This is a genomic window from Amycolatopsis sp. NPDC051371 (assembly GCF_040682155.1).
Lineage (GTDB): Bacteria > Actinomycetota > Actinomycetes > Mycobacteriales > Pseudonocardiaceae > Amycolatopsis.
In genome coordinates this window covers 110,991-165,512 of the sequence record NZ_JBFBAG010000021.1, presented here as the reverse complement: position 1 = coordinate 165,512, position 54,522 = coordinate 110,991, and the positions used below count along the sequence as shown (strand labels likewise).

Annotated in this window: 57 protein-coding genes and 1 pseudogene (2 of these 58 running past the window's edge); 27 read left to right on the top strand and 31 right to left on the bottom strand. The window is 70.2% G+C overall.

Features of this window, described 5'->3' with window-relative positions:
• The 3 genes from AB0M59_RS25670 to AB0M59_RS25660 form a co-directional block, all read left to right on the top strand.
• Positions 1–624, top strand: the 3' portion of a protein-coding gene (locus AB0M59_RS25670) for an HNH endonuclease family protein (protein ID WP_364619332.1). The gene continues 15 nt to the left of window position 1, outside the view; the window shows 624 of its 639 coding nt (coding positions 16–639); the start codon falls outside the window, past its left edge; its stop codon occupies positions 622–624.
• Positions 625–764: 140 nt separating this feature from the next.
• Positions 765–1,658 (top strand): glycosyl hydrolase family 18 protein, encoded by an 894-nt coding sequence (locus AB0M59_RS25665; RefSeq protein ID WP_364619329.1) that lies wholly within the window; start codon positions 765–767, stop codon positions 1,656–1,658.
• 17 nt (positions 1,659–1,675) lie between these two features.
• Entirely contained in the window at positions 1,676–2,782 is a 1,107-nt protein-coding gene (locus tag AB0M59_RS25660) for a glycosyltransferase (protein WP_364619326.1), read from the top strand.
• On the opposite strand, the gene AB0M59_RS25655 is transcribed toward AB0M59_RS25660, so the two are convergent.
• Entirely contained in the window at positions 2,766–4,643 is a 1,878-nt protein-coding gene (locus AB0M59_RS25655) for an FAD/NAD(P)-binding protein (RefSeq protein ID WP_364619324.1), read from the bottom strand. The genes AB0M59_RS25660 and AB0M59_RS25655 overlap by 17 nt on opposite strands.
• 248 nt (positions 4,644–4,891) lie before the next feature.
• Between AB0M59_RS25655 and AB0M59_RS25650 the strand changes: the two genes are divergently transcribed.
• From AB0M59_RS25650 to AB0M59_RS25640, 3 genes are all read left to right on the top strand, one after another.
• The gene (locus tag AB0M59_RS25650) at positions 4,892–5,182 is read left to right on the top strand and encodes a hypothetical protein (protein WP_364619321.1); all 291 of its coding nucleotides are present in this window, start codon (positions 4,892–4,894) and stop codon (positions 5,180–5,182) included.
• Between the two features lie 332 nt (positions 5,183–5,514).
• Positions 5,515–6,768 (top strand): MFS transporter, encoded by a 1,254-nt coding sequence (locus AB0M59_RS25645; RefSeq protein ID WP_364619318.1) that lies wholly within the window; start codon positions 5,515–5,517, stop codon positions 6,766–6,768.
• Positions 6,769–7,089: 321 nt separating this feature from the next.
• Positions 7,090–8,253: a GGDEF domain-containing protein gene (locus tag AB0M59_RS25640; protein WP_364619368.1), complete on the top strand. Its 1,164-nt coding sequence runs from the start codon at positions 7,090–7,092 to the stop codon at positions 8,251–8,253.
• A 5-nt stretch (positions 8,254–8,258) separates the two neighbouring features.
• Here AB0M59_RS25640 and AB0M59_RS25635 read toward each other — a convergent pair whose 3' ends face one another.
• The gene (locus AB0M59_RS25635) at positions 8,259–8,903 is read right to left on the bottom strand and encodes a TetR/AcrR family transcriptional regulator (protein ID WP_364619316.1); all 645 of its coding nucleotides are present in this window, start codon (positions 8,901–8,903) and stop codon (positions 8,259–8,261) included.
• An 88-nt stretch (positions 8,904–8,991) separates the two neighbouring features.
• Here AB0M59_RS25635 and AB0M59_RS25630 point away from each other — a divergent pair, with 88 nt between their 5' ends.
• Positions 8,992–10,215 carry a lipase family protein gene (locus AB0M59_RS25630; RefSeq protein WP_364619313.1) on the top strand — a complete coding sequence of 408 codons (1,224 nt, stop codon included), beginning with the start codon at positions 8,992–8,994 and terminating at the stop codon, positions 10,213–10,215.
• A gap of 70 nt (positions 10,216–10,285) precedes the next feature.
• On the opposite strand, the gene AB0M59_RS25625 is transcribed toward AB0M59_RS25630, so the two are convergent.
• Positions 10,286–10,696 (bottom strand): DUF3151 domain-containing protein, encoded by a 411-nt coding sequence (locus AB0M59_RS25625; RefSeq protein ID WP_364619311.1) that lies wholly within the window; start codon positions 10,694–10,696, stop codon positions 10,286–10,288.
• Between the two features lie 242 nt (positions 10,697–10,938).
• Here AB0M59_RS25625 and AB0M59_RS25620 point away from each other — a divergent pair, with 242 nt between their 5' ends.
• On the top strand, positions 10,939–12,114 hold the full coding sequence (locus tag AB0M59_RS25620; protein WP_364619308.1) for a hypothetical protein: 1,176 nt from the start codon (positions 10,939–10,941) through the stop codon (positions 12,112–12,114).
• A gap of 72 nt (positions 12,115–12,186) precedes the next feature.
• Here the strand turns inward: AB0M59_RS25620 and fbaA are convergent, their stop codons facing one another.
• Both fbaA and AB0M59_RS25610 read right to left on the bottom strand, forming a co-directional pair.
• Entirely contained in the window at positions 12,187–13,218 is a 1,032-nt protein-coding gene (fbaA, locus tag AB0M59_RS25615) for a class II fructose-bisphosphate aldolase (protein ID WP_364619305.1), read from the bottom strand.
• Positions 13,219–13,370: 152 nt separating this feature from the next.
• Positions 13,371–14,195, bottom strand: a complete 825-nt coding sequence (locus AB0M59_RS25610; RefSeq protein ID WP_364619302.1) for an LLM class F420-dependent oxidoreductase — start codon at positions 14,193–14,195, stop codon at positions 13,371–13,373.
• Positions 14,196–14,258: 63 nt separating this feature from the next.
• Between AB0M59_RS25610 and AB0M59_RS25605 the strand changes: the two genes are divergently transcribed.
• From AB0M59_RS25605 to AB0M59_RS25585, 5 genes and pseudogenes are all read left to right on the top strand, one after another.
• Entirely contained in the window at positions 14,259–15,167 is a 909-nt protein-coding gene (locus AB0M59_RS25605) for an aldo/keto reductase (RefSeq protein ID WP_364619299.1), read from the top strand.
• Positions 15,168–15,248: 81 nt separating this feature from the next.
• Entirely contained in the window at positions 15,249–16,163 is a 915-nt protein-coding gene (locus AB0M59_RS25600) for an SDR family oxidoreductase (protein WP_364619297.1), read from the top strand.
• An 11-nt stretch (positions 16,164–16,174) separates the two neighbouring features.
• Positions 16,175–16,648 carry a pyridoxamine 5'-phosphate oxidase family protein gene (locus AB0M59_RS25595; protein ID WP_364619295.1) on the top strand — a complete coding sequence of 158 codons (474 nt, stop codon included), beginning with the start codon at positions 16,175–16,177 and terminating at the stop codon, positions 16,646–16,648.
• Positions 16,649–16,729: 81 nt separating this feature from the next.
• Entirely contained in the window at positions 16,730–18,202 is a 1,473-nt protein-coding gene (locus tag AB0M59_RS25590) for an NAD(P)/FAD-dependent oxidoreductase (protein WP_364619292.1), read from the top strand.
• Between the two features lie 24 nt (positions 18,203–18,226).
• Positions 18,227–18,537, top strand: a pseudogene (locus AB0M59_RS25585) (hypothetical protein); the annotation flags it as partial.
• Between the two features lie 88 nt (positions 18,538–18,625).
• Here AB0M59_RS25585 and AB0M59_RS25580 read toward each other — a convergent pair.
• Positions 18,626–18,910 carry a YciI family protein gene (locus tag AB0M59_RS25580; RefSeq protein WP_364372030.1) on the bottom strand — a complete coding sequence of 95 codons (285 nt, stop codon included), beginning with the start codon at positions 18,908–18,910 and terminating at the stop codon, positions 18,626–18,628.
• 201 nt (positions 18,911–19,111) lie between these two features.
• Between AB0M59_RS25580 and AB0M59_RS25575 the strand changes: the two genes are divergently transcribed.
• The 4 genes from AB0M59_RS25575 (at position 19,112) to AB0M59_RS25560 (ending at position 22,067) form a co-directional block, all read left to right on the top strand.
• Positions 19,112–19,684: a SigE family RNA polymerase sigma factor gene (locus tag AB0M59_RS25575; RefSeq protein ID WP_284749876.1), complete on the top strand. Its 573-nt coding sequence runs from the start codon at positions 19,112–19,114 to the stop codon at positions 19,682–19,684.
• A 91-nt stretch (positions 19,685–19,775) separates the two neighbouring features.
• Complete coding sequence (nagA, locus tag AB0M59_RS25570) at positions 19,776–20,927, top strand: N-acetylglucosamine-6-phosphate deacetylase (RefSeq protein WP_364619365.1); 1,152 nt, start codon at positions 19,776–19,778, stop codon at positions 20,925–20,927.
• Positions 20,928–20,951: 24 nt separating this feature from the next.
• Positions 20,952–21,308, top strand: a complete 357-nt coding sequence (locus AB0M59_RS25565) for a hypothetical protein (RefSeq protein WP_364619289.1) — start codon at positions 20,952–20,954, stop codon at positions 21,306–21,308.
• A gap of 45 nt (positions 21,309–21,353) precedes the next feature.
• Complete coding sequence (locus AB0M59_RS25560) at positions 21,354–22,067, top strand: VTT domain-containing protein (RefSeq protein WP_364619286.1); 714 nt, start codon at positions 21,354–21,356, stop codon at positions 22,065–22,067.
• Between the two features lie 114 nt (positions 22,068–22,181).
• Here AB0M59_RS25560 and AB0M59_RS25555 read toward each other — a convergent pair whose 3' ends face one another.
• Together AB0M59_RS25555 and AB0M59_RS25550 are read right to left on the bottom strand one after the other, a co-directional pair.
• A complete protein-coding gene (locus AB0M59_RS25555; RefSeq protein WP_364619283.1) occupies positions 22,182–23,573 on the bottom strand; it encodes an FAD-linked oxidase C-terminal domain-containing protein in 1,392 nt (463 codons plus the stop codon).
• A 72-nt stretch (positions 23,574–23,645) separates the two neighbouring features.
• On the bottom strand, positions 23,646–24,071 hold the full coding sequence (locus AB0M59_RS25550) for a PPOX class F420-dependent oxidoreductase (RefSeq protein WP_364619281.1): 426 nt from the start codon (positions 24,069–24,071) through the stop codon (positions 23,646–23,648).
• A 187-nt stretch (positions 24,072–24,258) separates the two neighbouring features.
• Between AB0M59_RS25550 and AB0M59_RS25545 the strand changes: the two genes are divergently transcribed.
• The 4 genes from AB0M59_RS25545 to AB0M59_RS25530 all read left to right on the top strand — a co-directional run bounded on the left by AB0M59_RS25545 (position 24,259) and on the right by AB0M59_RS25530 (position 29,014).
• Entirely contained in the window at positions 24,259–24,789 is a 531-nt protein-coding gene (locus AB0M59_RS25545) for a MarR family transcriptional regulator (protein WP_364619278.1), read from the top strand.
• The gene (locus tag AB0M59_RS25540; protein WP_364619276.1) at positions 24,786–27,389 is read left to right on the top strand and encodes an MFS transporter; all 2,604 of its coding nucleotides are present in this window, start codon (positions 24,786–24,788) and stop codon (positions 27,387–27,389) included. The genes AB0M59_RS25545 and AB0M59_RS25540 overlap by 4 nt, the downstream gene beginning before the upstream one ends.
• Entirely contained in the window at positions 27,386–28,207 is an 822-nt protein-coding gene (locus AB0M59_RS25535) for a YceI family protein (protein WP_364619273.1), read from the top strand. The genes AB0M59_RS25540 and AB0M59_RS25535 overlap by 4 nt, the downstream gene beginning before the upstream one ends.
• Positions 28,208–28,339: 132 nt before the next feature.
• Complete coding sequence (locus AB0M59_RS25530; RefSeq protein ID WP_364619270.1) at positions 28,340–29,014, top strand: DedA family protein; 675 nt, start codon at positions 28,340–28,342, stop codon at positions 29,012–29,014.
• A 24-nt stretch (positions 29,015–29,038) separates the two neighbouring features.
• On the opposite strand, the gene AB0M59_RS25525 is transcribed toward AB0M59_RS25530, so the two are convergent.
• The 7 genes from AB0M59_RS25525 to AB0M59_RS25495 form a co-directional block, all read right to left on the bottom strand.
• A complete protein-coding gene (locus AB0M59_RS25525; protein WP_364619267.1) occupies positions 29,039–29,452 on the bottom strand; it encodes a VOC family protein in 414 nt (137 codons plus the stop codon).
• Positions 29,453–29,628: 176 nt separating this feature from the next.
• Entirely contained in the window at positions 29,629–30,369 is a 741-nt protein-coding gene (locus AB0M59_RS25520; protein WP_364619264.1) for an SDR family oxidoreductase, read from the bottom strand.
• A gap of 2 nt (positions 30,370–30,371) precedes the next feature.
• Positions 30,372–31,007 (bottom strand): nucleoside/nucleotide kinase family protein, encoded by a 636-nt coding sequence (locus tag AB0M59_RS25515; protein WP_364619262.1) that lies wholly within the window; start codon positions 31,005–31,007, stop codon positions 30,372–30,374.
• Positions 31,004–31,837, bottom strand: coding sequence for a PfkB family carbohydrate kinase (locus AB0M59_RS25510; protein ID WP_364619259.1), 834 nt, complete (start codon positions 31,835–31,837; stop codon positions 31,004–31,006). The genes AB0M59_RS25515 and AB0M59_RS25510 overlap by 4 nt, the downstream gene beginning before the upstream one ends.
• Complete coding sequence (locus AB0M59_RS25505; RefSeq protein WP_364619256.1) at positions 31,834–32,643, bottom strand: ATP-binding cassette domain-containing protein; 810 nt, start codon at positions 32,641–32,643, stop codon at positions 31,834–31,836. Before AB0M59_RS25505 ends, AB0M59_RS25510 begins: the two co-directional genes overlap by 4 nt.
• Entirely contained in the window at positions 32,640–33,644 is a 1,005-nt protein-coding gene (locus AB0M59_RS25500) for an ABC transporter permease (RefSeq protein ID WP_364619253.1), read from the bottom strand. Before AB0M59_RS25500 ends, AB0M59_RS25505 begins: the two co-directional genes overlap by 4 nt.
• A complete protein-coding gene (locus AB0M59_RS25495; protein WP_364619250.1) occupies positions 33,641–34,657 on the bottom strand; it encodes a substrate-binding domain-containing protein in 1,017 nt (338 codons plus the stop codon). Before AB0M59_RS25495 ends, AB0M59_RS25500 begins: the two co-directional genes overlap by 4 nt.
• 119 nt (positions 34,658–34,776) lie before the next feature.
• On the opposite strand from AB0M59_RS25495, the gene AB0M59_RS25490 reads away from it, so the two are divergent.
• From AB0M59_RS25490 to AB0M59_RS25480, 3 genes are all read left to right on the top strand, one after another.
• The gene (locus tag AB0M59_RS25490; RefSeq protein ID WP_364619248.1) at positions 34,777–35,814 is read left to right on the top strand and encodes a LacI family DNA-binding transcriptional regulator; all 1,038 of its coding nucleotides are present in this window, start codon (positions 34,777–34,779) and stop codon (positions 35,812–35,814) included.
• A 69-nt stretch (positions 35,815–35,883) separates the two neighbouring features.
• Entirely contained in the window at positions 35,884–36,750 is an 867-nt protein-coding gene (locus AB0M59_RS25485; RefSeq protein WP_364619246.1) for a substrate-binding domain-containing protein, read from the top strand.
• Complete coding sequence (locus AB0M59_RS25480; protein WP_364619243.1) at positions 36,744–36,908, top strand: hypothetical protein; 165 nt, start codon at positions 36,744–36,746, stop codon at positions 36,906–36,908. The genes AB0M59_RS25485 and AB0M59_RS25480 overlap by 7 nt, the downstream gene beginning before the upstream one ends.
• On the opposite strand, the gene AB0M59_RS25475 is transcribed toward AB0M59_RS25480, so the two are convergent.
• A complete protein-coding gene (locus AB0M59_RS25475) occupies positions 36,873–37,895 on the bottom strand; it encodes a glycoside hydrolase family 76 protein (protein WP_364619240.1) in 1,023 nt (340 codons plus the stop codon). The two genes, AB0M59_RS25480 and AB0M59_RS25475, sit on opposite strands and share 36 nt — an antisense overlap.
• Before the next feature lie 72 nt (positions 37,896–37,967).
• Between AB0M59_RS25475 and AB0M59_RS25470 the strand changes: the two genes are divergently transcribed.
• Entirely contained in the window at positions 37,968–40,103 is a 2,136-nt protein-coding gene (locus AB0M59_RS25470; RefSeq protein ID WP_364619238.1) for a molybdopterin-dependent oxidoreductase, read from the top strand.
• A 75-nt stretch (positions 40,104–40,178) separates the two neighbouring features.
• Positions 40,179–41,159, top strand: coding sequence for a cellulase family glycosylhydrolase (locus AB0M59_RS25465; RefSeq protein WP_364619235.1), 981 nt, complete (start codon positions 40,179–40,181; stop codon positions 41,157–41,159).
• Here AB0M59_RS25465 and AB0M59_RS25460 read toward each other — a convergent pair whose 3' ends face one another.
• The 12 genes from AB0M59_RS25460 to AB0M59_RS25405 form a co-directional block, all read right to left on the bottom strand.
• Positions 41,160–41,816 (bottom strand): RNA methyltransferase, encoded by a 657-nt coding sequence (locus AB0M59_RS25460; protein WP_364619232.1) that lies wholly within the window; start codon positions 41,814–41,816, stop codon positions 41,160–41,162.
• 14 nt (positions 41,817–41,830) lie between these two features.
• Positions 41,831–42,223: a DUF2784 domain-containing protein gene (locus AB0M59_RS25455; protein WP_364619229.1), complete on the bottom strand. Its 393-nt coding sequence runs from the start codon at positions 42,221–42,223 to the stop codon at positions 41,831–41,833.
• 111 nt (positions 42,224–42,334) lie between these two features.
• Positions 42,335–42,499, bottom strand: coding sequence for a hypothetical protein (locus AB0M59_RS25450; protein ID WP_364619226.1), 165 nt, complete (start codon positions 42,497–42,499; stop codon positions 42,335–42,337).
• Positions 42,500–42,524: 25 nt separating this feature from the next.
• Positions 42,525–42,950 (bottom strand): Asp23/Gls24 family envelope stress response protein, encoded by a 426-nt coding sequence (locus AB0M59_RS25445; RefSeq protein WP_364619224.1) that lies wholly within the window; start codon positions 42,948–42,950, stop codon positions 42,525–42,527.
• Between the two features lie 69 nt (positions 42,951–43,019).
• Complete coding sequence (locus AB0M59_RS25440; protein ID WP_364619222.1) at positions 43,020–43,331, bottom strand: hypothetical protein; 312 nt, start codon at positions 43,329–43,331, stop codon at positions 43,020–43,022.
• Entirely contained in the window at positions 43,328–43,684 is a 357-nt protein-coding gene (locus tag AB0M59_RS25435) for an Asp23/Gls24 family envelope stress response protein (protein WP_364619219.1), read from the bottom strand. The genes AB0M59_RS25440 and AB0M59_RS25435 overlap by 4 nt, the downstream gene beginning before the upstream one ends.
• A complete protein-coding gene (locus tag AB0M59_RS25430) occupies positions 43,681–44,277 on the bottom strand; it encodes an Asp23/Gls24 family envelope stress response protein (RefSeq protein WP_364619216.1) in 597 nt (198 codons plus the stop codon). The genes AB0M59_RS25435 and AB0M59_RS25430 overlap by 4 nt, the downstream gene beginning before the upstream one ends.
• Positions 44,268–44,822 carry a sigma-70 family RNA polymerase sigma factor gene (locus AB0M59_RS25425; protein WP_364619213.1) on the bottom strand — a complete coding sequence of 185 codons (555 nt, stop codon included), beginning with the start codon at positions 44,820–44,822 and terminating at the stop codon, positions 44,268–44,270. The genes AB0M59_RS25430 and AB0M59_RS25425 overlap by 10 nt, the downstream gene beginning before the upstream one ends.
• Before the next feature lie 80 nt (positions 44,823–44,902).
• Positions 44,903–45,466 carry an orotate phosphoribosyltransferase gene (gene pyrE / locus AB0M59_RS25420; protein ID WP_364619210.1) on the bottom strand — a complete coding sequence of 188 codons (564 nt, stop codon included), beginning with the start codon at positions 45,464–45,466 and terminating at the stop codon, positions 44,903–44,905.
• A 27-nt stretch (positions 45,467–45,493) separates the two neighbouring features.
• Positions 45,494–47,941 carry an ABC transporter permease gene (locus tag AB0M59_RS25415; RefSeq protein WP_364619208.1) on the bottom strand — a complete coding sequence of 816 codons (2,448 nt, stop codon included), beginning with the start codon at positions 47,939–47,941 and terminating at the stop codon, positions 45,494–45,496.
• Positions 47,941–48,681 (bottom strand): ABC transporter ATP-binding protein, encoded by a 741-nt coding sequence (locus AB0M59_RS25410; protein WP_364619207.1) that lies wholly within the window; start codon positions 48,679–48,681, stop codon positions 47,941–47,943. Before AB0M59_RS25410 ends, AB0M59_RS25415 begins: the two co-directional genes overlap by 1 nt.
• A 103-nt stretch (positions 48,682–48,784) precedes the next feature.
• Positions 48,785–49,552, bottom strand: a complete 768-nt coding sequence (locus AB0M59_RS25405) for an SDR family oxidoreductase (RefSeq protein ID WP_364619205.1) — start codon at positions 49,550–49,552, stop codon at positions 48,785–48,787.
• A gap of 71 nt (positions 49,553–49,623) precedes the next feature.
• Here AB0M59_RS25405 and AB0M59_RS25400 point away from each other — a divergent pair, with 71 nt between their 5' ends.
• Complete coding sequence (locus tag AB0M59_RS25400; protein WP_364619203.1) at positions 49,624–50,310, top strand: hypothetical protein; 687 nt, start codon at positions 49,624–49,626, stop codon at positions 50,308–50,310.
• On the opposite strand, the gene AB0M59_RS25395 is transcribed toward AB0M59_RS25400, so the two are convergent.
• The 3 genes from AB0M59_RS25395 to AB0M59_RS25385 all read right to left on the bottom strand — a co-directional run.
• Positions 50,307–51,062, bottom strand: a complete 756-nt coding sequence (locus AB0M59_RS25395; protein WP_364619201.1) for a hypothetical protein — start codon at positions 51,060–51,062, stop codon at positions 50,307–50,309. The two genes, AB0M59_RS25400 and AB0M59_RS25395, sit on opposite strands and share 4 nt — an antisense overlap.
• Positions 51,063–51,255: 193 nt before the next feature.
• The gene (gene clpB / locus AB0M59_RS25390; RefSeq protein WP_364619198.1) at positions 51,256–53,853 is read right to left on the bottom strand and encodes an ATP-dependent chaperone ClpB; all 2,598 of its coding nucleotides are present in this window, start codon (positions 53,851–53,853) and stop codon (positions 51,256–51,258) included.
• 96 nt (positions 53,854–53,949) lie between these two features.
• On the bottom strand, positions 53,950–54,522 hold the end of the coding sequence (locus tag AB0M59_RS25385; protein ID WP_364619195.1) for an MFS transporter. 615 nt of this gene lie beyond the right edge of the window; 573 of the gene's 1,188 nt are visible here — the last part of the coding sequence; its start codon lies beyond the right edge, outside the window; its stop codon occupies positions 53,950–53,952.

Here is a 54,522-nt window from a genome sequence, read left to right as displayed (position 1 = left end):
GCTGTTCGTCATTCCTTGACCGTTCTCGCGGCCACCGCCGTGCTCTCCGGGACGCTGGTCAGCGTCGCGGGGGCCACCCCGCCGGGCATCCCGTCGACGACGACGGCGAAGTCCGAGCTCGCTTCCCTCACCGTCAAGGCCGACGGTTCGCAGACCGGCTACAGCCGGGACAAGTTCCCGCACTGGATCGACCAGGGCAACAGCTGCAACACGCGCGAAGTGGTGTTGAAGCGCGACGGCACGAACGTCGTCACCGGGTCGGACTGCGCGGCGACGTCCGGCAGCTGGAAGAGCCCGTACGACGGCGAAACCTGGACCGCCGCGTCCGATGTGGACATCGACCACGTCGTGCCGCTGGCCGACGCGTGGCGCACCGGCGCGGCCGGGTGGACGACCGCGCAGCGCCAGGCGTACGCGAACGACCTCACCGACCCGCAGCTGATCGCCGTGACGGACAACGTCAACCAGGAGAAGGGCGACAAGTCGCCCGACCAGTGGAAGCCGCCGCTCACGAGCTACTGGTGCACCTACGCGAAGATGTGGACCGCGGTGAAGTACAAGTTCAAGCTGACGATCAACACCGCCGAGAAGAGCGCCCTGACGGACATGCTCGGGCGCTGCTGACCTCCCGCCGATGGCCGGGGATCGGTGCCGGCGCACCGATCCCCGGCCGTTCGGTGCGGGACGTGAGCTGAGACAGGAAACCGGACAGAAACGACGGTGGGTGTTTCCCCAACCACCCACCGCGACTTATGGTCTGGACCATGCGGAGGATCGGCGTGGCCTTCGTGGCCTTGGTGCTGATGATTTCGGGTGCGGTGCCGGCTTCGGCCGCCGCCGGGCGCAGGGTTGTCGTCTACTACCAGACCATCTACAACGGCTCCGCCTACGTCTCGCCGCTGCCACTGCGCGACGCCGGGGCCACGGACGTCGTCGTCGGGGCCATCCACCTCGACACCAACAGCGTCGTGCACCTCAACGACGATCCGCCGAACGCCGCGAAGTTCACGCGGATGTGGCAGGACCTCGCGACCCTGCGCAGCCAGGGCGTCCACGTGCTCGCCTTCGTCGGCGGAGCCGCCGTGGGCAGCTTCCAGCGCCTCGAAACCCAGTTCGACACGTACTACCCGCTGCTGCGGAACCTCATCCGGACGTACTCGCTCTCCGGCATCGACCTCGACATCGAAGAGCACATGTCCAACGGCGCGCTCAACAAGCTGATCGACGCGCTCCGAGCCGACTTCGGCAGTTCGTTCCTCGTCACTCTCGCCCCGGTGGCGACCGAACTCAGTGGCGGCGGCGGGCTGTCCGGCCTCAACTACGACACGCTCTACCGCGACCGCGGCAGCCAGATCTCCTGGTTCAACACGCAGTTCTACTGCGGCTGGGGCTCGCTGAGCAGCACGTCCGGCTACGACAACATCATCCGGCGCGGGGTCGTGCCGGCGAGCAAGGTCGTCGCCGGGACCGTCACCAACCCCGCCAACTGCAGCGGATACGTCGCTATGTCGACACTCCAGTCGACCGTGCGCGGCCTCATCGGCAAGTACGCCGACTTCGGCGGCATCGACGGCTGGGAGTACTTCAACTCCCTGCCCGGCGGGACGTCGGCGCCGCAGCAGTGGGCGCAGCAAATCGCTCCGGTCGTGAAGGGCTGACGAGTACGCTCAGGGCGGTGCGGATCCTGTTCACGTGCCGCCCGGCGTACGGCCACCTGTTTCCCTTGCTGCCGTTGGCGAACGCGGCCGCGGCAGCCGGTCACGAGGTCGTCTTCGGCACCGGCGAAGCGTTCGTGCCGAAGGTGCGCGACCTCGGTTTTGAAGTCCACCGCGCCGGCATCGGCATCGGCGAGGCTGAAACCGAAGCCAAGAAGCGGCACGGTGAGAACGCCGGCTTCCTCGACGTCGGCATCACGATGTTCGCCGAGCTGCTGCCCCGATCGCTGCTCGAGGACCTGACGCCGCTGCTGCCCGAACTGCGTCCGGACCTGGTCGTCTACGAGATGAGCGACGTCGGCGCCGGGGTGGCGGCGCGGCGAGCGGGCATCCCCGCCGTCGCGGTCGTGATCGGGCGGTCGATGCCGCCGGAGCTCCTGGCGGTCGCCGCGGAACGGCTGCGGCCGCTCTGGGGCACGCTCCCGTCGGACGCGCTTTTCGGCGATGCCTGCGTCGACGTCTGGCCGGACAGCCTCCGCGACCCGGGCACCGCGGCCGTGCCGACGGTGTTCCGGATGCGCCCCACGCCGTACGACCCCGACGTCCCGCTGCCGCCGCTCCCGGAAGGCGGCTTCGTCTACCTGACGCTGGGCACGGTCGTCTTCGGCGCGACGGACGTCCTGCGCGGCGCGATCCGCGCGCTTTCCCGGCTGGACGTGGACGTGCTGGTGGCGCTCGGGCCCGGCGATCCCGCTCTTCTCGGCTCGCTGCCGGATCGCGTGCAGGCGGCGGGGTTCGTGCCGCAGGCCGAGGTTCTGAAGCACGCGGGCGTGGTGGTGCACCACGGCGGCACGGGCACGGTGCTCGCCTCGCTCGCGGCCGGGCTGCCGCAGCTGATCCTGCCGCAGGGCGCCGACCAGTTCGCGAACGCGGACACGCTGTCGACGCTGGGCGTGGCGAAGTCCCTGGTGGGCGACGCGATCCGGATCGACGCGATCGAGACGGCGGCGCGTGAGCTGCTCACCGACCCGAAACCACGCGAAATCGCCCGGGGCATCGCGGCCGAGATCGCGGAAATGCCGCCGCCCGAACAGGTACTGGCCGAAATCGTCAGCTGGGCGAGCTGATCAGCGCCAGGATCTCGCGCGCCACGGCGTCGTTCTGGCGGAAGCTCGCCGCGTTCGTCCGGGGCCGGGTGAACGCCGCCGCCGAGCGGGCGCTCGTGTGCGGGCCCACGGCGAAGCGGTGCGGGTGCGGGCGGCCGGTGCCGTCGAGCAGGCGGGAGTCCGAGACCCGCGTGTGGATCCGGCCCGACGGCAGCAACGCGCCCGTCACCGGGTCCGCCACCGTCTCCTCGGCCAGCTCGCCCGAGTCGCGCAGCTGCCGGAGCAGGCCGTCCGCGGCCCGCGTGACGCTCGGGCCCGGCAGGCGAGCCTCGACCAGCGTCCGCGCCGAAAGCGTCCCCGGGTAGCTGGCGCTGGTCGCGACGAACGCCGCGCCATTCGCCGTCACCTGCATGTCCGCGCCGGCGAAGGAAACCACGCCGGCTTGGTGCAGGGCGAGCAGCTCCTCCAGCCGGCGCGGCGGCGGCCCGCTGGCGTAGTACGAGAAGAACCCGTGGAACCAACCGTCCATATCGGACACTTGGGATGACGCGTCCAGCCGTCCTTTTTGGACGAGTACCGGCAGCTGGCTGTACACCGAGAGCAGCGCCGTGAACGCACCCAGGTCGGCGCTGAACTCCGGGTCCGCCCGGCGCGCGAGGTCGGCTTCGACGTACTCCCGCAGCTCCTTGCCGAACTCCTCCGCCGAACCGAACTCGCGGCCCGCCATCGGCCGGTCGAGCCGGTCGAGGTCGAGGCGGTCGGCCTCGGCGGGTACCGCCCGCGTGACGAGGTCCCGCATCTCGGGCGAATCCCAGGGCAAGTCGGCGAAGGCGTCGGCGAACACGACGAAGTCCATCGTCACCCGGTCCGGGTGGCCGGTGAACAGCTCGTTGTAGTAGCCCCAGGCCAGCTCCTTCGCGATCAGCGGCCAGACGTCCACGCGGAAGTCGAGCGCCTCCCCGGGGAGCCCGTCCATGGCGTAGGCGTCGAAGAACCTGGGCAGCCGCAACGGTTTCCCGCGCGGCCGGTAGCCGATCTTCGCGTGGTAGGGCACTCCGCGCCGCGAGCCGACGTGCAGCACCGGCTCGGCGCCGCTCGGGTGGTAGCGCAGGCCGCCGCACGGGAGCTCCTCGAACCGGCCGCCGCGGCCCTCGGTCAGCAGCAACATCAGGTCGACGAACGCCAGTCCGAACCCGCGCACCAGCACGGTTTCGCCCGGCGCGATGCCGGAGTAGTCGACGTCGGCGGTGTAGCCGGCCGGGTAGTAGGCGAGCCCGTGCCGCGCGGCGAACGTCACGAGCTCGCGCTCCCGTTCGTCCGGTTCGGCGTCGAGGTGCCCGACGGTGAACACGACGGCGTCCGCGCGCACGGTCGTACCGTCGGACAGGCTGACGGTACGACCGTCGACCCCGACCGCCCGCGCGGCGTGCTCGACGACGTCGATGCCCTCGGGCAGGTCGTCGAGGATCTTGCGGTAGACCCAGGTCAGGTAGGCGCTCTGCAGCCGCCGGGTCGGGAAGTCGAAGCTGTCGAGCGCGGTCAGCTCGGCGACGACGCCGGGCGGCACTTCGGCGTCGAGCGCGCCGTCACGCACCTTCCGCGCCCACTCCAGCAGCGTCGGCCCCGGCCGCACCGGGCCCGCCATCTTCACCGAGTCGTCGGTGAACATGGTGACGTCCTCGGGCATGGAGTTCATCCGCAGCAGCGGCGACTGGTCGTAGCGCCACACCCGGCCGGGCCCCGGCGGGAACGGGTCGATCAGGTGCACCTCGAGCCGGCGGTCGCGCGGGAGCCCGGAGTTCGCGCCGAGCCGCTCGAGGACGCCGACCCCCCGGGGTCCGGCGCCCACGACAGCGAGGGTGAACGGCGCGCGCTCGGCCATGAGCCCGAAGCTACGCCGGGGGCCCTGACCAGGGCGTCCTTCCCATACTCCGGAATTCCGGGAATAAAACCAAACACTCCGGCCGGCGGCGCCGAATCCCCGGGGCAGGTTGGCGAGAGGAGCGGATTTGTCCGTAGTCCACCCAGGCGCCCGGGCCTCGGCAGCACCCCCCGTCTTCCGGGGGGCCGGGTGGCGAAGCCCCCGGTCCGGGGCGGAGCCCCGGATGTCACGGCCGCGACCGCGAAGACTTGGCCGCTGAGATAGGTCCGCCGCACCGCGTCCACACCGCGCAGGACGTGGTCGGCACCCTGCTCAGGGGCAACTGGGCGATCTTCGCGCACGAGTGGGCCGATCCGGACGGGATCGACCCGAAGCACTGGCGCGACGTCGTGGAGGCCGCGTCGGAGGCGGCCGGGGTCGACGTCGAGTTCGTGGTCGTCCCGCGCCGGTCCCTGACCGTCGTGTTCAACCGGGCGGCCCCGCCCACCTTCGAGCAGGTCCGAGCGTCGATCGAGGTGATCGAGAAGCACCGGCTCTAGTTCCACGCTGCGGAAGTTCCGCTTCCACCAGGTAGCCACCTGGCCAACGCGAGGTGGCTACTTTTGCCTCTGGCCCTCCGGCCATCGGGTACGGAATGATCCATTGGTGACTCCTGGGCGACCGGCCAGACACTGCGGGCTATCGTCTGACCCGTCCAGGAAAGCTCCGTGACACCTTGGATACCGGCGAAAGAACCTAGAGATTTACCAACAGTCACGGGACACTGGCTGAGGTAACTCACGTACCGTGACTGCCTCATGACCGTTCGCCCCTTTCGTCACCAGCGGTCATGCGAAGGGCACGGTCTGCACGAGAGGTCGGGAGAAAGCGCATGGCAGCTCCGCGGGATCGCGTCACGTTCCGCGAGGTGTTCGGGATCGCCGAGTTCCGCGCGCTGTGGTTCGGGGAGCTGCTGTCGATCGCCGGTGACCAGCTGGCCCGGGTCGCGCTGTCCATCCTGGTGTTCACCGGGACCAACTCCGCCACGCTGACCGGCCTCACGTACGCGCTGACCTACGCCCCGTCGCTGCTCGGCGGCGTCTTCCTGACCGGCTTCGCCGACCGCTTCCCCCGCCGCACCGTGATGGTGCTCGTCGATGTGCTGCGCGCCGCCCTGATCCTGCTCGTCGCCATCCCCGGCGTGCCGTTCTGGCTGATGTGCGTGCTGGTCGGCGGGGTTTCGCTGGTCAATCCGCCCTTCAAGGCGTCACAGCTCGCGCTGCTGCCGCAGGTGCTCGAAGGCGACCGGTTCGTCGTGGGGATGGGCATCCGGAGCATGACCGTGCAGAGCGCGCAGCTGCTCGGGTTCGCCGGCGGCGGCGCGCTGCTGATCGCCCTCGACCCGCACGTGGCCCTGGCCATCGACGCCGCCACCTTCGTGCTCTCGGCCCTGTTCATCCGCCTCGGCGTCCAAGCCCGGCCGGCCGCGGCGAGCGGCGAGGAGCGCAAGTCCTTCTTCGCGACGCTCGGCGGCGGCAGCCGGACGGCGTTCGCGAGCTCGCCGCTGCGCACCCTGGTGCTGTTCACCTGGCTGATGGGGCTCCTGCCGGTCTACGAAGGCATCGCCGCGCCGTACGTGTCGGCGGCCGGCGGCGGCCCCGAAGCGATCGGCCTGCTGCTCGCGGCCGACCCCATCGGCAGCGTCATCGCGACGTTCGTCTACACGCGCTGGGTGCCCGCCCGGGTGCGGCCGAAGCTGATCGGCCCGCTGTCGGGGTTCTGCGCCGTCCCGCTCGTGCTCTGCTTCCTCAACCCCGGGCCGATCGCGTCGATCGTGCTCTTCATCGTGTCCGGCGGCCTCGGCACCGTGTGCCTGCTGCAGGCGACCGCGTCACTGACGCTGGCCGTGCCCGACGCGCAGCGCGCGCAGGTGATGGGCCTGTCCAACACCGGGCTGACCACGATGATGGGCATCAGCCCGCTGATCGGGGGCGTGCTCGCGGATCAGCTGAGCCCGCACGGCACCGTCGGCATCTTCGGCGTCGTCGGGATCGTGCTCACCTTGCCGCTGGCCGCGCTGTGGGCGCGGGCGGGCGAGCCCGGGAGATGGGTCGACAAAGAAGCCACACGCGCCGAACATGCCTGACATGCCCCGCGCGTGGGCTTGACCTGCGCGACCTTGCGGTGCGCTGTGCGGTCACTGCTCTTTGCCGCGCATCGCTGGCCACCTCTCGTTCCGGTGTCAAAGAAAAAGTACACACCGAAAGCCCTTGTGGACAGCAGGCAAACGGTCTGAAACTGTCTGTGAGTACTTTGTCACCGAGCATCCGCGCAAGGGTCTGGGGGAAAAATGGTCACATCGGGGGAACAGGACGGCCAAGACTTGATTTCTCGCGTACGGGGCTGGCCACTGTGGACTCGCCCTCGCGACTGGATCATCGCGACGCTGACCGCGATCACGGTCATGCTGACCTGGACGGCCGTTTCTGTGTTGACCGTACCGGTGACACTGGCCCAAGTGGGGACGTTTGCGCTGCTCACAGCTCTGGCAGTGGCCCAGACGGAGGTCAGCAGGCGACTGGAGCGCCAGCGTCGGATCCTCAGCAACGGGCCCTACATTTCGATGACTTCGGTGTGGCTGCTGCCCGCCGGCCTGCTCCTTCCGGCGCAGCTCGTCGCCGCGCTCGGGTTCGTGCTCTACGTGTACCTGGCGTTCCGTAGTTGGTCCGGCACCCGTCCGGGTGAATTTCACCGCGTGGCCGCGAACGCCACCACGATGATTTTGTCGGCCTTCGCCGGAGGTGTCGTGGGTCACATGGCGCTCGGCAGCGGCGTCGCGACCGTGACACTGGCCGGTTTGGCCTTCTTCACGGTCAACACCGCGCTCACCGGCCTCGGCCTGTACCTGGCCGACCCGAAGAAGGCGACGCCGGTGTCCTGCCTGGGCACCATGGACGACAACCTGCTGGAACTGTCCACCCTCTGCGTCGGCGCGCTGCTGGTGATGGTGCTCAACGAGGAGCCTTTGCTGTCCGTGCTGGTCATCCTGCCGCTGTACGTGCTGCAGCGGTCCGTGCTGATCAAGCGGCTCGAGGAGCTCGCCACCACCGACCAGAAGACGCAGCTGCTCAACGCCACGACGTGGCAGGACGGCGCACAGCGGGAGATCTCGCGCGCCGAGCGGGACAACGGCAGCTTCGGCGCCATGATGATCGACCTCGACCACTTCAAGCGGATCAACGACACCTACGGGCACCTCGCGGGGGACGACGTGCTCAAGGCGGTGGCCGCCGTGGTCAGGCAGGAGACCCGGGCGCACGACCTGGTCGGCCGGTTCGGCGGTGAGGAGTTCGTCGCGCTGCTGCCCTCGACGTCCAAAGCGGACGCGATCGTCACGGCGGAACGGATCCGGCAACGGGTCAGCGAGCTGATCATCAGCACGAAGTCCAACGACGGCGCCGCCGTCGCCATCGAACGGCAGACGGCGTCCATCGGCGTCGCCGCCTACCCGCTCGACGGGACGTCGATCGAGGAAGTGATGGCGTCCGCCGACGCGGCCGTGTACGCGGCCAAGGACGGTGGGCGGAACCGGGTGGTGGGGTCCGCCGAAGTGGCGCTGGCCGCGGCTTAGCCGCCCTATCGCAGCCGGTCGATGACGTCGCTCGCCTTCGTCTGGAGGCGGGCGACGCCGCCGACCGTGAATTCGGTCAGCAGGTCGATCAGGGCTTCCTGGTCCGGCGGCTCGCCGTCCCAGGTCGCCTGCACCAGTGACTCCGTCATCGCGAAGAAGAGCGTGACGAGCGCGCGATCGGCGCGGCCGGAGTCGATGCCGTGCGCGGCCCACCGCTTGCGGCTCGCGTCGGCGTAGACGACGGCGAGCCTCTCCCTCAACCGGGTGAGAGCGGGGTCGCCCGCGCGCTCCGCCGCGCGGAGCACGCCGTAGCCCTCGGGATGATCGGCGACGAAGGTGACCATGTTGGCGTAGTTGGCGCGCGCCCACGCCCGCAGACCGGGCTGCGGGTCGGTCACCGACGGGCCCGCGATGGCGGCGAACGCGCGCTCCTCGGTTTCCGCCACGACCTCGGCGAACAGCGTCCCGCGGTCGCCGAACTGCTCGTAGACGGCTTGGCGTGAGACGCCGGCTTCGCGCGCGATCTGCTCGATCGTCGCGCCCTGCATCCCGTGCTGCGCGACGACGCGCGCCGTCGCGCTCAGCACGCGTACGCGCTGCTCCCCGACCGGGAGCTTGCGCGGCCGCCCGCGCGGAGCCGGGCTTGACATGGTGGTCCACCTCACGTGATTCTTTTTCCGACACCTCTGTCCAAAAAGGTGTTCCCCGCGCACTAGTCCTGCTCAACGAGGAGCAAGCATGCGTATCTTCTCTCGCCGCGCCCTCTCCGCGGCGGTCGCCACGGCTTCCGTTCTGGCCCTGGTGGCACTGGGCCCGCCGCAAGCCTCCGCCGCGTCGTTCTACGACCCCCCTTCGCCCCTGCCGGCCGGCAGCGACGGGGACGTCATCCGGCACGAGGCGTCGACGTTCTACATCGACCCCGTCAAGCTGATCAAGGCCGACGCCGGGGTCCAGCGGATCATGTACCGCAGCACCGACACGCACGGTTCGCCGATCGCGGTCACCGGCACGGTGCTGACCCCGCGGACCGCCTGGCACGGGTCGGGCGCGCGCCCGATCGTCTCCTACGCCGTCGGCACGCAGGGCGAGGGCGACGACTGCGCGCCGTCGAAAGCGCTTGCCGCCGGCTTCGAGTACGAAGGGCCGTTCATCGCCGGGCTGCTGGCGCGGGGCTACGGCATCGTCGTGACCGACTACGAGGGACTCGGCACGCCGGGCGACCACACCTACGTCAACCGCGCGTCGGAAGGGCACGCCGTGCTCGACGCGATCCGCGCGGCGCAGCGGCTGCCGGAGGCCGGGCTCCCGGACGACGGCCCGGTCGCGATCGCGGGTTACTCCCAAGGCGGCGGCGCGTCGGCCGCGGCGGCGGAGCTGCAGCCGGGCTACGCGCCCGAGCTGAAGCTGAAGGGCGCGTACGCGGGCGCGGTGCCGGCGGACCTGGCTTCGGTGGCCAAGAACCTGGACGGCCACTACGCGGTCGGCTTCCTCGGCTTCGCGCTGGTCAGCATGAACTACGCGTACCCGGAGCTGAACATCCCGGCGCTGCTCAACGCGCGCGGCAAGCAGTTGTTCGAGCAGGTCCGGACCGAGTGCACGGTGGAGGCGATCGCCGCGCACGCGTTCACGCAGTCGTCGACGCTGACGAACGACGGCCGCTCGCTCGTCGCGTACCTCGGTGAAGAGCCGTACCGGTCGCGGGTGGCCGAGCAGAAGATCGGGGCGCTGAAGCCGACGGCGCCGGTGCTGATCGTCCACAGCGCACTCGACGACATCGTGCCCTACGCGCAGGACCGCGACCTGGGCCGGACGTGGTGCGGCAAGGGCGTCAAGGTGCAGTTCAGCACGACGCTGGTGCCCACCCACGTGCTCGCCGCGGTGCGCGCGTACCCGGAGGCGTTCGCGTGGCTGGAGGCCCGCTTCGCCGGCCTCCCGGCGTTCTCCAACTGCGGCCTGTTCTGACCCTGCCGAAAGCCGTGAAGGCCACCTTGAGGAACTTGAACTTCCTCAAGGTGGCCTTCACGAGCTTGGGTCACTTCAGGCCGGTGGCCTCGGACGCGGCGGGGTCGGAGTCGGCGAGGAACGTCCGGCAGCGGTCGTACTCCTCGGTCTCGCCGATCTTCCCGGCGGCCTTGCCCAGCACGGCGAGGGCGCGCAGGAACCCCTGGTTCGGGCGGTGCGCCCACGGCACCGGGCCGAAGCCCTTCCAGCCGGCGCGGCGCAGCTGGTCGAGACCCCGGTGGTAGCCGGTGCGGGCGTACGCGTACGCGGCGACGGTCTCACCCGCGTCGAAGGCCTTCTCGGCCAGCGAAGCCCACGCCTCGCTGTAGTCGGGGTGTTCGGCCGCGACGGCGGACGGGTCGGTCCCGGCGTCGAGCGCGGCCTGGGCGGCGGTGTGCTCGGGCAGCAGGGTCGGCTCGGGGCCGAGCAGGTTGTGCGTCATGCCGCCCATTGTGCCCACGCCCGCGGATCAGAAGAACAGGCCCGCGAGAACCCCGCCGCCGGCCAGGACCAGAGCGCCGACCAGGACGGCGGCCACAACTCGTTTCGGCATCATGGCGGCACACCTTGCCAACCCCTGCCGGGCGAAAGCAAGTCGTCCACCCCTAAGGGTGAATCCCGATTTTCGCGTCTTTCGCCACGGTCCTGACCCGCTCGTGACCATGACCGGCCATGATGTCCGGCATGGCCAAGGCAGTCGACGTCCCGGTGGACGTGATCCCGCGCAGTCCGATCGGCAAGACGCGGCTGTTCTTCACGCGGCACTGGCACCGCGGCACCCCCGGGCAGCCGACGCCGGACTGGGTGCTCCGGTTCTGCTACGGCATGTGGCTGGTGGCGTTCGCGTTCAAGCTGCTGGGCTCGTCGTGGGACATGTCGTGGCACTTCATGTGGCTGCGCGACGACCTGGCGCCGCCGCACCTGATCAACACCGTCGGCACGGTGATCATCGTCGTGCTGGTGGCGATCCACAGCTACACGGGCCTGGGCGCTGATCGCCGCTCTCTGCGCTTGATGCAGATCGGCCTGCTGGTGTTCCTGGTGGCGGCGCCGCTCGACGTCATCAACCACCGCGTCAACGGCCTCGACCTGACCGCGTGGAGCCCGTCGCACATGATGCTCTACCTGGGCACGGGCATCATGCAGGCGGGCGTGCTGCTGGGCTGGCTCCGGCTTTCCCCGCCGGGACGGTTCCGGACGGGCGTGCTGCTCGGGCTGTGGGCGTTCTTCCTGGAGAACACGTTCTTCCCGAACGGCCAGCAGGAGTACGGCATCCTGGGGTTGCGCGCCTGGGAGCGCGGCACGCCGGAGGCTGAGCCGTCGCTGCTGGACTTCGCGGCCAACCAGATCGGGCACCCGGTCGACCGGACCGCGGTGATGCACTTCACGATGCCGATCCCGGAGTGGGTGTACCCGCTGTGGGGCATCGGCGTGATGGCGCTGATCCTGGTCCTGGCCCGTCGAACGCTGGGTTTCCGCTGGTCGGCTTCTCTTGTCGCGCTGGTGTACGTGGCCTATCGATCGGTGATGTGGCCGCTGCTGCTCGGCATGGGCTTCCCGGTGTCGACGGTGCCGTTCTACCTGCTTTTCGTGGGTCTCGCGGTGGACTTGGCGTTCGCGATCGGCCGGGGGCATGGCTTGTTGACGGCGGGCGCGGGGGCGTTGCTGGTGACGGCGTTCGGGTTCGGCGCGCTGTGGGTGCAGTCGCAGTTCCGGCCGTGGGTGCTGGGCGACGCGCACACGGAGTCGGCCCCGCCGGTGGCTTACTGGACGGCTTTGGTGGTGCTGGCGGGGGTGTTCGCGCTCTGGGCGGCCGCCGGGCCTGTCGCACGCCGCCGGAGCATGACACCGGCAACCTGACCTCGAATGCGCTGAAGGCCACCATCAGGGCACTGGATGCCCTGATGGTGGCCTTCAGAGGTTTTGCGGTGCTTACTTGACCTTCGTGCCCGCCGAGCCCAGCGCCTGGCAAGCCTCGACGATCCGCGCCGCCATGCCGGTCTCCGCGGCCTTCAGGTACGAGCGCGGGTCGTAGACCTTCTTGTTGCCGACCTCGCCGTCGATCTTCAGGACGCCGTCGTAGTTCTTGAAGAAGTGGTCGACGATCGGGCGGGTGAACGCGTACTGCGTGTCCGTGTCGACGTTCATCTTGACCACGCCGTACGACACCGCCTCGCGGATCTCCTCCGGGAGCGAGCCCGAGCCGCCGTGGAAGACCAGCTCGAACGGCTTCGAGCCGGCCGCGAGGCCGAGCTTCTTCGAGGCCGCTTCCTGACCGCCCTTGAGCACGTCCGGGCGCAGCTTCACGTTGCCCGGCTTGTACACGCCGTGCACGTTGCCGAAGGTCGCGGCCAGCAGGTAGCGGCCGTTCTCGCCGGAGCCGAGCGCGTCGATCGTCTTCAGGAAGTCGCCCTCGGCGGTGTACAGCTTCTCGTTGATCTCGGCCTCGACGCCGTCCTCTTCGCCGCCGACGACGCCGATCTCGACCTCGAGGATGATCTTCGCGGCCGCCGCCTTGGCGAGCAGCTCCTGCGCGATGTCCAGGTTCTCGTCGAGGTCGATCGCCGAGCCGTCCCACATGTGGGACTGGAACAGCGGGTTCTGGCCGTTCTTGACGCGCTCGGCCGAGATCTCGATCAGCGGGCGGACGAAACCGTCCAGCTTGTCCTTCGGGCAGTGGTCGGTGTGCAGCGCGACGTTGACGTCGTACTTCGCGGCCACGACCTGGGCGAACTCCGCGAGCGCGGCCGCGCCGGTCACCATGTCCTTGACCTTCTGGCCCGACGCGAACTCCGCGCCGCCGGTGGAGAACTGGATGATCCCGTCGCTCTCCGCCTCGGCGAACCCGCGGATGGCGGCGTTCACGGTCTCGGACGAGGTCACGTTGATGGCCGGGTAGGCGAACTCGTTCGCCTTGGCCCGGTCGAGCATCTCCGCGTAGACCTCGGGGGTCGCGATGGGCATCGGTGTTCCTCCTTGGCAGGGATGGGTCCCGACCGCATCGTACGAGGTGGACCGCCGCCGCACACCGGTCCCCGCGCAGAAACTTTTCCGCACGTCGAATCGGTTCAGAAGGAGTGCGTCCGGCCGCCGGCGAACCGGCGGCCGGACGAGGATCACAACAGCTCGGAAGCCAGCGCCCGGTAGCCCGGCCACGGGTCTTCGTTCAGCACCTGGACGACCACCTGGTCAGCCCCCGCCTCGAGGTGGGCCGACAAGCCACGGGCGATCGTCGACGCGTCGCCGTGCAACGCCAGCGCGTCGACCAGCCGGTCGCTGCCCTCACCTTCCAGATCGGCGTCCGTGAAGCCGAGTTTCCGCAGGTTGGCGACGTAGTTCGACAGCCCGAGGTAGTACTTGACGGTGTTGCGGCCGATCGCGCGCGCCTCGGCGGCGTCGGTCGACAAGACGACCTTGTGCTCCGGCGCCAGCAGCGGTCCCGCGCCCAGGATCTCGCGCGTCGAGCGGGTGTGCTCCGGCGTCGTCAGGTACGGGTGCGCGCCCGCCGTGCGCTCGCCCGACAGCGCGACCACCTTCGGGCCCAGCGCCGCCAGCGCACGCCCGGAAACCGGGACCCCCGCCGCGTCCAGACCGTCGAGGTAGTCGACCAGCGCCGCGTACGGCTTCTTGTACTCCTTCGTCGCTTCGCGGTGGCCCGCGCCGACGCCCAGCAGGAAGCGGTCCGGATGCTTCGCCGCGATCCGCTGGTAGACGCGAGCGATGTCGGCGGGCTCGTCCTGCCAGATGTTGACGATGCCGGTCGCGATGACCAGCGAGTCCGTCGCCGCGAGGACGTCGTCCACGGACGCGAGGTCGGCGACGCCGGGCGAACCGCCCAGCCAGATCGCCCCGTAGCCGAGCTTCTCCGCCTCCGCCGCGAACTTCGCATCGACGTTGGCGTGGTACCGCCAGATTCCGAGCTTGCCCAGTTCGATAGCCATGGAACACTCCAACGCGTGGGACGGCGATTTTCCTCCCGGGATCGGCGAACTAACGTCGAAGGCATGACCAAGCTGGGCAACACCGACCTCGACGTGTACGGACTCAACCTCGGCGGCAACGTCTTCGGCTGGACGGCGGACGAGCCGCAGTCCTTCGCCGTGCTCGACGCCTACACCGCGGCCGGCGGCAACTTCGTGGACTCCGCCGACCTCTACGGCGGGGGTGGCGGCTCCGAGGAGATCCTCGGCAACTGGCTCGCCGCGCGCGGCAACCGGGACGAGGTCGTCGTCGCGACCAAGGTCGGCATGTGGGACGGGCGGCCGGGCCTGTCCGCGAAGAACATCCAGGCCGCGGCCGAGGACTCGCTGCGCCGCCTCAAGACCGACCACATCGACCTCTACTACGCGCACCGAGACGATCCGGACACCCCGCTCGAGGAGACCCTCACGGCGTTCGACGCCTTGGTCCGCGCGGGCAAGGTCCGCCACCTCGGCGCGTCCAACTACAGCGCCGAGCGGCTCGCCGAAGCACTGTCCATTTCGGACTCGGCTGGCCTCGCGCGCTACGCCGTCCTGCAGCCGCACTACAACCTCGTCGAGCGCGACTACGAGCGTGACCTCGCCCCGCTCGTCGAGCGCGAAGGCCTCGCCACGCTGCCGTACTTCGCCCTCGCCAAGGGTTTCCTCACCGGCAAGTACCGCACGAAGGACGACGCGGTCGACAGCCCGCGTGCCGCCCGCGCTTCGTCCTATTTGGACGGCAACGGCGAGCGCGTCCTGGCCAAGCTCGACGAGGTGGCCCAGGCGCACGGCGTCTCGGTCGCCACAGTGTCACTCGCCTGGCTGCGGCAGCAGCCGACGGTCGCCGCGCCGATCGCCAGCGCCCGGACGCCCGAGCAGCTCACCGACCTGATCGCCTCGGTGAGCCTCGAACTGACCGACGCCGAACTCACCGCACTGCGCGAAGCCTGAACCTACTTATGGGTAGCTTACTGATAGTAAGTTGAGGTACGGTGCCCTCCAGAAGCGACGTGCGACGTCCAGGAGGGCACCGTGGCCAACCCGTTTTCGCTGCTGAGCGGCACCAAGAAGGTCGACGGCAAGGTCGTCCTGATCACCGGGGCGGCCCGCGGCATCGGCGCCGGACTGGCCGAACGGCTCGCCGCGCGCGGCGCAAAGGTCGCCCTCGTCGGCCTCGAAGCCGAGGAGCAGCGGAAGGTCGCCGACCGGATCGGGCCGAACGCGAAGTCCTGGGAAGCCGACGTCACGAGCTGGGACGCGCTCGAAGCCGCCACGGCCGGTGTCGTCGAGCACTTCGGCGGCATCGACGTCGTCATCGCGAACGCCGGCATCGCGACCGCGGGCTTCGTCCGCTCGGTCGACCGGGCCGCGTTCGAGAAGGTCATCGAGGTCGACCTGCTCGGCGTCTGGCGCACGTTCCGCGTCACGCTCCCGCACGTCATCGAGCGCAAGGGCTACCTGCTGGCCATCTCGAGCCTCGCCGCGATCACGCACGCGCCGGGCATGGCGAACTACTCCGCGGCCAAGGCCGGCGTCGAGGCGTTCTCCAACAGCCTCCGCGCCGAGGTCGCCCACCTGGGCGTCAAGGTCGGCGTCGCGCACCCGACCTGGATCCGCACCGACCTCGTCGAAAGCGCCGACGCGCACCCGGTCTTCGGCAAGCTCCGCGCGTCGATGCCCGGCCTGATCGGCAAGACCTACCCGCTCGACACCGCGCTGGACGACCTCGAAGCGGGCATCCTCAAGCGCGCCCGGACCATCCACGTGCCGCGCTGGGTCGGCGGCCTCAAGCTGCTCCGCGCGTTCCTCCCGCCGATCATCGAGATCGGGTCCCGCAGCCGGGTACCTTCGGCGGACAAGGCCGCGCTGGCCGACATCGAGGCGCGCGGCGCGTTCGAGTCGGCGGTCACCGGGCACGGCGGCCGCGCGGCGACGACCAAGTCGTAGGGAGACCGCGGATGTCGCGTCGGGACCAGATCCGGATGACCGAAGACGAAGTGCGCGCGTACTTCGCCGAGCAGAAGGTCATCAACGTCGCCAGCGTCGGCCCGAACGGCCGCCCGCACCTCGCGCCGCTCTGGTACTTCCCGCACGAGGACGGCGTCGCGACCTGGACGTACGGCACCTCGCAGAAGGCGAAGAACCTCCGCCGCCTGCCGGAGGCGACCGTGCTCATCGAGGACGGCGACAGCTACGAGAAGCTGCGCGGCATCTCGCTCGAGGCCGACGTCGAGATCATCGAGAACACCGTGGAAGTCACCCGGATGGGGATCACGCTCATGCAGCGGTACGCGGGCGCCAAGCCGGGCGACCCCGTACCCGACGAGCTGAGCAGCTTCATCGCAGGTCAGGCGCCGAAACGGATCGGACTCGTCTTCCGTCCGACGAAGATCGTCAGCTGGGACCACACGAAACTCGGCGGAACGTACTAACCGGTAGGCAGTACTTCCAGGTAACTGTTACTTGAGGTAACGTCATCTCCGCAGTTTCCTCGAAGCAGCGGAGGCCGACAGATGACCGAGCGGTTCAAGGTCGTGATCGTGGGCACCGGGTTCTCCGGGCTCGGCCAGGCGATCCAGCTCGAAAAGGCCGGCATCCGGGACTACGTGATCCTGGAGAAGGCCGGCGAGGTGGGTGGCACCTGGCGCGACAACTCCTACCCCGGGTGCGCGTGCGACGTGCAGTCGCACATGTACTCGTTCTCGTACGAGCAGAACCCGGACTGGTCGCGGTCGTTCTCGCCGCAGCCGGAGATCTTCGAGTACCTCAAGGGCGTCGCCGGCAAGTACCAGCTGCGCGAGAAGATCCGCTTCGGCGTCGAACTCACCGGCGCCCACTGGGACGAGCGCGAGCGCCGCTGGACGGCGACGACCAGGGACGGCCGCGAGTATGTCGCGCAGTTCCTCGTCTCCGGCGTCGGCGGCCTGCACATCCCGCAGGTCCCCGAACTCCCCGGGATCGCGGAGTTCAAGGGGCAGACCTGGCACTCCGCGCGGTGGAACCACGAGTACGACCTGCGCGGCAAGAAGGTCGCCGTGGTCGGCACCGGCGCCAGCGCCGTCCAGTTCGTCCCGAAGATCGCCCCGGACGTCGCCGAACTGACGCTGTTCCAGCGGACGCCGCCGTGGATCATGCCGAAGCCCGACCACGCGATGCCGTCGTGGGCGCAGACGCTGTTCAAGCGCGTGCCCGGCACCCAGCGCCTCTACCGCAACGCGCTGTACTGGCTGCTCGAAGCGCGGGCCATCGGCTTCAACGGCCACCCGGCGATCATGAAGGCCGGCGAGCTGATCGCCAAGCGCAACATCGCGAAGGGCATCAAGGACTCCGCGCTGCGCAAGAAGGTCACGCCGGACTACACGATGGGCTGCAAGCGCGTCCTGATCTCCAACGACTACTACCCGGCGCTGAGCCGGCCGAACGTCGACGTGAACACCGCCGGGATCAAGGAGGTCAAGGCGCACTCGATCGTCGACTCCGCCGGCGTCGAGCACGAGGTCGACGCGATCATCTACGGCACCGGCTTCAAGGTGACCGACGCGCTGGAGTACCTCGACATCACCGGCGTCGACGGCCGCGACCTCGCCAAGGAGTGGGCCGCCGAGGGCATGCAGACGCACAAGGGCATCGCGGTGTCCGGCTTCCCGAACTTCTTCTTCCTGCTCGGCCCGAACACCGCGCTGGGGCACAACTCCGTGGTGTTCATGATCGAGTCGCAGTCGCGCTACGTCGTCGACGCCATCAAGCTCGCCGACTCCCGCGACGCCGCCGCGCTCGACGTCCGGCCGGGCGTGCAGGAGAAGTTCCAGCGGGACATCCAGGACAAGCTGGTCAAGGGCGTCTGGACGCAGGGCGGCTGCAAGAGCTGGTACCTCGACGCCAAGGGCGTGAACCGGACGATCTGGCCCGGCTTCACCTGGCGCTACTGGCTGGAGACGCGGAAGGTGGACCCGGCCGACTACGAGCTGTCCGGCCGCTCGTCGTGACCTCCCCGGACGAGCGGCTTGGCGATGCCGGGGTGGCGACCGGGCGCGCACATCGATCTCGTGCTGCCGTCCGGCCTGGTGCGGCAGTACTCGCTGTGCGGCGATCCGCCGGGCGACAGCCCTCGGTGCGGAGTGGCGGCTGATCTACACCGGTCGCAGCCGGGAGTCGATGCCGTTCCTCGACGAACTGCCGCGCGACAACCGTGTGTGGATCCGTCCCGACACCGAGTACGGCGTCCCGGCGGCCGGCGCCGAGCTGCTGGAAGGCCGGCCCAAGGCGCCTCGGTTACTGCTGCGGGCCGGTGCCGATGATCACCGGCGCCCGCGTCGACCTGGGGCTGACCGGCGCGAAGCCGCACGGTGCCGACGGCCGGCGGCGGGTCGATGCGGATGTGCGTCAACCGCGGCACCACCGTGCTCGACCTATGACTCCTGGGGGACCCAGGCGCCGATGACCGGCTTGAACTCGCGGATGGTCCGCTCCGCGATGACGCCCTCGAGGAGGTACGGGTCCTGGTCGATCGTCGCCTTCAGGTGCGCTTCGTCATCGGCCTGGTACAGCGTGAGACCGCCGGAACCGTCGCCGAGCGGCCCGGCGACCGCGACACGCCCGTCCGCGGCCAGGTTCCGCAGGAACTCGCGGTGCCGGGGCCGGACCTCCGGCATCTTCTCCTGGACGTAGGTGATTTCGACGAGGTACCAGGCCATGTGGATCTCCGGGGTCGGGCGGGGGCGGGACGGGACCGACGCTACCCGGGTCGTCACCGTGTCCCAGCATCCGAGCTGTGGCGGCGGGAGACCAACCCGATAGGCTGGGCGTGCGTCAGTACCTGTGTGAGCGCTGTGAATACCGTGAACCTGCTGACGCGACGCACCGTGCAAACCGGGGTCGAGGACAGGCAGGGGTTCATGCTCGAGGGCAATGCGGAACGCAGTGTCGAGGCAACCCTCGGCCAACTGCGGGTCATGGACGGTCCGGCCCCGGCGCAGGCGCCGACACCGCTGACCCTCGAAGACCTCTACCGCCAGCACCGCATGCGGCTGGTCCGGCTGGCGATTCTGCTGGTGGACGAGCCCGCGACGGCGGAAGACGTCGTGCAGGAGGCCTTCACCGGCCTGCATCGCAACTGGGGCCGGCTCCGGGACGCCGCGGCCGCCGTCGGCTACCTGCGCACCGCCGTGGTCAACGGGTCGCGCAGCGTGCTGCGCCGGCGCAAGACCGCCCGCGAGTACGTGCCGCCGCACGCGGTCAACGCGCGGTCCGCGGAAAGCCTCGCGATGCTCTCCAGCGAGCACCAGGCGGTGGTCAGCGCGCTGTCCAAGCTGCCGCCCCGCCAGCGTGAAGTGCTGGTGCTGCGTTACTACGGTGGGCTGAGCGAGGCCGAGATTTCTGAGGCCGCAGGCATTTCCAAGGGTACCGTTAAGTCGACCGCCAGCCGGGCGCTCGAGGCACTCCAGAAGGCCATGCAGGCCCCACAGTGACCCGGGTGGACCAAACCGATCACTGAGTCGTATCACCATGCTTGGTCCAGACCAATATATGCTGGGGTGCGTGAGAGGCGCCGGAGATTTCGTGATCATGGGCGGCCGGGTCGCTGCCCCGGACCGTGTACTCGACGACGGCTGGGTGGCCGTCTCCGACGGGCGGATCGCCGGCGTGGGTTCGGGGACCCCGCCATCGGGCGAATACGTCGACGTCGGCGGGGCACTGGTCGTGCCCGGGTTCATCGACACCCACTGCCACGGCGGGGGAGGTGCGTCGTTCACCTCCCTCGATCCCGAGGAGCTCCTGACGGCGGTGCGAGCGCACCGCCGTCACGGCACCACGACCATGCTGGCCAGCCTGGTGTCCGACCCGGTGGACATCCTGCGTGAGCAGGTCGCGGCGCTGCGTGAGCTCGTCCAGGACGGCGAGGTCGCGGGCATCCACCTGGAGGGGCCGTTCATCTCGAAGGCCCGCTGTGGGGCGCACGACCCGGAGACGCTGCTCGAGCCGGACACCGGCACGGTCGACAAGCTCCTGCGCGCCGGCCAGGGCGCGATCCGGATGGTCACCATCGCCCCGGAGCTGTACGGCGGGATCAAGGCCGTCCGGCAGCTGGCCGAATCGGGCGTCATCGCCGCCATCGGGCACACCGACGGCGTCGAGGAGCAGTTGCTGCCGGCCATCGACGCGGGCGCTTCGGTGGCCACGCACCTGTTCAACGGGATGCGGCCGCTGCACCACCGCGAGCCCGGCCCGGTCGGGGCCCTGCTCGATGACGAGCGCATCACGATCGAGCTCATCTGCGACCTGGTGCACCTGCACCCGACCGTGGTGCGGCTGGCCGCGAAGCACGCGGGCCGCAACCGGACGGTGCTGATCACCGACGCGATGTCGGCCACCGACGCCGCCGACGGCCGCTACACGCTGGGCCGTCTCGAGGTCGACGTCCACGACGGCGTCGCCACCCTCGCCGACAACGGCTCGCTGGCCGGCAGCACGCTGACGATGGACACCGCCTTCCGCAATCTGGTCCGGGGTGCGAAACTCGGCATCCTCGACGCGGTGCACGCGACGTCGCAACGGCCCGCCGAGCTGCTCGGCATCGCCGACCGCACCGGGATGCTGTGCCCCGGTTACGTGGCCGACATCGTCGTCCTCGACCAGGACCTGCGGCCCGCGAAGGTGCTGCGCCGGGGTGAGTGGGTCGCCGAGGTGGGTACGGCTACCTTGAGTACCTGAGACCTGCGAGCGAGACGGGCGGAGATGAGCGAGCCGAAGGACCCCGAGCAACTGCTGGCGGACGCCCTTCGCGCGCAAGCGGTCTTCGCCCCTTCGACGACGCCGGCCCGCGATCCCCAGCCGGGCACCGACGCCGTTCCGACCAGCGCGATCAACGAGCTGCCGTCGGCGTACGGCCTGCTCTCGGGCGCGAGCGCGGACTCCCTGGAGCGCGAGCGCGCGGCCCTGGATCCGGCACCCGAAGCGCCCACGGCGTATGTCCCGCGTCCCCTGGAGCCGCCCCGGCAGGGCGCGCAGCTGCCCGCGTACTGGATCCTGTTGCTCGCGGTGCTGCTGGGGCTCGCCGCGGGGTCCGTGGTGGGCCTGCTCACGCTGGTCTGACCGGGTCTCAGTAACGACTCAGGGTGACCCTGTACCGTTTTTGGGGTGATTCTCGCCCAGAGCACGGTCAACACGATGTCCCTGCTGCCGTCATGGCTCGACCCGCAGCACCTGCTGAGCGGCCTGACCACGCCGGTCATCGCGGTGCTCTGCCTGATCATCTTCATCGAGAGCAGCGTTTTCCCGGTGCTGCCCGGTGACTCCCTGCTGTTCACGGCCGGCCTGTTCATCGCCAACGGCACCCTGAACGCGCCGTTGTGGCTGGTCTGCGTGCTGGTGACGGTCTCGGCGCTGCTCGGCAACGTCGCCGGCTACTACCTCGGCTACTTCGCCGGCCCCAAGCTGTTCAACCGGCCGGACTCGAAGATCTTCAAGCAGGAGTACGTCCACAAGACGCACGAGTTCCTGGAGAAGCACGGCCCGAAGGCGGTCGTGCTGGCCCGGTTCGTGCCGTTCGTCCGGACGTTCATCACGTGGATCGCGGGCATCGGCCGCATGGACCCGAAGCGCTACTTCACGTACACGGTGATCGGCGGCATCCTGTGGGCCGCGGGCATCACGGTGCTGGGATCCCTGCTCGGCGGGGTGTCGTTCATCGCGAACAACGTCGACGCGATCTTCGTGCTGATCGTGCTGGTGTCGGTGGTCCCGATCGTGCTGGAGTACCTGAAGGCGCGGCGCGAGAAGAAGGCATCCGCGACGGCTCCGGCGGAGACCGACGCCGAGGTCACCCAGCGGATCCCGCGGGTGCGGGACTGAGGTTTGCCCGACGAGAAGGGCCCCAACCGGTCGGCGGTGGGGCCCTTTTTGTCGGACCCCCGCGGTAACGTGAAAGCAGGGGTCCCCCGGGAGGGGACCCCTGCACGCGCGGGCTCAGGTCATCGAGAACATCGAGCCCGGGTTGAACAGGTTCTCCGGGTCCAAAGCCGCCTTGATCTGCCGGTGCACCCGCAGCCCGATCGGCCCGATCTCCCGCGCCAGCCACTCGCGCTTGATCTTCCCCACTCCGTGCTCGCCCGTCACCGTGCCGCCCAGACCAAGACCCACCTCGAGGATCGCGTCGAACGCGCGCTGCGCCCGGGCGAACTCGTCGGCGTCGTCGGGCTGGTAGACGATCGTCGGGTGCATGTTGCCGTCGCCCGCGTGGCCGACCACGGCAATCCTCAGCCCCACCTCCGAACTGATCTTCTCGCAGCCGCGGATCAGCTCCGCGATGCGCGTGCGCGGGACGCAGACGTCGTCGGTCAGCCACTGGCCGTACGTCTCCAGCGCCGTCAGCACCACCCGGCGGGCCTGCAGCAGCATCCGGCCCTCTTCGAGGTCCTCGGTCGTGTACGCGAGGTCCGCGCCGCAGTCGGTGCAGATCTGCTCGATCGCCGCCAGCTCGCGGCGGGCCACCTCGCCGCCCGCGTCCGACTGGCCCAGCAGCAGCGCCTGGCAGTCCGAGCCCGCCCCCAGATCGGTCTTCAAGTACGTCTCGGACGCCTTGATCGACGACGCGTCCATGATCTCCAGCAGGGACGGCACGAGCCCTTCGCGCACGATCCGGGCCACGGCCTCGCCGGCGGCTTCGGTGGTCGTGAAGCCCGCGACGAGCGTCGCCGGGGCCTGGGGCAGGGGCTTGAGCTGGACCGTCGCCTGCGTGATGACGCCGAGCGTGCCCTCGCTGCCGACGAACAGCCGGGCCAGGTCGTACCCGGCGACGCCCTTGACCGTGCGCCGCCCGGTCTTGAGCAGGGACCCGTCGGCCAGGACGACCTCCAGGCCCAGCACCGAGTCCGTCGTGACGCCGTACTTCACGCAGCAGAGGCCGCCGGCGTTGGTCGAGAGGTTGCCGCCGATCGTGCACCAGTCGTAGCTCGACGGATCCGGCGGATAGAACAGCCCGTGCTTCTCGACGGCGTTGCGGAAGTCCAGGTTGACGACGCCCGGCTGCACGACGGCGAGCCGGTTGCCCGGGTCGATCTCGACGATCTCGTTCAGCTTGGTCAGCGACAGCGTGACGCAGCCGTCGATGGCGTTCGCGGCGCCGGACAGGCCGCTGCCCGCCCCGCGCGGCACGATCGGCACCCCCGCCTCGGCACACGCCTTGACGACGGCCTGCACCTCCTCGACGTTCGCGGGCAGGACGACGGCGAGCGGCTTGCCGGAGGGCGCCAGCGGCATCATGTCGCGCGCGTAGGACGCGGTGACGTCGGAGTCGGTGAGCACGGCGCTCTTGCCGAGCAGGTCGCGGAGCCGGGTGACCAGGGCTTCGTTGCTCATGGCCTCATCGTAAGCCCGGACAGTCCGCACTGCGGAAGTAAAGTTTCAAAACCAGCCGCGCGGACCAGCCGCTCAGCGAACCAGGCCGAGGAGCTTCTCCACGTGGATCGTCAGCACCACCCGCTGGTCGCTGACCATCGCGTCGCGGTACTCGTCCCAGTTCGGGTGCTCGCCGGCCGCGCGGCGGTAGTAGTCGACGAGCGCCTCGACAGTCTCGTCGTCCCGCGAAGCGGCCGGCGCGGTGAGCGAAGCACTCCCCTCCGCGACGACGTAGCTCCAGCCGTCCTCGCTGCCCACGTGGTAGGTCACCCGCGGGTCGCGGCGCATGTTCTTCGTCTTCGCCCGCGTCTCCGTGATCGACGCGGTTATCGTCCCCGTTTCCGGGTCATACGAGTGCGTGATCGTGGACAGCTGGGGCCGCCCGTCGCGCCGGATGGTGGCCAGGACCCCGTGGCGGTGGACGGCGAGGAAGTCCTTCAGCGCTGTGTCGTCGGTCATACCCCTTCCAACCGGCGGGCGCCGCCGTTGTTCCAGAGCAGCCCGGAGGAAATCTGCTTGCATACGGCAACTAAAGTGTGTTCCGACACATCGACCGTGCCTCCGCTTGCATAACCGCTAGTGAAGGCACATCCTTGCCTGAGGCAACTAGTTGCAGCCGCCAACCAACGCCGTTGAAGGATCCCTCATGGCACCGAACAGCTCCGCCATCCGGCCCAAGGCCGAACTGGATCTCGCCGACCAGCTCGGGCACGAACTCGTGCGCTTGGTCCGCTTGATCAACAAGGCGAAGTCCCAGGTGTCCAAGCAGGGACCGGACGGCATCGAGCGGGCGGCCTACGCGATCCTCTTCACCCTCATCCACGAGGGCCCGCAGCGCACCAGCCGGCTCGCCGAGTCGCTCCACTCCGAGATCTCCACGATCAGCAGGCAGTCGAGCTCGCTCGTACAGCACGGCCTGGTCGAGCGCCAGGCCGATCCCGAGGACGGCCGGGCCTGCCTGCTCGCGCCGACGACCGAGGGCATGCGGGTGTTCGAAGAGAACCGCAAGCAGCGCAACCAATGGCTGGCCGACGTGCTCGGGGACTGGACCGACGGGGAGATCCAGACCCTGAACAAGCTGTTCGGCCGACTCAACACAGGTATCGAGAACCACTCTCCACAGCTGGCCGACGCCCAGGCGTCCGCCGCTGCACCGGCCAAGGGGGCCAACGCATGAGTTCCACCACCGAAAGTCCGGCTCTGCCCGAGGTGGGTCAACCGCCCCGGCTCAGCCACCGCCAGATCGTCACGATCCTGAGCGGCCTGATGTGCGGCATGTTCCTCGCCGCGCTGGACCAGACGATCGTCGGTACGTCGATCGTCAAGATCGCCAACGACCTGCACGGGTTCGACCTGCAGGCGTGGGCGACCACGGCGTACCTGATCACCTCGACGATCGTCACGCCGATCTACGGCAAGCTGTCCGACATCTACGGCCGCAAGCCGTTCTACCTGGCCGCGATCACGATCTTCGTGATCGGTTCGCTGGCCTCGGCCTTCTCGCAGTCCATGTACGAGCTGGCCGCGTTCCGCGCGGTGCAGGGCCTCGGCGCCGGCGGTCTGATGTCGCTGGCCATGACGATCCTCGGCGACATCGTGCCGCCACGGGAACGGGCGAAGTACCAGGGTTACATCCTCGCCGTGTTCGGCCTGTCCACCGTGCTGGGCCCGGTGCTCGGCGGCTTCTTCGCCGGCATCGACCACGCCGGCAGCATCTTCGGCTACGACATCCACGGCTGGCGCTGGGTCTTCCTGATCAACGTCCCGATCGGCATCCTCGCGCTGTTCGTCGTCGCCCGGGTACTGAACGTGCCGCACGAGCGGCACGACCACAAGATCGACTGGTGGGGCGCGCTCGCTCTCGTCGTCGCGGTGGTGCCGTTCCTGATCGTCGCCGAGCAGGGCCAGAAGTGGGGCTGGGGCGACGGCAAGGCTGTCCTCTGCTACGTCGTCGGCGCTGTCGGCGTGATCGCGTTCATCGCGATCGAACGGTGGATGAAGGAAGCCGCGCTGATCCCGCTGCGGCTGTTCAAGAACTCGACGTTCACCGTCGCGATCATCGGCGGCATCATCGTCGGTGTCGCGATGTTCGGCGCGATCACGATGATCCCGCAGTTCATGCAGGTCGTGCAGGGCTACACGCCGACCGAGTCCGGGCTGCTGATGCTGCCGCTGATGGCGGGCATCATGACCAGCTCGATCGTTTCGGGCCGGCTCACCGGGAGGACCGGGCGCTACAAGATCTTCCCGATCGTCGGCACCATCCTGATCGCCGGTGGCGCGTTCTTCTTCGCGCAGGTCAAGTACGACTCGCCGCTGTGGCACCCGCTGGTCGCGGCCGCCATCATCGGTCTCGGCCTGGGCCAGTGCATGCAGACGCTGATCATCGCGGTGCAGAACGCGGGCCCGCGCAGCGACATGGGCGTCTCGACCGCGTCGGCGACGTTCTTCCGCCAGATCGGTGGTACCGCGGGTGTCGCGATCTTCCTGACGGTCCTGTTCAACACCCTGATGCCCAACATCACGAAGGCGTTCGGCGGTCAGCTGCCGGCCGGCGCCGGCGCGAACATCGGCAACCTGTCCGAGAACACCAGCGTGATCCAGTCCCTGCCGGACGCGATCAAGACGCCGATCCTGGTCGGCTTCACCGAGTCGATCACCACGGTCTTCTACATCGCGGGCGCGGTGGCGCTGCTGGCCACGATCGTGCTGCTGTTCATGAAGGAGATCCCGCTGACCAACGCGGCCCCGGCCGCGGCGACCATGGAGGGCGGCGAGGCGCTGCTCGACGAGCACGAGCACGACTTCGCCGACGAGCCCACCGAGATCGTCGAGCCGGTCAAGCCGCTCGACCGCGAGCCGGCACTGGTCGGCGGCGGGAAGCACGCCCTGAGCAACGGGCACGGCGACTACCAGGCCGTGTCGGGCGCGCTGCCGATGCCGATCACGAACTCCGTCGCCGACTCCGAGCTGGACACCCCGGTCGGCGCGGGCGGTGTGCCGGTCGTCGGCCACGTCCGCCGGCAGGACGGCAGCCACGTGTCGGGTGCGGCGCTGACCCTGATCGACCAGCGCGGCCGCCAGGTCGCGCGGGCCACCGGTGCCCCGGACGGCAGCTACTCGGTCCCCAGCCAGGGCCCGGGCGCGTACGTCCTCATCGTGTCGGCCCACGGCCACCAGCCGCAGGCCTCCAGCGTCGTGATCAGCAACGGGCCGGCGACGGTCGACGTCACGCTCACCGGGTCCGGCGAGCTGACCGGCACCGTGCGGGCGGCCGCCACCGGCTCCCCGCTGGCGAACGTCACGGTGACGCTGACCGACAGCCGCGGTGAGGTGAACGGCGCGTTCATCACGACCACGGACGGCACCTACGCCTTCGTCGGGGTCGGCGCCGGGGCCTACACCCTGGTCGCCAGCGGCGCGGGCCACCGGCCCGTCGCGGTGACGCTGACCGTGCCGGACAGCGGCGTGCTGCGCCACGACGTCGAGCTGTCCAGCTCGGTGCAGCTCAGCGGGATCGCCCGGACCGAGGGCGACCGGGTCGTCCCGGACGCGCGGATCACCGTCCTCGACGCCGAAGGCAACGTCGCGGCCGTGGCCCGGACCGACGGCGAAGGCCGGTACCTGGTGAGCGACCTGCCCGCCGGTGCGTACACCGTGGTCGCGAGCGGCTACCCGCCGGCGACCAGCCAGGTGGAGCTGACCGGCGGCGAGGCCGGCCACGACGTCCGGCTGAGCTACGACCAGGCCCTCGACGAGCTGGTCGACCGGTCATGACCGGTCTGCGCGCGACCTTCCGCACGGCCGAGGGCTGGGCGGTGGAGCACGCGGTGCTCACCGTCACTGACCCGGCCGGGCGGCAGGTCGCCCGGCAGGCGGCCGACGTCCGCGGGGAGGTCGTCACCGACGGCCTCCCGGCGGGCACGTACACCGCGGTCGTCACGGCGGCCGGGTACACCCCGATCGCCCGGATGACGCAGGTCGCCTCGGACGGCTCCGGCTCGCTCGGCGACGTCGTGCTGGCCCCGGTCGCCGAGGCGATCGACCTGCCGCCCGCCGGGCCGTGGGTGATCGACCCGATGCACTCGTCGGTGGTCGCGACCGCCCGCCACCTGGGCATCGCGAGCATCAAGGCGCGGCTCCCGGACGTGTCCGGCCGGATCGAGATCGGCCGCCCGGCCGAGCGGTCGTCGGTGCACGCCGAGATCAAGGCGGCGAGCATCGACACGAACATCCGGATGCGCGACGACCACCTGCGGTCGCCGGACTTCCTCGACGTCGACGTCCACCCGGTCATCACCTTCGCGAGCACCGGGCTGCGCCAGCGCGGGGTGGACTCGTGGACGCTGCTGGGCGACCTGACGCTGCACGGCGAGCGCCGCGAGATCGAGCTGGAGCTGACCTACGGCGGCTGGGGCCCGGACCCGTGGGGCGGCGTGCGCGTGGCGTTCCACGCCGAGACGACGCTGCACCGGAACGACTTCGCGATCAACTACAGCGCGATGGTCCGGGCCGGCGTGGCGGCGGTCGGCACGGTCGTGAAGATCGAACTGGACGTCGAAGCGGTCCAGGGCGAGTCACTGCCGCAGTTCTGAAGTCCTGGTTCCGGGAAGGCCCTCTCACCGCTGGTGAGGGGGCCTTCACCGTTCGTAGATCCTGAATATCCCGGAGCGCTCGATTCGACCGTTCGCCGTGGGGTGTTCACCTGGGCCACGTAGGCTCCGGGTGTGAACGTCGTGAGCTTCGAGGCCGCGGGCGTCGGCGTGAGCTGGCTGGACACCGCCGGTCCGCTGCTCGTCTGGGTGATCGTGCTGAGCTTCGTGCTGGTCGAATGCGCGCTGATCATCGGGCTGTTCCTGCCCGGTGACTCGCTGCTGTTCGGGGCCGGCGTGGTGCTGGCCCAGCACGGTTCGGACGCGAACGCGTGGTTCCTTTCCGGGGCCGCGCTGATCGTCGCCGTGCTCGGCAACCAGATCGGCTACTACATCGGCCGCACGAGCGGCACCAAGCTCATCGCCCGCCGCGACGGCAAGGTGCTGAACCGGCAGGCCCTCGAGCGGGCGCAGCGGTTCCTGGACCGGAAGGGCTTCTTCGCGATCGTGGCGGCCCGGTGGATCCCGTGGATCCGCACGCTGGCCCCGCTGATCGCCGGAGCGGCCCGGATGGACCCGCGCCGCTTCATGGCGGCGACGGCGCTCGGCGGGTTGCTGTGGGTGCCGACGCTGGTGCTGCTGGGGTACTACGGCGCGGGGCTGCTGGACGCGCTGCCGTGGCTGAAGACGGCGGCGCTGTGGATCAGCATCGCGTTCTTCGTGTTCGGCACCGGGTACGGCGTGCTGCGCTACCGCCAGGAGATGCGCCGCCCGGTGGACGAGCCGGACGACAGCAACGCCCGGGCCTGAACCGGCGACGCGGCGCGGCCTGAGTCAGAGTTCCGGATCGGCCCAGATCTCGAGCTGGATGCCGTCCGGGTCGCGGAACACCACGACCTTCGAACCCTCGAACGTCCGCGAAGGCGCGGCGGGCAGGTGCGACACCCCGAACTCGTCGAGACGGCACTCCCATTCGGCCAGCTCGGCGGTCGACCGCACGCGAAACGCGACGTGGTCGAGCCCGGTTCTGCGTTCGTCGAACCCGCGTCTTCCGGTGTCCGCGTGCTGGACCAGCACCACGGAGAACTCGTCCCCGGCGGACCGGAGCACGACCTTGCGCAGTCCCGTGTCCGGCTCTTCTCGCCGGGTGACCTCCTCGAGGTCGAGAACGCGGACGTACCAGGGCACGCTGCGGTCCACATCGGTCACGGTGAGCGCCAGGTGGTGCACGGACATGAGTTTTGCCATGGCTTTCGAAGCCGTCCTTTCGCGTGGCGGCTCCCCAGAGTTGCACAGCGTTCGCCCCCCGAAACAAGGGTGACCAAGTTCCCCGTCCGATCGTGATCTCGCCGTCTCCGGGCGTCCCAGCAGGCGGACGCCGGTTACTGAAGGTCATTCGGGTCTGTCGGACGGTACTCGGACGGTCACCGGCCGCCACCGACGTCGAGCACCGCCCCGGTGGTGAACGACGACGCGGGAGACAGCAGGAACAGCACGGCTTCGGCGATTTCGGCCGGCTCGCCCGCGCGTCCCATCGGGATCTGCCGCGCGAACTTTTCGAGCCGGTCCGGCAGGCCGGCGGCCTCGTGCAGGCCGGTGTGGATCATCCCGGGCGCGACCGCGTTGACCCGCACGCCCTCGCCCGCGACCTCCTGGGCGAGCCCGAACGTCAACGTGTCGACGGCGGCCTTCGACGCCGCGTAGTGCACCCACTCCCCGGCCGAGCCGGTGCGCGCCGCCGTCGAGGAGATGTTGACGATCGCGCCGCCGTCGCCGCCGTACCGCGTCGACATCCGGCGGACCGCCTCGCGGCAGCACAGGAACACCCCGGTGACGTTGACGTCGAGGGTCCGGCGGACGACTTCGACGTCGTAGGAGTCGAGGCGGCCGGGCGTGTTGCCGACGATCGCGGCGTTGTTGACCAGCGCTTTCACCGGCCCGAGCTCCGCCGCCGCGTCGAACAGGGCGCGGACGTCGTCCTCCTTGGAGACGTCCGCGCGGACCGCCAGCGACTGACGGCCGAAGGAACGCACCTCGTCGGCCACCGCGAGAGCGGGCGCGGAATCGCCCGAAAAGTTGACCACGACATCGTGGCCGTGCCGAGCCGCGAGTGAGCAGATCGCCGCCCCGATCCCGCGGCTGCCGCCGGTGACGATGAGCGTCATCGTCAGATCGCGAAGTTGGCCAGCGGCAGGTTCTCGAGCACCAGGTCCGCGCGGTCGCGCGTCTGCGAGATGAGGTCGGCGTTGCGCTGGTCCGAGCCGAGCGCCCGCTGCTTCGCCTCGACCAGCGAGCGGCCGTAACGCCGGTGGCGCGACACGAGCCGTTCGATCCGCTCGGGCTCGTCCGGCGCGAGGAACCAAGCCTCGGTGAGCAGTGGCCGGATGCCGCTCCACGGGTCGTCCGGCAGCAGCAGGTAGTTGCCCTCCGTGATCACCAGCTGGACCTCCGGCGGCACCGCGACAGCCCCGGCGATCGGCTCCTCGATCTCACGGCGGAACTCCGGCGCGTAGACCGTCTCGCGGCCTTCGGCGAGCCGCTTGATCATGTGGAAGTAGCCGGCCGCGTCGAACGTGTCGGGCGCGCCCTTGCGCTCGGTGCGCTCCAGCCGGCGCAGCTCGACCTGCGCGAGGTGGAAGCCGTCCATGCCGACCACCGCGGCGCGCGAGCCGAGCGCGTTGGCCAGCGCCCAGGCCAGCGTGGTCTTGCCGGACGCGGGCGCCCCGATGATGCCCAGCACGTTGCGCTGCCCGCGCACGGTCAGGCCCTCGGCCCGGGCCAGCAGGTCGTCGAACGCCGTCATGTCCTGTTCCTTCCTGCGATCGCGGTCGTCCACGACCGCGGTCCCACCTGCCGCACCCGTTCGGCGGCCACCTCGTTGGCGAAGCGAATCCGGTCCGTCACCGTCGGTTCGCGGGTCACGGCCACGGCGAGCGCGCCGTGCCAGACGTCGCCCGCACCTAGTGTGTCTCGCGCTTCCACGTCCGCGACAGGCACCTCACCCGAGCCGCCGTCCGCAGTGGACCACCGCACCGGGCCGGGGCCCGCGGTGGTGATGACGGTGGGGACGCCGCGCTGGTGGAGGCCGGGTTCCGGCGCGCTGAAGTGCGCGGAGCACGCGGCGATGTCCACCAGCGGGAGCAGCTCGTCGAGCACGGGCTTCCAGCTCCCGGCGTCGAGCACCACCGGCGCCTTCACTCCCCGCGCGACCGCCAGTGCGATCTCCGGATAGTGCCCGTCGAGCAAAACGACATCGGCTTCCGGAAGCGGAGCTTTCACGTGAAAGCTCCGGTTCGCGGCGTTGCGGGAGACCACCGTGCGCTCGCCGTCGCGGTCGCGGACGGCGACCGCGCTGACCGGCGGCGGGTCGGACAGGTCGGGAGCCAGGTCGATCAGCCGGACCCCGTGCGCTTCGAGGTCGGCGCGGACGAGCGCCGCCAGCGGGTGTGCACCGAGGACGGTCAGCAGGGTCGCCTCGGCGCCGAGCGCGGCGGCCGTCACCGCGGCGTTCGTCGCGGGCCCCCCGGCCGCGACGTCCACCCGCAGTGACTGCACCTTCTCGCCCGGCGCCGGAAGCTCGTCGACCCGCTGGACGACGTCCACGGTGCACAAGCCCGCCAGCAGCACTCTCATTTCAAGCCGGCCACGTGGGTTGCCGCGGCGGCCTCTTCGATCTCGCCGTTTTCGTTGAGCCGCAACGCACCCGTGAGCAGGCCGACGACCTGGTTCATCGAGTGCGTCTTCGGCGAGACGACCGCGACGCGCTTGCCGAGGCGGTGCACGTGGATGCGGTCGGCGATGTCGAACACGTGCGGCATGTTGTGGCTGATCAGCACCACCGGCAGGCCGCGGTCGCGGATCCGGCCGATGAGGTCGAGCACCTTGCCGGACTCGGCGACGCCGAGCGCGGCGGTGGGCTCGTCCATGATCACCGCCTTGGTGCCGAACGCGGCCGCGCGGGCCACGGCGACACCCTGGCGCTGACCACCGGAAAGCGTCTCGACGGGCTGGGAGATCGACTTGATGTTGATGCCCAGCTCGTCGAGGATCCGCTGCGCCTCGGACCGCATGGTCGCGGTGTCGAGCTTCCGGAACAGCCCGAACGGACCCTTGAGACGCTTTTCCCGGCCCAGGAACATGTTCGACGCGATGTCGAGGGCCGGCGCGACGGCGAGGTCCTGGTACACCGTCTCGATCCCGTAGTGGCGAGCGTCCAAAGGAGACTTGAAGTGGACGGTCTTTCCGTCCACTTTGATCTCTCCTTCGTCGGGGATAACCGCCCCGGAAAGGGTTTTGATGAGCGACGACTTCCCGGCACCGTTGTCGCCGACCACGGCGAGCACCTCGCCGGGCAGCAGGTCGAAGTCGGCGCCGTCGATGGCGGTGACCCGGCCGTAGCGTTTGACCAGGCCACGGGCCTGCAGGATCGGTTCACTCATGACTGCTGCTGCCTCCTCGCGATCCGGTCCACCACGACGGCGGCGATCAGCAGGGCGCCGGTGGCGAGGTCCTGGTAGTTGCCGTCCACGTTCATCTGCGTCAGCCCCGACCGCAGCACGGCCACGACCAGCGCACCCATCAGCGTCCCGAGCACCGAACCGCGGCCGCCGAAGAGGCTCGTCCCGCCGAGGACGACGGCGGTGATCGAGTCGAGGTTGCCGAGCTGGAACTGGTTCGGGTCGGCGTTCGGTGTCCGGCCGAGCGCCTGCCACGCGGCGATGCCGAAGGCCAGCCCGGCCACGATGTACACCGACAGCACCGTGCGGTTGACCTTGATGCCGGACAGCCGCGCGGACTCCGGCGCGTTGCCGACCGCGTAGACGTGCTTGCCCCACGCGGTTTTCGTCAGCGCGTACCAGACGCCGAGGTACATCAGCAGCGCCAGCGTCATGCCGTAGGTGATGGGGATGCCGCCGAAGAGGTAGCGCTTGGTGCCGAGCCATTGCAGCAGCCCGTCGGTCACCGGGACGGCCTGGCCGCCGGCGATCAGCTTCGACACCGCGGTCAGCATGGTGAACGTGCCGAGCGTGATGATGAACGCCGGGAGCTTGATCCGCGTGGCGAGCGAGCCGATGAAGATGCCGACGATGATCGTCAGCACGACACCGGCCAGCAGCGCGACGAAACCGTTGGTACCGGCTGCCGCGAGCTTCGCCATGATCAGCGTCGCGACGACCATCGACGACGCGTTGGACAGGTCGATGCCCGCGATGAGGATGACGAGCGTCTGGCCCAGCGCGAGCGTCCCGACGACCAGCGACTGCTGGACCACCGTGGACAGGTTGTCGAGGTCGAAGAACGTGTCCGTGGCCAGCGAGAAGACCACGACGGCGACGACCAGCGCGAGCGCCGGACCGACCGCGGGGGCGCGGAGGAGGAATTCGCCGAGAGACTCACGTTCTTTCGTGTCCCTTGTGGACACTGCCGTCGCGGTGGTCACTTCGTGCCTCCCCAGCAGTTCTGCAGGCCCCACGCGGTGTCGTGGCTTTCGATGCCGGGCAGGGGCTTGTCGGTGATGACGGCGGACCCGGTGTTGACGAAGCCGGTCGGCTTCTTGCCGGTCTTGGCGTAGTCGACGGCCGCGAGCACGCCCTGTTCGGCCATCTTCTTGGGGAACTGCATGACGGTCGCGGCGTATTGGCCGTCCTTGACGTTCTGGACGCCTTCGCAACCGCCGTCGATCGAGCCCATGACGATCTGGCCGGTGAGCCCGCGGGCCTTCAGCGCCGCGTACGCGCCGCGGCCCATCGGCTCGTTCATCGAGTAGACGGCGTTGATGTCGGTGCTGCGCTGCAGCAGGTTCTCCATGCCCTGCTGGGCGAGGCTCTGGTCGCCGTTGGCCGCGGTGTGGCCCTTGATCTCCGGCGAGCCGTCGGTCAGCCCGATGCCCTTGAGGAAGCCGCCGTGGCGCTGGGTGTCGACCGAGCTGCCGGCCGTGCCGTCGACCATGAGCAGCTTGGGCGGGACGCCCTTGAGCGCGGCCTTGACGTACGCGCCCTGCTGCTCGCCGGCCGCGAAGTTGTCGGTGGCGAAGGTGGCGTCGACGGCGTCGGGCGGTTCGGTGGCGGTGTCGAGCGCGATGACCAGGATCCCGGCGTCGCGGGCGTCCTTGATCGCCTTGAGCACGCCGGTCGAGGAGCTCGGCGTGATGAGGATGGTGTTCACGCCCTGCTGCATGAGGTTCTCGATGGCGCGGACCTGGCCGTCGTTGTCCCCGTCGAACTGGCCGGCGAGGGCGTTGAAGTCGGCGCCGTTGGCCTGCGCGGCCGCTCTGGCGGAGTTGCGCAGTTCGACGAAGTAGGGGTTGGTGTCGGTCTTGGTGACCAAGCCGACCTTCGCTTTGCCACTCCCGCCGGTGTTCGTGTTACCGCCCCAGTGGCGTTCGACGGTGCATCCGGTCGTCGCGGCGAGGACGGCGGCCAGCGTGAGTGCGGTGAGACTTCGCTGTCTCATGGGTTCCCACCCCTTAAGGAAGACACGGTGTGACTGAGTGCTTGCCGATGGTCGGGAAGGTAGACAGACTGCACCGTGGACGCAAGCGTTTGCGCAAACGCTTGCCGGAAAGGATTGGCATGCCCCAGCCGAGATCATCGCGGCCGACCCAGCGGGACATCGCCGAGCTCGCCGGCGTCTCGATCACGACGGTTTCGCACGTCGTCAACGGGACGCGGGCGGTCGCCGAGGACACCAAAGCGGCCGTCCTGCGGGCGATCGAGACGACCGGCTACACCGGCGACGCGATCGCCCGTTCGCTGGTCACCGGCGGGACGCGGTCGATCGGGATGGCCATCTCGCTCGTGGCGAACCCGTACTTCGCGACGCTGATGCAGGCCATCGAGCGCGAGGCGTCGGTGCACGGGTACACCGTGCTGCTGGCCGACACGCACGACACCGCGGGCACGGAGCGTGACACCGTGCGGGCGCTCCGCTCCCGGCGCGTCGACGGCCTGCTCATCACCCCGGCCCCGGGTGACGGCCCGGTGATCGGCGAACTGGTGTCGCTGGACGTGCCGACGGTGCTGATCGACCGGCTGACCACCCGCGCCGACGTCGACCAGGTGGGCACCGAGAACATCCAGGCGACGTCGGCGCTGACCGCGCACCTGGCGACGCTCGGGCACCGGCGGATCGGGATGATCAGCGGCACGCCCGGGCTGTCGACGAGCGAGGAGCGCGTGCTGGGCTACCGGCTGGGGCTCGGCCGGTCCGGGCTGACGTGGTCGGCCGACCTCGTGGCCTGCGGAAACTCGTCGCACGAAGGTGGTTCGCTGGCGTTGAGCACGCTGCTGGCGCTGCCCGAGCCGCCGACGGCGCTGGTCGTCGGGAACGACAGCATGATGGTCGGGGTGCTGCACGAAGCACGGCGGCGCAGCCTTCGCATCGGGCGCGACCTGCCGGTGGTGGTCTACGACGACGTCGAGTGGGCGGACCTGGTGGACCCGCCGCTGACGACGATGGCGCAGCCGATCGAGGAGATCGGGCGGCAGGCGGTGCGGCTGCTGCTGGCCCGGATCAACGACCCCGCGCGCAAGGCCGAGACGGTCCGGCTGGCACCCACTCTGCGTCATCGTGAATCGTGCGGTTGCCCGCCGATTCACTCACATCAGTGAACCTGAGGTCCTCGTGCCTCGGCGCGGCCGCTCACCGGATACCTTTCGGCTGAGCGTCTGCGAGGGCTTATGACCGCACTTTCGCCAGAGCTCCGGTTGTGGGACCCCCCGGTCACCCACCGGATCGGCGTCGCGATGGGTACGCACGCGAACCCTTACTCGGGTGAGCTGCTGCGCTCGATCAGGGCGGCCGCGGCGCAGGCGGGGTGCGACGTCACGCTGGCCGACACGGACGACACGGTGAGTGAAGAAGCGGCGCTGGTGCGCGCGCTGCGAGCGGACCTCGTCGACGGCGTGCTGCTGGTGCCCTCGACCGGCGACGAAGCGGTGATCAACGGCCTGGTCCGGATGGGCGTGCCGACGGTGCTGGTCGACCGTGTTGCCGCCCGCAACGACGTCGACCAGGTGGGCACCGAGAACGTGCACGCGGTGGCGTCGCTGGTGAAGCACCTGGTCGAGGCGCGGCACCGCAAGATCGGCCTGATCTCGGGCGACGACGGCCTGGGCATCAGCCGCGAGCGCGTCCGCGGGTACCGGCTGGGGCTGGAGCAGGCGGGGCTGCGGTTCAACCGCGAGCTGGTGGAAAGCGGGTTGTCGACGTCCGGCGGAGCGGCCCGCGCGACGGCCAAGCTCCTGGACGGCTGGCCCTCCCCGACGGCGCTGGTGGTGGCGGACGAGTCGATGCTGGTGGGCGTCCAGTACGAGGCCCACCGCCGCGGGATCCGGATCGGCTCGGAGCTGGCGGTGGTCGGCTACGGCGACATGGAGTGGGCGCGCCGGGTGAGCCCGGCGGTGACAACGTTGGCCCAGCCGGTCGCCGACATCGGGCGGCGGGCGGTGCAGATGCTGCTGTCCCGGATCGCGGATCCGGATCGGCCGCCGGAGTCGGTGTCGCTGACGCCGCGGTTCCTGCACGGCGCCTCCTGCGGATGCTGATCCGGCTCGCACACACCGCCCAGCTGCCGGCCGCTGAACTCGCCGCGGTCCGGGCCCTGCTCGAAGGCGCCTTCACGGACTTCGACCTCCCGGGCTGGGTGTCGCTCGACCTCGATGGGGAGCTAATCGCCGACTGGCGGGCCGGCGACGTCTGGTGACAGCGTCGCCACGGCTTCCAGCAGCATCCAGCCGCCGACCTGGACCGACATGTCTCGCTCCGGGGCGTCCTCCGGCAGCGGCGACGGTGGTGCCGGGCGGTCCCAGAACGCGCTGAACAGCGGGCCCTCCGAAGCGCCCGACCAGCACGCCGAAGCCGACGTGAGCACCAATGACCGCGCCAGGGACGCCTCCGGCTCGGGCAACGCGCGAGCCGCCAAAGCGAGGTACCGCGCCAGGATCGCGCCGAACAACCCGCCGTCGCCGCCGCCTTGGCCTCGGATCACTCCGCCCGGTGCGCAGTGCGCGGCCACCGCGCGGACCGTGCGCGCCGCGTCGTCCACTAAGGACAATTCCAGGCACGCCCCTAGATAGGCCCCTTGGCAGTACGTGTAAATGTGTTTGACCAGCTCACCCGTGTCGGCCCGGATCCCGTCCCAGACCAACCCGGACGCCGGATCGACCAAAGTGGACGACATCCAGTCCGTCATCTCGCGCGCACGAGAGAGGTTGCCGGATCGCGCGTGGAAGATCGCCGCCGGGCCGTTGGCCGGGGCGTTCTTGAAGTCGTCACCGCGACGCCACCAGATTCCGCCGCCCGCCGCGGACGTCCAGCCCGCGAGCAGCTGCGTGTCGATCGCCGCCACCGCCGGGCCGGTGTCGATGTCCAGCGACTGAACCCGTTGCAGCGCAAGGCCGAGCCACGCGATGTCGTCGTAGTACTCGTTCGTCCAACGGCCGAAGTTGCGCAACCGCACCGAACGCACGAAGGACCGGATCAAGGCCAGCCGCGCAGGAGTCGGCGAACGCAGCTGCGCGTCGACCAGCGTGTCCAGCAAGTGGGCCTGCCACCAGTAGTTCCAATGCCAGTGCACTCGCTGATCGAGAGAAGCCGGCCAGCGGCTGCGGCCCAGCACCGTCCCGGGCAGGCCCCAGACGCGGCGGAGGTGCCGGGCAGTCACCGCGCGTTCGGCAGCCGAGACGTCCATGGCGCAATCCTGCCTTGCCCATCGACATACCGCTCGGTATGTTGAAGGACCCCGATGGCCTGCGAGGTGCCCATGACCACAGCACACGTCACCTGCCCGCTGTGCGAAGCGACCTGCGGCCTCGAGGTCACACTCGACGAAAACCAGCAGGTCACGCGCGTGACGGGCGACGAGAACGACGTCTTCTCGAAGGGCTACATCTGCCCGAAGGGCGCGTCGCTCGGCGCGCTGCACCACGATCCCGACCGGCTGACCGCGCCGCTGCTCAAGCGCGACGGCGAGTTCGTCGAAGTCAGCTGGCAGGAGGCCTACGACGAGATCGACCGCCGTCTCCCGCCGATCCTCGAGCAGCACGGCCGGGACGCCGTCGCCGTGTACGCGGGCAACCCCGGCGTGCACAACATCGCGCTCACGCTCTACGGCCGCGTGCTCTACAAAGCCTTGGGCACCAAGAACTTCTACAGCGCGACGTCGGTCGACCAGATGCCGAAGCACTACTCCGCCGGCACCATGTTCGGCGACCCGCTCGCCATCCCCGTGCCCGACCTCGACCGCACGCGGCACCTGCTGATCCTCGGCGCCAACCCGCTCGTCTCGAACGGCAGCCTGATGACCGCGCCCGACATCCGCGGGCGGCTTCGCGGCATCCGCGAGCGCGGCGGCAAGATCGTCGTCGTCGACCCGCGCCGCACGCGCACCGCCGCGTTCGCCGACGAGCACCACGCCATCCGGCCCGGCACCGACGCGCTGTTGCTGTTCGCGCTGGTCAACGTCCTGTTCGCGGAGAACCGCGTCGCGCCCGGCCGCCTCGAAGCACACCTCAACGGCCTCGACGACGTTCGCGAGCTGGCTCGGCCGTTCACGCCTGAAGCCGTCGCGACGCGCACCGGCATCGACGCGGAAGCCATCCGCCGGATGGCACTCGATCTGGCCTCCGAAAACGCCGTGGTCTACGGCCGGATCGGCACCACGACCCAGACGTTCGGCACGGTCGCGAGCTGGCTGGTCGACGTCCTCAACGTGCTCACCGGCAACCTCGACGAGCCGGGCGGCGCGATGTTCCCGCTGGCCGCGTGCCAGCCGACCGGGAACCGGCGGCCGTTCGCCGTCGGGCGCTGGCACAGCCGCGTGCGCGAGTACCCCGAGGTCGTCGGCGAACTGCCGGTCGCGACGCTCGCCGACGAGATCGAAACCCCGGGCGACGGCCAGGTCCGCGCGCTGATCACGGTCAGCGGCAACCCCTGCCTGAGCACGCCGAACGCGGGACGCCTCGCCGAAGCCCTGAAGAAGCTCGACTTCATGATCTCCGTCGACGTCTACCTGAACGAGACGTCGCGCCAGGCCGACGTCATCCTGCCCGGCCCGTCGCCGCTCGAACGCCCGCACTTCGACCTGGCGTTCTACCAGCTCTCGGTGCGCAACGTCGCCAACTGGACGCCGGCGACACTGCCGTCGCAGCTGCCGCAGGAGTGGGAGACCATGCTGCGGCTGACCGGCATCGTCACCGGTCAGGGGCCCGAAGCGGACGTCGCGGCGCTGGACGACTTCGTCGCCGCCGACGTCGCGCGCCGCGCCAAGCTCGAGGTCACCCACGACCGCACCGGCCCCGCGCGGCTGGTCGACCTGATGCTGCGCGCCGGCCCCTACGACGTCACGCTGGCCGACCTCGAAGCCGCGCCGCACGGGATGGACTTCGGGCCGCTGAAGCCGCGGATGCCCGAGGTGCTGTGCACCGCGTCCGGAAGGATCGAGCTGGCGCCGGAGACGATCGTCGCCGACGTCCCGCGGCTGCGCGCCGAACTCGCCAAACCGCTCGACGACGGCCTCCTGCTGATCGGCCGGCGCCACCTGAGCTCGAACAACTCGTGGATGCACAACCTCGCGCCGCTGATCCGCGGCGGAAACCGCTGCACGGTCCTGGTCCACCCGGCCGACGCGACGCGTCTCGGCCTCACCGACGGCGCGCTGGCGTCGGTGACGTCCCGCGCGGGCAAGCTCGAGGTCCCGGTGGAGGTGTCGGACGAGGTCCGGCCGGGCGTGGTCAGCATCCCGCACGGCTGGGGCCACGACGTCGACGGTTCGCGGACGCGGGTGGCGAGCGCGAACCCGGGGGTCAACTCGAACCTGGTCGCGGACGAGACGTTGCTCGACGTGCCGTCGGGAACCTCGGTGCTGAACGGCATCCCGGTGGAGGTCGCGCCCGTCTGACGCTTGACACCCGGCGCGAGGTGAGCGCATTCTCGGCTGCGCATGTTTACGTGAACATCGATCATCGGAGTTCGCATGACCCGCATCCGTCGTCGCATGCGCACCATCCTGATCGCGGTCCTCACCGCACCCCTGCTCACCATTCCCCAGCCCGCTTCCGCCGTCACCAACGCCTTCCGCGGCGTCAACTGGGCCGACGCCCGCGACAACTACGTGGACGGGTGGGTCATCCCGACCGGCCTCACCGCCGGCGACAGCTACGACGTCGTCCGCACCAAGGCCGACGGCATCATCGCCGGCTTCCAGCAGCAGCTGGGCGCGAACACCGTGCGGCTGCCGATCAACCCGCAGAGCGTCAACTCGGACTGGTGGGCGCGGTACAAGGGTGCCGCGGACTCGGCGCTGGCCCACGGCATGAAGGTCATCTTCGGGTACTGGGAAGCGAACAAGGACGGCCTCGTCGACGACGTCACCGCGTGGAACACCATGTGGGACCGCGTCACCGGCGACTACGGGAGCAACGCCAACGTCTACTTCGAGCCGATGAACGAGCCGTTCGGCTACAGCCTGAACAGCTGGGTTTCGCTCTGCTCGACCTGGTTGTCCCGTCATTCCGGCATCCCGCGCGGCCGGGTCCTGATCAGCGGCACCGGCTACAACGACAACGTCACGGGCGTCGGGGCGGCGAGCGCGTTGACCGGCACGCTGTTGTCGCTGCACTTCTACGGTTTCTGGGCCTCGGACACGACCCGCTCGGCGTGGACGGCCAACCTGAGCAACCGGCTCGGCTCGTACTCCTCGCGCACGATCATCGACGAGGCAGGCTCGCCGATGACGACCGGACTGGACTACTCCGCCGGGCACCAGGACGGCAACGTCTTCACCGCGTACTTCGCCGCCACCACCGACCTGGCGCGGTCACGGCAGATGGGCGTCGTCTACTGGCCCGGCCTGCGCTCGGGGGACACCTACTCGATCACGCGGCAGAGCGGCAGTGGCTTGGCGGTCAACAACTCGTCAGGGGTGGTGCAGCTGCGCTGGGGCTGGGGCCTGTAGTCACCAGGCCGTCGAGAGGTCGGCGTGCTGCCGGACCCACGCGTGCATGACGATCCCCGCCGCCACGCCCGCGTTGATCGAGCGCGTCGTCCCGAACTGGGCGATCGACACCACCAGGGACGCCGCTTCCTGCGTGCCCTCGGACAATCCCGGCCCCTCCTGACCGAACACCAGCACGCACTCGCGCGGCAGCGAGGCCGTCTCGACCGGCTCGGACCCCGGTGTGTTGTCGACCGCGACGACCGCCAGCCCCTGCTCGGACGCGAACGTCACGAGACCCGAGACGTCGTCGTGGTGGCGAAGGTGCTGGTAGCGATCCGTCACCATCGCGCCGCGGCGGTTCCAGCGGCGGCGGCCGACGATGTGGACCTCCGCCGCCGCGAAGGCGTTCGCCGTGCGGACCACCGTGCCGATGTTGTGGTCGTGCTGGAAGTTCTCGATCGCGACGTGGAACGGGTGCCGTCGGCTGTCCACATCGGACACGATCGCCTCGCGGCGCCAGTAGCGGTAGGCGTCGACGACGTTGCGTCGGTCGCCGTCGCGCAGCAGGTCCGGGTCGTACCGCTCGTCCGACGGCCAGTCACCCGGCCAGGGGCCGACGCCGACCTCTTCACGGCTGACCCACTCGGTGGGTCCGGCGTCGGGAGGTGTGCTCACCCCCCGATTGTCGCCTAGCCCAAGCGCACCCGGTGCGTCCGGGCGTCCTCGCTGTGGTCGCGGTGGCGCCAGCGGTGGTAGACGCCGACGTAGGAGTACACGACCACCGCGATCGCGACGACGCCGATCGCCGGCAGCCACGACTGGGGGAACACCGTGCCGTACAGGTAGTAGGCGTTGAACCCGCCGGGCAGGTCACCGAGGCCCTGCTGGTGGCGGAAGAAGTTCTCCAGCGCGGTGAACGGGCACGGCACCGGCGCCACGTTGACCAGGATGCCCCAGGCAACGGCGAGCATGTGGACGAAGATCAGCTTCGGCCAGCGCCAGGCGACGAATCCGCCGAAACCGATGAGGAGCAAGGCCAAAAGGTGTACCGCGACAGTCACTTCCGCCAAGAACTTCGCCACCACACGCCCCCTTCACCGAACCCCCTACCAGCGACTTTACTCCGGTGATCGGATTCCGCCGCCTTCAGGAATGCCCGGCTCTGTGATGTTCAACCCACCGGAGCAACCCGTTCACCCCGGCGGTGCCGGCGGCGTCACGCCCGGTGGGAATTCCGGTGGGCGTTTTGCCGGGTACTTCGTCGGCTCCTCGTGCGGGTACTGCTCGGGCGGCCTTTTCCACGGCGGGTGGTGATCGGGCCGCTCCGGCGGCTCGTCGGGCTTCGACGGCTCGTCCATGCCTCCGACGGTACGCCGGGCGGGATCAGCGCACCCGGTCGCTCGGCGCGGGCTCCTCGTCGCCGGGCAGGTGGACGTCGCTGACGTTGATGTTCACCTCGACGACCTGCAGCCCGGTCATCTGCTCGATCGACGTGACGACGTTGCGGCGCACCGACCGCGCGAGGTCGGCGATGGCGACGCCGTACTCGACGAGGATCTGCAGGTCGACGGCCGCCTGCCTCTCGCCGACCTCGACCGAGACACCCTGGCCGGCACTGGCCGAGGCACCCGGGATGCGGTCGCGCAGGGCGCCGAACGCCCGCGCCGCGCCACCTCCGAGGTCGTGCACGCCGGTGACTTCGCGCGCGGCGAGCCCGGCGATCTTCTGCACCACGGTGTCGGCGATCGTGGTGGTGCCCTGCTTCGTCACGAGAGCGGCGGTCTCGGTCTTCTCGGCGGTCGCGGTCATGGTGATCCTCCCTGAATGTCCTGAGCCCCAAGGCTTTTCGTAACCAAGGACCCGCGGGACGGGAGAGGATCACTGTGATGTGGGTCTCGCGAACGCCGCGCCGTCGAGGTCGGTGACCACCAGCCGCAGCCGCGCGTTCTCCCACTCCGTCCCCGCCAGCACCGGACGCACCACAGCCGCGGCCCGGTCGAGCAACGGCGGGATCGGCAGCCGCGTCGCGATCAGGCGAAGCTCGACCACCTCGGCCGACAGGTCGACCGCCAGGCCGGCCCAGTCGACCGGCAGCCACGTCGTCCCGGAGGAAACCGGGGTTGCCGGGCGGAGACCGTCCACCGCTTCGAGGGCGCCGACGATCCTCTCGACGGCTTCGGCCGCGGTCACCGGTCCTCGATGTCCATGATGGACACCGAAACCTCGTCGACGACCAGGCCGGTCTGCTCGGTCACGAACCGCCCGACCGCGCGCTGGACGGCCCGGCCCACCGCCGCGGCCTGGTCGGCCGCCGACGTCACCAGGTCGATCTCGACGGTCACCCGGCCGTCCGCCGTGCGGACCCTGACGCCGTCCGCCGGCGCCGGGTCGAGGCCCTTCCAGCGTTGACGGGCGGCTCGCGTCCACGCCGTGACCAGGCCGCGCAGGCCCGGTTCGAGCCGCACCACGCCCGGCGTGCCGACCGCCGCCCGCGCCGCCACCGAAGCGATCACCGGATCGGCGATGACGTAGTCCACGCTCATTCCCCTGTCTCCCCGACAGTGTCTTCCTCAACAGTGTCTTCCTCGAAGAGGTCGTCCACCAGCAGGTCGAGCTTCGCCAGCGTCAGCCCCACCCGGGCCGCGGCCGCCGCGGTCACCCGCTCCCGCACCAGCGCCAACGCTTCACCGCCGGTGACGTTCCGCAGACTCACCGCGAGAGTGAGCTCCACCTCGACGACACCGCCGACGCCGCCCCTGGTGCCCGGCCGCACCCGGCAGCGTCGCGCCCGGACGCCGTCGACCGTGTCCGCCGCGTACCGCAGCACCGCGGCCACGGCCTGCTCGCTGATCTCGACCGACCCCGGTTCCGGGGTCGGCAGCGCCACCATCGAGCCGCGCCGCACCTCGGCCCGCACCGCCGACATGATCCGGCCGAACAAGGCCGGCGGCACGTCGTCCTCGACCACCAGCTCCGCGGTGGCCTCGCGCAGGGCCAGCAGGCTCTCGCGCGCGGCCCGGCAGTGCGCGCAGGTCAGCTCGTGCTCGTCGGCCAGCCCGGCGCCGACCGCGTCGAGCCGCTCCCACACCTGCTCGACATCGCGTTCGCAGGGCAGCTCGTAGTCCGTCATCGCCATGGCTTCATCACCTCCGCCAGCTGGGCCCGGGCCCGCGCGATCCGGCCGCGGACCGCGGTCGCGTTCGCGCCGACGACTTCGCCGATCTCCTCGTAGGACCGGCCGTGCACTTCACGCAGCAGCCAGCACGCTCTCTGTTCCGGCGTCAGCTGCGCCAGCGCCGCGTTCAACGCCGCGAGCTGGCCGCTGACCTGGGCGGCCCGCTCCGGCTGGAGGTCTGACCGCGGCGACTCGGCGGTGTCGAGGTCGACGTCCGCCTGGGGCTTGCGCGCCCGGATCGCGTTGAGGCAGCGGTTCGTGGTGGCTCGGTAGAGCCACCCGACGAACGCCGCATCCTCGCCGAGCTGGCCGAGCTTGCGCCACGCGTTGAGGAAGACCTCCTGCACGACGTCCTCGGCGTCGCCGCGGTGCGCGAGCATCTTCACGGCGAGCCGGAATATCGGCCCCTGGTAGCGCAGCACGAGCTGCTCGTACGCCCGGACGTCGCCATCCTTCGCGCGCGCGACGAGGGTCGCGTCGTCGAGCGGTGTAGCGGCGGTCGTCACGGCACCTCCTCGGCAGGAGGACACCGGCGAGCGGAAAACGTCACGGGGTGATTGTCGGTGACCTGAGTCACCGAGGCGAATCAGTCCAGGCCGAGGTCGTCCTTGCCGAGGACGAACCGGTACTCCAGGCCTTCCTTCTCGATGGCCTCGCGCGCCCCCGTGTCGCGGTCGACCACCGTAACCACGCCGATCACGTTCGCGCCCGCCTCACGCAGGGCCGCGACCGCTTCGAGCACGCTGCCGCCCGTGGTCGAGGTGTCCTCGACCGCCAAGACGCGCTGCCCGCGGACCTCCATGCCCTCGATGCGCCGCTGCATGCCGTGTTCCTTGACGGACTTCCGGACGACGAACGCGTCGAGCACGACGCCGTCGGTCGCCGCGGAGTGCAGCATCGCCAGCGCGACCGGGTCGGCACCGAGCGTCAGCCCGCCCGCGGCGACGTAGTCCCAGTCCGCGGTGAGCTGGCGCAGCAGCTTGCCGATCAATGGTGCGGCCGCGTGGTGCAGCGTCGCGCGCCGGAGGTCGATGTAGTAGTCGGCTTCCTTGCCGGACGCCAGGGTCACTTTTCCGTGCACCACGGAAAGATCGGTGACCAGCCTGGCCAATTCGAGTTTCGCCGCTTGATCCAACCCGGTGTTCGCCACGGCCGAGAGTCTTACACACGACCGTTCTCACTCACCGATGGATGTGGCGTCGACCGCACGCCCGCGCGTCGCGGCCCAGGCCGGGACGAGGATCGCGACGAGCGAGAGCACCACGGCGATCGCGAGCACCACCAGGTAGATCGCCAATGGTCCGGACGGCAGCACCGATCGGCTGACCACCAGGCAGAACGGCACGATCGAGCCCGCCGCGACAACCGTCCCGAGCAGCACCGCGATGGTCGCGATCAGCCCGCCTTCGACGCCGGCCATCCGCAGCACCTGGCCGCGGGTGAACCCGCTCAGCCGCTGGAGCCCGAACTCCCGGCGCCGCTTGGCGGTGGACATCACCAGCGTGTTGACGACCGAGATCACCGTGTACGCGATGATCATCCCGACGAGCAGGTAGTTGACCCAGGCGCCGATCTCGTTGCCCTTCGCGTGTGCCGCGATGAGCGCGTCACGATCACCGACAGCCACCGGCAACCCCGCTGTCGCCTCGCGAAGCCGCGAAGTCAGCGTCGCCGTGTCGACACCCGGGGCAGCGCGGACCAGCAGCTGCGGAGCGAGCCCGAGCGTCGTGTGCGGAGCCAGCAGCGACGCGGGCAGCACGAGCCGTTCGAACCCGGCGCGCTGGCTCACGACGGCGGTCACCCGCACGTCCACCGGCGTGCCGTCGCCGAGCCGCAGCGACAGCGTGTCGCCGACGTGGCGGCCGAGCGTCGACGGCACCTCGACGGCGTTCCCGCTCAGCTCGCTGACCCCGAGCGCGGGCCAGCCGTCGTCATCCTGGTTCGAGTCGTACGGCTTCTCGACGAACACCGTGCTCGTGACGTACTCCGACGCACCGGCGACCCCCGGCACCGCGGCGACGCGACCGAGCACCGACGGGTCGAGCCCGCCCGGCCCGGCGACGACCGCGTCCGCACGCAGGTCCTCGGTGTACGCCTGGTTCGAGACGGCTTCCTGGGTGGTCTGCAGGTAGATGTTGGCGGTCGCGATGCCGACCGCGAGCATGATCGGGGTGACCGCGCCGGCCGTCCGGACCGCGCCGACGCGGGTGTTGAGCAGCGCGACCCGGCCGGTGACGCCGCTGAAGGCCTGGACCGGCCAGCGCAGCAGCATCGCCGTCACCTTGGTGACACCCGGGCTGATCGCCGCGAGCCCGAACGCCCACAGCATCACCGCGGGCCCGGCCGTGCTGGCCGCGACCGGGCCGGTCATCACGGCGACCGTGACGATGGCCAGCGCCGTCCCGCCCGCGAAGCACAGGATCGCGGTGATCACCCGGATCGGCGTCAGCCAGCGCCGTTCGACGGTGGCTTCCGCCAAGGCCTCGGTCGGCCGGACCTTCGAAGCACGGCGTCCGGCGACGAACGACGCGGCGATGACGGCCAGCAGTGACGCACCCGCGGCGACCGTCGCCGGGAGCCAGCCCTGCTCGAACCGCAGCACGTCCGGCACGACGTGGTTGGCCGCGAGCTCGCCGAACAGCCACTTCCCGAGCACCGGGCCGAGCACGACCGCGACGGCGACCGCGAGCACGCCGACGACCAGCGCCTCGCCCAGCACCATCCGCCGCAGCTGACGCGGGGTCGTGCCGATCGCGCGCAGCAGCGCGAGTTCGCGCTGGCGCTGCTGGGTCGACAGCGTGAGCGTGCCCGCGACGACGAACACCATGACCATCGCCGACAGCCCGCCCGAGACGGCGGCCAGCACGATCAGGTTCTCGCCGCTCTTGCCCACCTCGGGAAACTCCAGGACGCCGCGGTCGACACCGGTCGTCACGACCCCGGCGTCCCCGACCGCCGCCGTCACCGCTTCGACGTCACCCCCGAAGACGCCGATGGTGTCGAACTGCCCAGGGTGTCCCGAAAGCCGCGAAGCGTCCGAAGCCGCGAAGAAAAGTGCCGAGTCACGCATGGCCTGCGGTGCTTCGGCGATCCCCGAGACGCGGTAAGGGCTGACGACACCGTGCGCCGCGACGGGCAGCGTGTCCCCGATCGCGAAGCCGAGTCCGGCGTCGACCACGACTTCGCCCGGCTTCGGCGCTTCGCCCTTCAGCGCGTACGGCGTCAGCGCGGCGGAATCCCACGCGTGGCCGAGCGCGCTGCCGACGCCGATCTGCGCGGGGAAGCTGACCTCGCCGACCACGTCCGTGACGCCCGGGACCGCGCGCAGGCGGTCGGCCAGAGACGCGTCGACGCGGACGCGCTCGGGCAGGGTCGCGTTCTTGAACTTGTGCTTGTCGTCGGGGTCGAGGGTCGCCGGGTCCTCTTCGGGCAGTGCGAGCGTTTGCTGCCCGCCGACGACGATCGGCGCCGCGGCCAGCCGCTGCACCGGCGTCTCGGACCGGATGCCCGTCTCCATCAGGCCACCGCACGCCGAGACGATCAGCGCGCCGAAGAACACGGCGACGAACGTCGCCAGGAAGCCGCCTTTGCGCAGGCGGAGGGTCCGCAGGGCCAGCTTGAACATCAAGACCGCACCGCCAGCCGGTCCCAGGCACCCAGGTGGGTCATCCGCTCGGCGACGGCTTCCGCGGTCGGCCGCGAGAGCCGCCCGGCGATCCGGCCGTCGGCCAGGAACACGACCTCGTCGGCGTAGGACGCGGCGACCGGGTCGTGCGTCACCATGATCACCGTCTGGCCCGACGCCCGGACGGACTCGCGCAGCAGGCCGAGCACGTCGGCGGCGGTGCGGGTGTCGAGCGCGCCGGTCGGCTCGTCGGCGAACAGCACGGCCGGGTCGGTGACCAGCGCACGCGCGATCGCGACGCGCTGCTGCTGCCCGCCGGAGAGCTGCCCGGGCAGGTGCTTGCGGCGCCCGTCGAGCCCGACGTGCGTGAGGATCCGCGCCACGAGCCGCTTGTCCGGGCGCTTCCCGGCCAGCTGCAGCGGCAGCACGACGTTCTGCTCGACCGTCAGCGCCGAGAGCAGGTTGAACGCCTGGAAGACGAAGCCGACGCGGTCGCGGCGCAGCTTCGTCAGGTACGTCTCGCTCTTGCCGTCGAGGTCCTGCCCGTCGAGCACGACGCGGCCCGACGTCGGCCGGTCGAGCCCGGCCGCGCAGTGCAGGAAGGTGCTCTTGCCCGACCCCGACGGGCCCATCACCGCGGTGAACCCGCCGCGCGGGAACGAGATCGAGACCCCGTCCAGCGCGACCACGCCGTCGTACTCCTTGCGCACGGCCTCGAGCCGAACCGCCTCAGTCGTCATGGGGAAAACGCTAGGCAGGCAGCCCCTCGATCACCCTGGTGCGCACGCGCGTCTTCGGGGTAGGGACAGCCCTACTCCGGAGCTTTCACGTGAAAGCTCCGGCTCAGGTACGGCCCTTGCCGCCGAAGCCGCCGCTGATCCGGCGCAGCACCGCGCGCGGCAGCAGACCACCGATCGCGACGACGGCCTTGTACTGCAGGCTCGGCACCGAGATCACCTTGCCGCGGCGCAGGTCCGCGAGCGCCTCGCCGACCACCTGTTCGACACCCAGCCAGGCGATTTTGGGGCCCGGCTTGCCGATACCGGCCCGCTGATGGAATTCGGTGGCCGTGAAACCGGGGCAGAGGGCCATCATCCGGACACCCTTCGGCAGCGACGCGGCGATGCCCTCGGTGAACGACGTGACCCAGTTCTTGCTGGCCGTGTACGTCGAACCGCGGCCGCTGAAGAAGCCCGCGACGCTGCTGACCTGGATGATCTCGCCGTGACCGCGCTCGATCATGCCGGGCAGCACGGCCCGGGTCAGCCGCAGGACCGCGGTGACATTGACGTCGAGCTGGCGCTGCAGCGCGTCCGGCGGGATCGTCCAGAAGTCGCCGTTCAGCCCGAACCCGGCGTTGTTCACCAGCAGGTCGACCGGGCCGGCGGCGAGCCGCTCCTCGACCGCCGTCCGTCCGTCCACTTCGGACAAGTCGGCGGGGAGCACCTCGACGGCGACGCCGTGCTTTTCCCGCAGCTCAGCGGCGTAGGCCTCCAGGCGCGCGGTGTCGCGGGCGACGAGCACCAGGTCGTACTTCTCGGCGGCGAGCGTGCGCGCGAACTGCGCGCCGATGCCCGCGGTGGCTCCGGTGATCACGGCGGTGGTGGTCATGTGGGTGAACGATACCCACAGGTCAGGGCCTCCGGGTGCAGTCGTTTCACGCCCGGGCTATCGTCCCGATCATGGGTAAGCACAGCAGGCGCAAGAGCGGCTACCTGCCCAGGGTCGCCGCCGGCGCGGCCCCCGTAGCTCTCCTGTTCGCGGCCCCCGCGGTGGCACTCGCGGCCCCGGCCGAACTCACCTTGCCGATCGACCACCGGCACACCACGACGCTCGACAGCGACGGCGACACACTCTCCGCGAGCCGTCGCGACGTCGTCGTCAAGCAGCTCGGGGACACCCGGCTAGCGTCCGACCTCACGGAGGCCGTCGCCACGCGCGGCGACCGCGCGGGCGCCGTCGAGCGGGGGCACCAGGGCGTCTGGCTCACCAAGGGTGTCGACGTCCTGAGCGAGAACGCCGAGCAGCTCGACGCCGGGCTGTTCGCGGGAGACCTCACGGGTGGGATCGCGGCCCGCCACTCGTCCGGTCAGGCCGTCGACCTCGGCCAGCTCGGCGCGGTCGGCACGGCGTCCGAGCAGCACGTCATCGGCAATTTCGCCGGCGACCTCGACGTGGGGCAGGCGCACGAGCTCGGCGGCCAGCTCGGGCCGGCGTCGGGCCTGGTCAAGACGTCACAGAACCGGGCATCGGGCTCGTTCAGCGGCGATCTCGGGGTCGACCACGTCGTCCACGTCCAGGGCGCCACGACGTCCATGCGCGGCACGCTGGCGGTCAGCGTGCTCGACCAGCCGGTGCTCGGCCTCTAGTCCTGCGGGTCCGCGGGCGGCGGCTGCTGCACCGGGATCCCGGCGGCCGGGGTCGGCGTGGTGCCGCCGACGGACGGGATGGGCGCGCTCGCCTGGTGGCGGCCGGCGTCGTAGTCCTCGTCGAACGGGTCGACGATGTCCGCGATCTCGCCGAGGTCGCGCAGCAGGCGCTCGAGCCGGGACGGACCGGCGGTCGGGACGACGCTGGCGAGCACCCACTCGGCCTCGAGCCAGGCCACGCCGACGTCGCCGCCGAGCTGGTCCGCGGCGTCGACGAGCTCCTGGGTGATCACCGCGCGAGCGCCGTCGGCGTCGTCGGCGAAGGCGTAGCGCGAGCCGATCGGGCCGAGCATCTCCGGCATGTCGGCGCGCTGGAACGGCACGCTGGACAGCCACATCTCGATCGGGATCCGGTGCTTCTTGTTGCAGCGCACGGCGACGACAACGGCCGGGATCTGCCCCTCGGACTCGATGTCGAAGATGAACACGGGACGGCGGCCGTCGGAGGTGAAGGTCGACCCCGCGACGACGTTCACGGCGGCGTCCGCGCCGAAGTAGCCGATCGCGCCGTTGGACCACTGCTGCGGCAGCCGTTCGTCCTCCTCGACGAACTGCCAGCCGCGCAACTGCGCCCAGCGCATGCGCTCGCGGTTGCGCGAGCCCTCCTTCGCCCGGTCGGCAGCGAGCAGCCCGAGGCCCGCCACCAGGGCGACGGCCGCGATGACGAACCAGATCCACGCCGGAATACCCACGACGTGCAGGGTATCGCCTGCTACGCCGAAGAGATGATCGCCGGTACCCGTGTCGCCGGGCCCGTTCGGACCAATTCCCCGCACCCGGGTCGACAAATCGCCACAACTCACCACTGTGGACGCCCGCGAAAAGCCGTGAAGGCCTCCTTCCCGGCCATAAGAGCCGGTAAGGAGGCCTTCACGGACTTGCGGGTCAGACGCGGGTGACGGTCAGCGAGTCACCGGCTTCCAGCTCCGGGATGTCGACGCGCACCGTGTCGCCGTCCCGGACCTCGCCCGACAGCAGCTCCTTCGCCAGCTTGTCGCCGATCGCCGACTGGACCAGCCGCCGGAGCGGGCGGGCGCCGTAGATCGGGTCGAAGCCGTTGAGCGCGAGCCACTCGCGGGCGCCGTCGGTGACCTCCAGGTTCAGCCGGCGCTGCGCCAGCCGCGCGGCCAGCCGCGCCACCTGGATGTCCACAATGGACGTCAGCTGCTCGGTGCCGAGCGAGTGGAACACGACGATGTCGTCGAGCCGGTTGAGGAACTCCGGCTTGAACTGCCGCTGCACCACCGAGAGCACCGCGTCACGCCGCTGCCGCTCGTCGAGCGACGGGTCGGCGATGGCCTGCGAACCGAGGTTCGACGTCAGGATCAGGATGGTGTTGCGGAAGTCCACCGTCCGGCCCTGGCCGTCGGTCAGCCGCCCGTCGTCGAGGACCTGCAGCAGCACGTCGAAGACGTCCGGGTGGGCCTTCTCCACCTCGTCGAGCAGCACCACCGAGTACGGCCGGCGCCGGACGGCCTCGGTCAGCTGCCCGCCCTGGTCGTACCCGACGTACCCCGGCGGGGCACCGACCAGGCGCGCCACCGAGTGCTTCTCGGCGTACTCGCTCATGTCGATCCGCTGGATCGCGCGCTCGTCGTCGAACAGGAACTCCGCCAGCGCCTTGGCCAGCTCGGTCTTGCCGACGCCGGTCGGGCCGAGGAACAGGAACGAGCCGGTCGGACGGTCGGGGTCGGCGACGCCGGCCCGGCTGCGGCGCACCGCGTCCGCCACGACCTGCACGGCTTCGGCCTGCCCGATGACCCGCCGGCCCAGCTCGTCCTCCATCCGGAGGAGCTTGCCGGTCTCGCCTTCGAGCAGCCGGCCCGCCGGGATGCCGGTCCACGCACTGACGACGTCCGCGACGTCGTCCGCGCCGACCTCTTCCTTGAGCATCACGTTCTGCTGGCTGGCCTCGCTCGCCGCGGTGGCCGCTTCGAACTCCTTCTCCAGCGCCGGGATCCGGCCGTAGCGCAGCTCGGCGGCCTTGCCGAGGTCACCGTCGCGCTCGGCGCGTTCGGACTCGCCGCGCAGCTGCTCGAGCTGCTCCTTGAGCTCGCGGACCTTCTCGATGGAGCCCTTCTCGTTCTGCCAGCGAGCGGTCAGCGCCGTCAGCGTCTCGCGCTTCTCCGCCAGCTCGCCGCGCAACGCCGCCAGCCGATCGCGAGAAGCCGCGTCGCTCTCCTTGGCGAGCGCCATCTCCTCGATCTCCAGGCGACGGACCGCGCGCTCGACCTCGTCGATCTCCACCGGCCGCGAGTCGATCTCCATGCGCAGCTTGGACGCGGCTTCGTCGACGAGGTCGATGGCCTTGTCCGGCAGGAAGCGCGCGGTGATGTAGCGGTCGGACAGCGTCGAGGCGGCGACCAGCGCGGCATCCGTGATGCGGACACCGTGGTGCACCTCGTAGCGTTCCTTGAGCCCGCGCAGGATCGCGATGGTGTCCTCCGGCGACGGCTCGCCGACGAGCACCTGCTGGAAGCGCCGCTCCAGGGCGGCGTCCTTCTCGATGTGCTGGCGGTACTCGTCGAGGGTGGTCGCGCCGACCATCCGCAGCTCGCCGCGGGCGAGCATCGGCTTGATCATGTTGCCGGCGTCCATGGAAGACTCAGTGCCCGAGCTCCCCGCGCCGACGATCGTGTGCAGCTCGTCGATGAACGTGACGACCTCGCCCGCGGAGTCGGTGATCTCCTTGAGCACGGCCTTCAGCCGCTCCTCGAACTCGCCGCGGAACTTCGCGCCGGCCACCATCGACCCGAGGTCGAGGGCGACGACGCGCTTGCCGCGCAGCGACTCCGGCACGTCCCCGGCGACGATGCGCTGGGCCAGCCCTTCGACGATGGCCGTCTTGCCGACGCCCGGCTCGCCGATCAGGACCGGGTTGTTCTTCGTGCGCCGCGACAGCACCTGCACGACGCGGCGGATCTCGGTGTCGCGCCCGATGACCGGGTCGAGCTCGCCGGCGCGGGCGCGCTCGGTGAGGTCGACGCCGTACTTCTCCAGCGCCTTGAACGTGCTCTCCGGGTCCTCACTGGTGATCCGGGCGGAGCCGCGGACCTTGACGAACGCCTCGCGCAGCGCGTCCGGCGTCGCGCCGTGGCGCTTGAGCAGGTCGGCGACCTGGCCGCCTTCGGTGGCGAGCCCGACGAGCAGGTGCTCGGTCGAGACGTACTCGTCGCCCAGCTCGGTCGCGAGCTTCTGCGCGTGCGTCAGCGACTTCACGGCGAAGGTGTCGAACTGCGGGCTCGACACCGTCGCGCCGGTCGCGGACGGCAGCGCCGCGATGAGCGGCTCGAGCTCCTTGTGCACCACCCCCGGGTCGGCCCCGACCGCGGTCAGCAGCGGTGCGGTCAGCCCCTCACCCTGCGCCAGCAGGGCGCCCAGCAGGTGGGCGGCCGCGACGTGCGGGTTGCCGGCCATGGTGGCCGCCTGCGCCGCGGACGAGATCGCCTGCTGGGTCTTCGTGGTCGGGTTGAAAGCGTCCATCCCTCACCTCATGCTCGGTACATCAAAAGTCCTGGTGACAGGCCTGACCGTGACCTGACACTATCCTTAACGCACGAAAACTTGAGTCTGTTCCGCTCAACTTCGACCAGGTGCGACGGCGCCCGCCGGCAACCGATGGCCCAGCGTGCCGAGCCCGGCCACGGCGAGGCCGGCGCACGCCCCCACCAGCACCCAGGGTAACCAGTCGGCGACCGAGAACAACGCCACCACGACGGGCGCGAGGACCTGCGCCACGGTGAACGCGTACTGGTACGCAGCGAGATAACGGCCGCGGGCCACCGGAGGTGCCGCGGCCTCGGCGAGAGCACCCGAACGCGGGCCGAAGACCAGGTCACCGGCGGCGAAGATCAGCGTCGACGCCAGCAGGTACCCCACGCGCCAGCCGTCGGGCACGAGCAGCACCCCGAGGCTGACCAGGCACCAGGCGGCGAACAGCGCCGAGCCGGCCCGCATGGCCGTGATCCGGGTCAACCGGGCGGTGAGCCGCAGCGCGAGCGTGCCGCCGACGCTCGTCAGCACGGTCAGCAGGGCGAGGATCGCGCCGGGCAGCCAGGCCGGGCCGTGCAGCCGGTCGAGCACGAACACCGGCGTGCCGATCAGGAAGAAGTCGAGCGAAAGCCCGAAGAGCCCGCTGAACAGGATCAAGGC

Bases quoted from the DNA above. Each gene is read 5' to 3' on its own strand.
- AB0M59_RS25535 (WP_364619273.1), top strand. From the start codon at position 27,386: ATGACCGGTCTGCGCGCGACCTTCCGCACGGCCGAGGGCTGGGCGGTG.
- clpB (WP_364619198.1), bottom strand. From the start codon at position 53,853: ATGGACGCTTTCAACCCGACCACGAAGACCCAGCAGGCGATCTCGTCC.
- AB0M59_RS25645 (WP_364619318.1), top strand. From the start codon at position 5,515: ATGGCAGCTCCGCGGGATCGCGTCACGTTCCGCGAGGTGTTCGGGATC.
- AB0M59_RS25410 (WP_364619207.1), bottom strand. From the start codon at position 48,681: ATGACGACTGAGGCGGTTCGGCTCGAGGCCGTGCGCAAGGAGTACGAC.
- AB0M59_RS25580 (WP_364372030.1), bottom strand. From the start codon at position 18,910: ATGGCCTGGTACCTCGTCGAAATCACCTACGTCCAGGAGAAGATGCCG.
- AB0M59_RS25550 (WP_364619281.1), bottom strand. From the start codon at position 24,071: ATGACCGACGACACAGCGCTGAAGGACTTCCTCGCCGTCCACCGCCAC.
- AB0M59_RS25630 (WP_364619313.1), top strand. From the start codon at position 8,992: ATGCGTATCTTCTCTCGCCGCGCCCTCTCCGCGGCGGTCGCCACGGCT.
- AB0M59_RS25520 (WP_364619264.1), bottom strand. From the start codon at position 30,369: ATGACGCTCATCGTCACCGGCGGCAGCCGCGGGATCGGGGCGGCGATC.
- AB0M59_RS25430 (WP_364619216.1), bottom strand. From the start codon at position 44,277: ATGGCGATGACGGACTACGAGCTGCCCTGCGAACGCGATGTCGAGCAG.
- AB0M59_RS25565 (WP_364619289.1), top strand. From the start codon at position 20,952: ATGAGCGAGCCGAAGGACCCCGAGCAACTGCTGGCGGACGCCCTTCGC.
- AB0M59_RS25475 (WP_364619240.1), bottom strand. From the start codon at position 37,895: ATGGACGTCTCGGCTGCCGAACGCGCGGTGACTGCCCGGCACCTCCGC.
- AB0M59_RS25490 (WP_364619248.1), top strand. From the start codon at position 34,777: ATGCCCCAGCCGAGATCATCGCGGCCGACCCAGCGGGACATCGCCGAG.
- AB0M59_RS25635 (WP_364619316.1), bottom strand. From the start codon at position 8,903: ATGTCAAGCCCGGCTCCGCGCGGGCGGCCGCGCAAGCTCCCGGTCGGG.
- AB0M59_RS25415 (WP_364619208.1), bottom strand. From the start codon at position 47,941: ATGTTCAAGCTGGCCCTGCGGACCCTCCGCCTGCGCAAAGGCGGCTTC.
- AB0M59_RS25510 (WP_364619259.1), bottom strand. From the start codon at position 31,837: ATGAGAGTGCTGCTGGCGGGCTTGTGCACCGTGGACGTCGTCCAGCGG.
- AB0M59_RS25555 (WP_364619283.1), bottom strand. From the start codon at position 23,573: ATGAGCAACGAAGCCCTGGTCACCCGGCTCCGCGACCTGCTCGGCAAG.
- AB0M59_RS25465 (WP_364619235.1), top strand. From the start codon at position 40,179: ATGACCCGCATCCGTCGTCGCATGCGCACCATCCTGATCGCGGTCCTC.
- AB0M59_RS25610 (WP_364619302.1), bottom strand. From the start codon at position 14,195: ATGGCTATCGAACTGGGCAAGCTCGGAATCTGGCGGTACCACGCCAAC.
- AB0M59_RS25540 (WP_364619276.1), top strand. From the start codon at position 24,786: ATGAGTTCCACCACCGAAAGTCCGGCTCTGCCCGAGGTGGGTCAACCG.
- AB0M59_RS25495 (WP_364619250.1), bottom strand. From the start codon at position 34,657: ATGAGACAGCGAAGTCTCACCGCACTCACGCTGGCCGCCGTCCTCGCC.
- AB0M59_RS25625 (WP_364619311.1), bottom strand. From the start codon at position 10,696: ATGACGCACAACCTGCTCGGCCCCGAGCCGACCCTGCTGCCCGAGCAC.
- AB0M59_RS25470 (WP_364619238.1), top strand. From the start codon at position 37,968: ATGACCACAGCACACGTCACCTGCCCGCTGTGCGAAGCGACCTGCGGC.
- AB0M59_RS25505 (WP_364619256.1), bottom strand. From the start codon at position 32,643: ATGAGTGAACCGATCCTGCAGGCCCGTGGCCTGGTCAAACGCTACGGC.
- fbaA (WP_364619305.1), bottom strand. From the start codon at position 13,218: ATGCCCATCGCGACCCCCGAGGTCTACGCGGAGATGCTCGACCGGGCC.
- AB0M59_RS25545 (WP_364619278.1), top strand. From the start codon at position 24,259: ATGGCACCGAACAGCTCCGCCATCCGGCCCAAGGCCGAACTGGATCTC.
- AB0M59_RS25480 (WP_364619243.1), top strand. From the start codon at position 36,744: ATGCTGATCCGGCTCGCACACACCGCCCAGCTGCCGGCCGCTGAACTC.
- AB0M59_RS25515 (WP_364619262.1), bottom strand. From the start codon at position 31,007: ATGACGGCGTTCGACGACCTGCTGGCCCGGGCCGAGGGCCTGACCGTG.
- AB0M59_RS25445 (WP_364619224.1), bottom strand. From the start codon at position 42,950: ATGACCGCGACCGCCGAGAAGACCGAGACCGCCGCTCTCGTGACGAAG.
- AB0M59_RS25665 (WP_364619329.1), top strand. From the start codon at position 765: ATGCGGAGGATCGGCGTGGCCTTCGTGGCCTTGGTGCTGATGATTTCG.
- AB0M59_RS25590 (WP_364619292.1), top strand. From the start codon at position 16,730: ATGACCGAGCGGTTCAAGGTCGTGATCGTGGGCACCGGGTTCTCCGGG.
- AB0M59_RS25435 (WP_364619219.1), bottom strand. From the start codon at position 43,684: ATGAGCGTGGACTACGTCATCGCCGATCCGGTGATCGCTTCGGTGGCG.
- AB0M59_RS25620 (WP_364619308.1), top strand. From the start codon at position 10,939: ATGGCCAAGGCAGTCGACGTCCCGGTGGACGTGATCCCGCGCAGTCCG.
- AB0M59_RS25655 (WP_364619324.1), bottom strand. From the start codon at position 4,643: ATGGCCGAGCGCGCGCCGTTCACCCTCGCTGTCGTGGGCGCCGGACCC.
- AB0M59_RS25400 (WP_364619203.1), top strand. From the start codon at position 49,624: ATGGGTAAGCACAGCAGGCGCAAGAGCGGCTACCTGCCCAGGGTCGCC.
- AB0M59_RS25405 (WP_364619205.1), bottom strand. From the start codon at position 49,552: ATGACCACCACCGCCGTGATCACCGGAGCCACCGCGGGCATCGGCGCG.
- AB0M59_RS25485 (WP_364619246.1), top strand. From the start codon at position 35,884: ATGACCGCACTTTCGCCAGAGCTCCGGTTGTGGGACCCCCCGGTCACC.
- AB0M59_RS25525 (WP_364619267.1), bottom strand. From the start codon at position 29,452: ATGGCAAAACTCATGTCCGTGCACCACCTGGCGCTCACCGTGACCGAT.
- AB0M59_RS25605 (WP_364619299.1), top strand. From the start codon at position 14,259: ATGACCAAGCTGGGCAACACCGACCTCGACGTGTACGGACTCAACCTC.
- AB0M59_RS25450 (WP_364619226.1), bottom strand. From the start codon at position 42,499: ATGGACGAGCCGTCGAAGCCCGACGAGCCGCCGGAGCGGCCCGATCAC.
- AB0M59_RS25595 (WP_364619295.1), top strand. From the start codon at position 16,175: ATGTCGCGTCGGGACCAGATCCGGATGACCGAAGACGAAGTGCGCGCG.
- AB0M59_RS25575 (WP_284749876.1), top strand. From the start codon at position 19,112: ATGCTCGAGGGCAATGCGGAACGCAGTGTCGAGGCAACCCTCGGCCAA.